Origin of the sequence: Pseudomonas sp. NFX5 (assembly GCF_049132125.1) — a bacterium.
Lineage (GTDB): Bacteria > Pseudomonadota > Gammaproteobacteria > Pseudomonadales > Pseudomonadaceae > Aquipseudomonas > Aquipseudomonas marginalis.
The window spans coordinates 224,869-279,456 of record NZ_JAFMZG010000032.1 but is presented as its reverse complement, the minus strand read 5'-3'; the positions used below and the strand labels follow the sequence as shown (position 1 = coordinate 279,456).

At 55.7% G+C, this 54,588-nt stretch carries 68 protein-coding genes (2 of these 68 cut by a window edge); 40 read left to right on the top strand and 28 right to left on the bottom strand.

The genetic code is table 11. From position 1 onward, the window contains the following. The 5 genes from J1N02_RS23930 to J1N02_RS23910 all read right to left on the bottom strand — a co-directional run. Positions 1-857 carry the 5' portion of an ABC transporter ATP-binding protein gene (locus J1N02_RS23930; RefSeq protein WP_421147876.1) on the bottom strand. The gene continues 181 nt to the left of window position 1, outside the view, so the window shows 857 of its 1,038 coding nt (coding positions 1-857); the start codon lies at positions 855-857; the stop codon falls past the left edge of the window. 158 nt (positions 858-1,015) lie between these two features. Continuing rightward, positions 1,016-2,167, bottom strand: coding sequence for a putative ABC transporter substrate-binding protein YdcS (gene ydcS, locus J1N02_RS23925; protein ID WP_421147875.1), 1,152 nt, complete (start codon positions 2,165-2,167; stop codon positions 1,016-1,018). A gap of 87 nt (positions 2,168-2,254) precedes the next feature. Continuing rightward, positions 2,255-3,703 carry a gamma-aminobutyraldehyde dehydrogenase gene (locus J1N02_RS23920; protein WP_421147907.1) on the bottom strand — a complete coding sequence of 483 codons (1,449 nt, stop codon included), beginning with the start codon at positions 3,701-3,703 and terminating at the stop codon, positions 2,255-2,257. A 131-nt stretch (positions 3,704-3,834) separates the two neighbouring features. After that, complete coding sequence (locus J1N02_RS23915; RefSeq protein ID WP_421147874.1) at positions 3,835-4,734, bottom strand: LysR family transcriptional regulator; 900 nt, start codon at positions 4,732-4,734, stop codon at positions 3,835-3,837. A 136-nt stretch (positions 4,735-4,870) separates the two neighbouring features. Further along, positions 4,871-5,701, bottom strand: coding sequence for an IclR family transcriptional regulator (locus J1N02_RS23910; RefSeq protein WP_421147906.1), 831 nt, complete (start codon positions 5,699-5,701; stop codon positions 4,871-4,873). 517 nt (positions 5,702-6,218) lie between these two features. On the opposite strand from J1N02_RS23910, the gene J1N02_RS23905 reads away from it, so the two are divergent. The 16 genes from J1N02_RS23905 to J1N02_RS23830 all read left to right on the top strand — a co-directional run bounded on the left by J1N02_RS23905 (position 6,219) and on the right by J1N02_RS23830 (position 21,746). Then, on the top strand, positions 6,219-7,124 hold the full coding sequence (locus tag J1N02_RS23905; RefSeq protein ID WP_421147873.1) for an ABC transporter substrate-binding protein: 906 nt from the start codon (positions 6,219-6,221) through the stop codon (positions 7,122-7,124). Between the two features lie 13 nt (positions 7,125-7,137). Further along, positions 7,138-8,064 (top strand): amino acid ABC transporter permease, encoded by a 927-nt coding sequence (locus tag J1N02_RS23900; protein WP_421147872.1) that lies wholly within the window; start codon positions 7,138-7,140, stop codon positions 8,062-8,064. Continuing rightward, positions 8,061-8,825 (top strand): amino acid ABC transporter ATP-binding protein, encoded by a 765-nt coding sequence (locus J1N02_RS23895; protein ID WP_421147871.1) that lies wholly within the window; start codon positions 8,061-8,063, stop codon positions 8,823-8,825. The genes J1N02_RS23900 and J1N02_RS23895 overlap by 4 nt, the downstream gene beginning before the upstream one ends. Positions 8,826-8,970: 145 nt before the next feature. Beyond that, positions 8,971-10,299 (top strand): NAD(P)/FAD-dependent oxidoreductase, encoded by a 1,329-nt coding sequence (locus J1N02_RS23890; protein WP_421147870.1) that lies wholly within the window; start codon positions 8,971-8,973, stop codon positions 10,297-10,299. 98 nt (positions 10,300-10,397) lie between these two features. Next, entirely contained in the window at positions 10,398-11,747 is a 1,350-nt protein-coding gene (locus J1N02_RS23885) for an MmgE/PrpD family protein (protein ID WP_421147869.1), read from the top strand. Between the two features lie 290 nt (positions 11,748-12,037). Next, positions 12,038-12,790 (top strand): hypothetical protein, encoded by a 753-nt coding sequence (locus J1N02_RS23880; RefSeq protein ID WP_421147868.1) that lies wholly within the window; start codon positions 12,038-12,040, stop codon positions 12,788-12,790. A gap of 101 nt (positions 12,791-12,891) precedes the next feature. Further along, positions 12,892-13,122: an AlpA family transcriptional regulator gene (locus J1N02_RS23875; RefSeq protein WP_421147867.1), complete on the top strand. Its 231-nt coding sequence runs from the start codon at positions 12,892-12,894 to the stop codon at positions 13,120-13,122. A gap of 4 nt (positions 13,123-13,126) precedes the next feature. Next, positions 13,127-13,969, top strand: coding sequence for a ParA family protein (locus J1N02_RS23870; RefSeq protein ID WP_421147866.1), 843 nt, complete (start codon positions 13,127-13,129; stop codon positions 13,967-13,969). A gap of 85 nt (positions 13,970-14,054) precedes the next feature. After that, complete coding sequence (locus tag J1N02_RS23865) at positions 14,055-14,264, top strand: hypothetical protein (RefSeq protein ID WP_421147865.1); 210 nt, start codon at positions 14,055-14,057, stop codon at positions 14,262-14,264. Positions 14,265-14,278: 14 nt separating this feature from the next. Next, positions 14,279-15,865: a ParB family protein gene (locus J1N02_RS23860; RefSeq protein WP_421147864.1), complete on the top strand. Its 1,587-nt coding sequence runs from the start codon at positions 14,279-14,281 to the stop codon at positions 15,863-15,865. Next, positions 15,862-16,410: a DUF2857 domain-containing protein gene (locus J1N02_RS23855; RefSeq protein ID WP_421147863.1), complete on the top strand. Its 549-nt coding sequence runs from the start codon at positions 15,862-15,864 to the stop codon at positions 16,408-16,410. Before J1N02_RS23860 ends, J1N02_RS23855 begins: the two co-directional genes overlap by 4 nt. After that, positions 16,407-17,597, top strand: a complete 1,191-nt coding sequence (locus J1N02_RS23850; protein ID WP_421147862.1) for an STY4528 family pathogenicity island replication protein — start codon at positions 16,407-16,409, stop codon at positions 17,595-17,597. The genes J1N02_RS23855 and J1N02_RS23850 overlap by 4 nt, the downstream gene beginning before the upstream one ends. A gap of 219 nt (positions 17,598-17,816) precedes the next feature. Then, the gene (locus J1N02_RS23845) at positions 17,817-18,572 is read left to right on the top strand and encodes a PFL_4669 family integrating conjugative element protein (RefSeq protein WP_421147861.1); all 756 of its coding nucleotides are present in this window, start codon (positions 17,817-17,819) and stop codon (positions 18,570-18,572) included. Beyond that, on the top strand, positions 18,569-19,084 hold the full coding sequence (locus J1N02_RS23840; RefSeq protein WP_421147860.1) for a DUF3158 family protein: 516 nt from the start codon (positions 18,569-18,571) through the stop codon (positions 19,082-19,084). The genes J1N02_RS23845 and J1N02_RS23840 overlap by 4 nt, the downstream gene beginning before the upstream one ends. After that, a complete protein-coding gene (locus J1N02_RS23835) occupies positions 19,084-19,554 on the top strand; it encodes a single-stranded DNA-binding protein (RefSeq protein WP_421147905.1) in 471 nt (156 codons plus the stop codon). The genes J1N02_RS23840 and J1N02_RS23835 overlap by 1 nt, the downstream gene beginning before the upstream one ends. A gap of 224 nt (positions 19,555-19,778) precedes the next feature. Continuing rightward, complete coding sequence (locus J1N02_RS23830; RefSeq protein WP_421147859.1) at positions 19,779-21,746, top strand: DNA topoisomerase III; 1,968 nt, start codon at positions 19,779-19,781, stop codon at positions 21,744-21,746. A gap of 44 nt (positions 21,747-21,790) precedes the next feature. Here the strand turns inward: J1N02_RS23830 and J1N02_RS23825 are convergent, their stop codons facing one another. Then, positions 21,791-22,048, bottom strand: a complete 258-nt coding sequence (locus J1N02_RS23825) for a hypothetical protein (protein ID WP_421147858.1) — start codon at positions 22,046-22,048, stop codon at positions 21,791-21,793. Positions 22,049-22,257: 209 nt separating this feature from the next. Between J1N02_RS23825 and J1N02_RS23820 the strand changes: the two genes are divergently transcribed. Next, the gene (locus J1N02_RS23820; protein WP_421147857.1) at positions 22,258-22,599 is read left to right on the top strand and encodes a helix-turn-helix domain-containing protein; all 342 of its coding nucleotides are present in this window, start codon (positions 22,258-22,260) and stop codon (positions 22,597-22,599) included. 588 nt (positions 22,600-23,187) lie between these two features. Here the strand turns inward: J1N02_RS23820 and J1N02_RS23815 are convergent. Then, entirely contained in the window at positions 23,188-23,979 is a 792-nt protein-coding gene (locus tag J1N02_RS23815; protein WP_421147856.1) for a GntR family transcriptional regulator, read from the bottom strand. A gap of 248 nt (positions 23,980-24,227) precedes the next feature. Here J1N02_RS23815 and J1N02_RS23810 point away from each other — a divergent pair, with 248 nt between their 5' ends. From J1N02_RS23810 to J1N02_RS23730, 17 genes are all read left to right on the top strand, one after another. Beyond that, positions 24,228-25,241, top strand: coding sequence for an SIS domain-containing protein (locus J1N02_RS23810; RefSeq protein WP_421147855.1), 1,014 nt, complete (start codon positions 24,228-24,230; stop codon positions 25,239-25,241). A gap of 2 nt (positions 25,242-25,243) precedes the next feature. Beyond that, entirely contained in the window at positions 25,244-26,098 is an 855-nt protein-coding gene (locus J1N02_RS23805; protein ID WP_421147854.1) for a PfkB family carbohydrate kinase, read from the top strand. A 60-nt stretch (positions 26,099-26,158) separates the two neighbouring features. Beyond that, on the top strand, positions 26,159-26,929 hold the full coding sequence (locus tag J1N02_RS23800; RefSeq protein ID WP_421147853.1) for an ABC transporter substrate-binding protein: 771 nt from the start codon (positions 26,159-26,161) through the stop codon (positions 26,927-26,929). A 24-nt stretch (positions 26,930-26,953) separates the two neighbouring features. Next, complete coding sequence (locus J1N02_RS23795; RefSeq protein ID WP_421147852.1) at positions 26,954-27,643, top strand: ABC transporter permease; 690 nt, start codon at positions 26,954-26,956, stop codon at positions 27,641-27,643. Continuing rightward, positions 27,640-28,347, top strand: coding sequence for a histidine ABC transporter permease HisM (hisM, locus tag J1N02_RS23790; RefSeq protein ID WP_421147851.1), 708 nt, complete (start codon positions 27,640-27,642; stop codon positions 28,345-28,347). The genes J1N02_RS23795 and hisM overlap by 4 nt, the downstream gene beginning before the upstream one ends. Before the next feature lie 713 nt (positions 28,348-29,060). After that, complete coding sequence (locus J1N02_RS23785; protein ID WP_421147850.1) at positions 29,061-29,642, top strand: STY4534 family ICE replication protein; 582 nt, start codon at positions 29,061-29,063, stop codon at positions 29,640-29,642. Positions 29,643-29,713: 71 nt separating this feature from the next. Further along, entirely contained in the window at positions 29,714-29,971 is a 258-nt protein-coding gene (locus J1N02_RS23780; protein WP_421147849.1) for a hypothetical protein, read from the top strand. Between the two features lie 101 nt (positions 29,972-30,072). After that, the gene (gene radC / locus J1N02_RS23775) at positions 30,073-30,567 is read left to right on the top strand and encodes a RadC family protein (RefSeq protein ID WP_421147848.1); all 495 of its coding nucleotides are present in this window, start codon (positions 30,073-30,075) and stop codon (positions 30,565-30,567) included. Between the two features lie 52 nt (positions 30,568-30,619). Continuing rightward, entirely contained in the window at positions 30,620-31,366 is a 747-nt protein-coding gene (locus J1N02_RS23770; RefSeq protein WP_421147847.1) for an ABC transporter substrate-binding protein, read from the top strand. 105 nt (positions 31,367-31,471) lie between these two features. Then, on the top strand, positions 31,472-32,014 hold the full coding sequence (locus tag J1N02_RS23765) for a PilL N-terminal domain-containing protein (protein WP_421147846.1): 543 nt from the start codon (positions 31,472-31,474) through the stop codon (positions 32,012-32,014). Further along, a complete protein-coding gene (locus tag J1N02_RS23760) occupies positions 32,011-32,682 on the top strand; it encodes a chemotaxis protein (protein WP_421147845.1) in 672 nt (223 codons plus the stop codon). The genes J1N02_RS23765 and J1N02_RS23760 overlap by 4 nt, the downstream gene beginning before the upstream one ends. Before the next feature lie 9 nt (positions 32,683-32,691). Further along, on the top strand, positions 32,692-33,411 hold the full coding sequence (locus J1N02_RS23755; RefSeq protein WP_421147844.1) for a TIGR03759 family integrating conjugative element protein: 720 nt from the start codon (positions 32,692-32,694) through the stop codon (positions 33,409-33,411). After that, on the top strand, positions 33,393-33,941 hold the full coding sequence (locus tag J1N02_RS23750; RefSeq protein WP_032702925.1) for a hypothetical protein: 549 nt from the start codon (positions 33,393-33,395) through the stop codon (positions 33,939-33,941). Before J1N02_RS23755 ends, J1N02_RS23750 begins: the two co-directional genes overlap by 19 nt. Next, positions 33,938-34,453: an integrating conjugative element protein gene (locus J1N02_RS23745; protein ID WP_421147843.1), complete on the top strand. Its 516-nt coding sequence runs from the start codon at positions 33,938-33,940 to the stop codon at positions 34,451-34,453. The genes J1N02_RS23750 and J1N02_RS23745 overlap by 4 nt, the downstream gene beginning before the upstream one ends. An 8-nt stretch (positions 34,454-34,461) precedes the next feature. Then, the gene (gene traD, locus J1N02_RS23740) at positions 34,462-36,621 is read left to right on the top strand and encodes a type IV conjugative transfer system coupling protein TraD (RefSeq protein ID WP_421147842.1); all 2,160 of its coding nucleotides are present in this window, start codon (positions 34,462-34,464) and stop codon (positions 36,619-36,621) included. 40 nt (positions 36,622-36,661) lie between these two features. Beyond that, positions 36,662-37,390, top strand: a complete 729-nt coding sequence (locus J1N02_RS23735; RefSeq protein WP_421147841.1) for a TIGR03747 family integrating conjugative element membrane protein — start codon at positions 36,662-36,664, stop codon at positions 37,388-37,390. Between the two features lie 138 nt (positions 37,391-37,528). Continuing rightward, positions 37,529-38,509 (top strand): integrase domain-containing protein, encoded by a 981-nt coding sequence (locus J1N02_RS23730; protein ID WP_421147840.1) that lies wholly within the window; start codon positions 37,529-37,531, stop codon positions 38,507-38,509. A 120-nt stretch (positions 38,510-38,629) separates the two neighbouring features. Here the strand turns inward: J1N02_RS23730 and J1N02_RS23725 are convergent, their stop codons facing one another. The 21 genes from J1N02_RS23725 to J1N02_RS23625 form a co-directional block, all read right to left on the bottom strand. After that, positions 38,630-38,854, bottom strand: a complete 225-nt coding sequence (locus J1N02_RS23725) for a hypothetical protein (protein WP_421147839.1) — start codon at positions 38,852-38,854, stop codon at positions 38,630-38,632. Continuing rightward, entirely contained in the window at positions 38,851-39,156 is a 306-nt protein-coding gene (locus J1N02_RS23720; protein ID WP_421147838.1) for a hypothetical protein, read from the bottom strand. Before J1N02_RS23720 ends, J1N02_RS23725 begins: the two co-directional genes overlap by 4 nt. Positions 39,157-39,201: 45 nt before the next feature. Next, the gene (locus J1N02_RS23715; RefSeq protein WP_421147837.1) at positions 39,202-39,534 is read right to left on the bottom strand and encodes a hypothetical protein; all 333 of its coding nucleotides are present in this window, start codon (positions 39,532-39,534) and stop codon (positions 39,202-39,204) included. A gap of 15 nt (positions 39,535-39,549) precedes the next feature. Next, entirely contained in the window at positions 39,550-40,236 is a 687-nt protein-coding gene (locus J1N02_RS23710) for a hypothetical protein (RefSeq protein WP_421147836.1), read from the bottom strand. A gap of 103 nt (positions 40,237-40,339) precedes the next feature. After that, positions 40,340-40,654, bottom strand: coding sequence for a hypothetical protein (locus J1N02_RS23705; RefSeq protein ID WP_421147835.1), 315 nt, complete (start codon positions 40,652-40,654; stop codon positions 40,340-40,342). A 261-nt stretch (positions 40,655-40,915) separates the two neighbouring features. Continuing rightward, on the bottom strand, positions 40,916-41,185 hold the full coding sequence (locus J1N02_RS23700; protein WP_421147834.1) for a hypothetical protein: 270 nt from the start codon (positions 41,183-41,185) through the stop codon (positions 40,916-40,918). Between the two features lie 67 nt (positions 41,186-41,252). Next, positions 41,253-42,170 carry a deaminase gene (locus tag J1N02_RS23695; protein WP_421147833.1) on the bottom strand — a complete coding sequence of 306 codons (918 nt, stop codon included), beginning with the start codon at positions 42,168-42,170 and terminating at the stop codon, positions 41,253-41,255. A 129-nt stretch (positions 42,171-42,299) separates the two neighbouring features. Continuing rightward, positions 42,300-42,938, bottom strand: coding sequence for a hypothetical protein (locus J1N02_RS23690; RefSeq protein ID WP_421147832.1), 639 nt, complete (start codon positions 42,936-42,938; stop codon positions 42,300-42,302). Positions 42,939-42,948: 10 nt separating this feature from the next. Next, complete coding sequence (locus tag J1N02_RS23685) at positions 42,949-43,458, bottom strand: hypothetical protein (RefSeq protein WP_421147831.1); 510 nt, start codon at positions 43,456-43,458, stop codon at positions 42,949-42,951. A 322-nt stretch (positions 43,459-43,780) separates the two neighbouring features. Further along, complete coding sequence (locus J1N02_RS23680) at positions 43,781-44,548, bottom strand: hypothetical protein (protein ID WP_032699574.1); 768 nt, start codon at positions 44,546-44,548, stop codon at positions 43,781-43,783. Between the two features lie 116 nt (positions 44,549-44,664). Beyond that, positions 44,665-45,651, bottom strand: coding sequence for a hypothetical protein (locus J1N02_RS23675; RefSeq protein WP_421147830.1), 987 nt, complete (start codon positions 45,649-45,651; stop codon positions 44,665-44,667). 166 nt (positions 45,652-45,817) lie between these two features. Further along, entirely contained in the window at positions 45,818-46,498 is a 681-nt protein-coding gene (locus J1N02_RS23670) for a hypothetical protein (protein ID WP_421147829.1), read from the bottom strand. A 69-nt stretch (positions 46,499-46,567) separates the two neighbouring features. Continuing rightward, complete coding sequence (locus tag J1N02_RS23665; protein ID WP_421147828.1) at positions 46,568-47,230, bottom strand: HEPN domain-containing protein; 663 nt, start codon at positions 47,228-47,230, stop codon at positions 46,568-46,570. Between the two features lie 193 nt (positions 47,231-47,423). Beyond that, on the bottom strand, positions 47,424-47,648 hold the full coding sequence (locus J1N02_RS23660; RefSeq protein WP_421147827.1) for a hypothetical protein: 225 nt from the start codon (positions 47,646-47,648) through the stop codon (positions 47,424-47,426). A 16-nt stretch (positions 47,649-47,664) separates the two neighbouring features. Then, on the bottom strand, positions 47,665-47,928 hold the full coding sequence (locus J1N02_RS23655) for a hypothetical protein (protein ID WP_421147826.1): 264 nt from the start codon (positions 47,926-47,928) through the stop codon (positions 47,665-47,667). A gap of 12 nt (positions 47,929-47,940) precedes the next feature. Continuing rightward, positions 47,941-48,612, bottom strand: a complete 672-nt coding sequence (locus tag J1N02_RS23650) for a hypothetical protein (protein ID WP_421147825.1) — start codon at positions 48,610-48,612, stop codon at positions 47,941-47,943. A gap of 13 nt (positions 48,613-48,625) precedes the next feature. Then, positions 48,626-49,117: a hypothetical protein gene (locus tag J1N02_RS23645; protein WP_421147824.1), complete on the bottom strand. Its 492-nt coding sequence runs from the start codon at positions 49,115-49,117 to the stop codon at positions 48,626-48,628. Between the two features lie 514 nt (positions 49,118-49,631). Then, a complete protein-coding gene (locus J1N02_RS23640) occupies positions 49,632-49,970 on the bottom strand; it encodes a hypothetical protein (protein WP_421147823.1) in 339 nt (112 codons plus the stop codon). A 12-nt stretch (positions 49,971-49,982) separates the two neighbouring features. After that, complete coding sequence (locus J1N02_RS23635) at positions 49,983-50,831, bottom strand: hypothetical protein (protein ID WP_421147822.1); 849 nt, start codon at positions 50,829-50,831, stop codon at positions 49,983-49,985. 119 nt (positions 50,832-50,950) lie between these two features. Continuing rightward, a complete protein-coding gene (locus tag J1N02_RS23630; protein WP_421147821.1) occupies positions 50,951-51,250 on the bottom strand; it encodes a DUF1889 family protein in 300 nt (99 codons plus the stop codon). Between the two features lie 164 nt (positions 51,251-51,414). Continuing rightward, positions 51,415-52,095 (bottom strand): tyrosine-type recombinase/integrase, encoded by a 681-nt coding sequence (locus J1N02_RS23625; RefSeq protein ID WP_421147820.1) that lies wholly within the window; start codon positions 52,093-52,095, stop codon positions 51,415-51,417. Between the two features lie 328 nt (positions 52,096-52,423). Here J1N02_RS23625 and J1N02_RS23620 point away from each other — a divergent pair, with 328 nt between their 5' ends. The 6 genes in view from J1N02_RS23620 to J1N02_RS23595 are tightly spaced (at most 17 nt apart) and all read left to right on the top strand, a layout consistent with a single transcriptional unit that may run on beyond the window. Further along, positions 52,424-52,756: an RAQPRD family integrative conjugative element protein gene (locus J1N02_RS23620; protein ID WP_421147819.1), complete on the top strand. Its 333-nt coding sequence runs from the start codon at positions 52,424-52,426 to the stop codon at positions 52,754-52,756. Beyond that, positions 52,753-52,992, top strand: a complete 240-nt coding sequence (locus J1N02_RS23615; RefSeq protein WP_102879520.1) for a TIGR03758 family integrating conjugative element protein — start codon at positions 52,753-52,755, stop codon at positions 52,990-52,992. The genes J1N02_RS23620 and J1N02_RS23615 overlap by 4 nt, the downstream gene beginning before the upstream one ends. 17 nt (positions 52,993-53,009) lie before the next feature. Then, complete coding sequence (locus tag J1N02_RS23610; protein WP_060738069.1) at positions 53,010-53,381, top strand: TIGR03745 family integrating conjugative element membrane protein; 372 nt, start codon at positions 53,010-53,012, stop codon at positions 53,379-53,381. A gap of 7 nt (positions 53,382-53,388) precedes the next feature. Then, positions 53,389-53,802 carry a TIGR03750 family conjugal transfer protein gene (locus tag J1N02_RS23605; protein WP_421147818.1) on the top strand — a complete coding sequence of 138 codons (414 nt, stop codon included), beginning with the start codon at positions 53,389-53,391 and terminating at the stop codon, positions 53,800-53,802. Then, complete coding sequence (locus J1N02_RS23600; RefSeq protein WP_421147817.1) at positions 53,799-54,440, top strand: PFL_4703 family integrating conjugative element protein; 642 nt, start codon at positions 53,799-53,801, stop codon at positions 54,438-54,440. Before J1N02_RS23605 ends, J1N02_RS23600 begins: the two co-directional genes overlap by 4 nt. Beyond that, a protein-coding gene (locus tag J1N02_RS23595) for a TIGR03749 family integrating conjugative element protein (RefSeq protein WP_421147816.1) crosses the window boundary here: on the top strand, positions 54,437-54,588 show its beginning. The gene runs 661 nt beyond the window's last position; only the first 152 of its 813 coding nucleotides appear in the window; the start codon lies at positions 54,437-54,439; the stop codon falls past the right edge of the window. Before J1N02_RS23600 ends, J1N02_RS23595 begins: the two co-directional genes overlap by 4 nt.

Sequence of the window (54,588 nt, the reverse complement as noted above, 5' to 3'; positions counted from 1 at the left end):
TATTGGATGTCATGCAGCAAGCCGCTGACTTCGATCTCATGGCTGGCCAACGAACCTTCGGCGAAACGCACGTGTTCCGGGCGAATCGAAAACGGCTGAGGATTGCCGCTCAACTGCTTCGCCAGATCGCCGCGAATCACGTTGGAGGTGCCGACGAACTCGGCAACAAACGTGGTCGCTGGCTTCATGTACAGGTTGCGCGGGGTGTCGACCTGTTCGATTCGACCCTTATTGAACACCGCCACACGGTCGGACATCGACAGCGCTTCGGTCTGGTCGTGGGTCACGAAGATAAAGGTGATGCCGAGTTGGCGTTGCAGCTTTTTCAGCTCACTTTGCATCTGCTCGCGCAGCTTCAGGTCCAGTGCGCCGAGGGGTTCGTCGAGCAGCAGTACACGTGGACGGTTGACCAAGGCGCGGGCCAAGGCCACACGCTGGCGCTGACCGCCGGAGAGTTGCACTGGCTTGCGCTCGCCATAGCCGCCGAGGGCGACCATGTCTAGGGCTTCTTCGGCGCGCTTCAGGCGTTCAGCCTTGCCGACGCCTTTGACTTTCAAACCGTAGGCGACGTTGTCGCGAACGTTCATGTGCGGGAACAGCGCGTAATCCTGGAACACGGTGTTCACGTCACGTTGATACGGCGGCAACCCGGCGGCTTCTTCGCCATGAATGCGGATCGAGCCTGCACTCGGTTGTTCAAAACCGGCGATCAGACGCAGACAGGTGGTTTTGCCCGAGCCGGAAGGGCCGAGCATGGAAAAAAACTCACCGTCCTGGATGTCGATGGAAACCCGGTCAACGGCTTTCACTTCGCCAAACTGACGGGAAACGTGAGTGAATTGGACTGCAAGCGTCATGGTGCGGTGCTCCAAAAAGGCGCGGGCCGTCGCAGCGGCCCTGCCTGGACTTCTGAAAAATCTGTAATCGAGATCGTGTATGTGTGGCTGGAATACTTATCGTGGCGAGGAGGATTTCCCCCTCAGGACAAAAGCTCCTTTGCCACAGAGACTCTGTGTTAACGACCGCCCATAATCGCGATGTAGTCCTTAGTCCAGCGGCTGTACGGCACGAAATTACCGCCTTCTGCCTGCGGGGTTTTCCAGAAAGCGATTTTTTCGAACTGGTCGAAACCGTTGGTCTTGCAGCCTTCGGCGCCAAGCAGTTCGCTCTCCTTGCACGCCGCCGGAACCGCTGGCAACGAGCCGAACCATGCGGCGACGTCACCCTGGACTTTCGGTTGCAGTGACCAATCCATCCACTTGTAGGCGCAGTTCGGGTGCTTGGCCTCAGCGTGCAGCATGGTGGTGTCAGCCCAGCCGGTGGCACCCTCTTTCGGGATGGTCGAAGCGATCGGTTGCTTCTCGTTCATCAGGCCGTTTACCTGATACGGCCAGGCGCTGGACGCGACCACGCCTTCGTTTTTGAAGTCACTCATCTGCACGGTGGTGTCGTGCCAGTAGCGGTGAATCAGCGGCTGCTGGGCGCGTAACAGATCGAGCACGGCCTTGTATTGGGTTTCGGTCAGCTCGTACGGGCTCTGGATGCCCAATTCCGGCTTAGTGGTTTTCAGGTACAGCGCGGCGTCAGCGATGTAGATCGGACCGTCATACGCCTGAACGCGCCCCTTGTTCGGCTTGCCGTCCGACAGGTTTTGCGCGTCGAACACCACGTTCCAGCTGGTCGGCGCGGTTTTGAACACGTTGGTGTTGTACATCAGCACATTCGGCCCCCACTGATACGGGGTGCCGTAAGTCTGTTTGTTGACCACGTACCACGGTGCATCTTTGAGGCGCGGGTCGATGTTCTTCCAGTTCGGGATCAACGCGGTATTGATCGGCTGCACACGCTTGCCAACGATCAATCGCAACGACGCATCGCCCGACGCGGTGACCAGGTCGTAGCCGCCCTTGGCCATCAAGCTCACCATCTCGTCGGAGGTCGCGGCGGTCTTGACGTTGACCTTGCAGCCGGTTTCTTTCTCGAAACCGGTGACCCAGTCATAGGCCTTGTCGCTCTCGCCACGTTCGATATAGCCCGGCCAGGCGACGATATCCAACTGACCTTCGCCGGCACCGACGGCTTTCAGCGGTTCGGCGGCCTGGATACTGGCACTGGCCAGCAGCGCGGTGGTGATTGCACTGAACAGTACAGTTTTGTGCACAAACATGGGTTTCCCTCTTCTTTAATTATGGTCGGGGCAGTTTTTTGAACATGGCGAAGCTGGCCTTGTCGGCTCGTTGTTAAGGTATTGTGGTTATTTCAGGTCGTTGCCGTGGCGGGCCATGATGTGCCGTACCACGCTGTAGTCTTGGAGCGAATCACTGGATAAATCTTTGCCGTAACCCGAGCGCTTTAAACCGCCGTGGGGCATCTCGCTGACCAGCATGAAATGGCTGTTGATCCAGGTGCAGCCGTACTGCAGCCGCGCTGCCACCTGCATCGCCTTGTCCAGGTTCTGGGTCCACACGGACGACGCTAGGCCGTACTCCGAGTCATTGGCCCAGCCCACCGCTTGCTCTAGCTCGTCGAAGCGGGTCACGGTGACCACCGGCCCGAACACTTCGCGCTGAACGATTTCATCGCTCTGCTTGCACCCGGCCAGTAGGGTCGGCTGGTAATAGAAACCGGCACCGGAATGAGCTGCCGCACCAGTGATGCGTTCGATGTGCGGTTCGGCCAAGGCACGCTCAACAAAACTGGCCACACGATCACGTTGGCGAGTGCTGATCAGCGGCCCCATTTCATTATCGACATCGCGCTTACCGGCAAAGCGTAAGCTACTGACCGCCGCACCGAGGTCAGCCACCAGCTTGTCGTGAATGCCGGCCTGGGCATAGATCCGACAAGCAGCGGTGCAGTCCTGCCCAGCATTGTAGTAACCATAGTTGCGCACCCCCTCGATCACGGCTTGAAGGTCAGCGTCATTGCAGACAATCACCGGAGCCTTGCCGCCGAGTTCGAGGTGGGTGCGTTTGAGGGTTTTTGCAGCGGCCTGCAAGATTTTCTGCCCCGTGACGATGTCACCAGTCAGGGAAACCATGCGTACTTTAGGATGACTGACCAAGTGGCTGCCGACGTCTTCACCGCCCCCGCAGATAACGTTTATCACGCCCCGCGGCAGGATCTCAGCCAGTGCCGTCGCCAGGGCCAGAATCGACAGCGGTGTGTGCTCGGAAGGCTTAAACACCAGGGTATTGCCGGCAGCCAGGGCCGGGGCGATTTTCCACGCGGCCATCATGATTGGGTAATTCCACGGCGCAATAGATGCCACAACACCAATCGGATCGCGTCGGACCATGCTGGTGTAGCCCGGCAAGTACTCGCCGCTCAACTGCCCGGTCTGGCAGCGCACCGCGCCAGCGAAAAAGCGAAACACATCAACGGTGGCGCTCAAATCATCCTGACGGGCCAGGTGCAACGGCTTTCCACAGTTCAGGGACTCCAGCCTTGCCAGACCGTCAGCCTGCTTCTCTATGGCATCCGCAATCGCCAACAGCACAGAGGCCCGTTGCTGCGGCGTGGTTCGCGACCAACTGGGGAAAGCCCGGTATGCGGCGAAGATAGCCGATTCGACCTGCTCAGTGCTTGCGCCAGCTATATGAGTCAACACCTCGCCGGTCGCTGGATTGACGATGGGTTCGACGAAGCCTTCTCCTGCGACTAACTGGCCGTCAATTAACAAGGTGGTTATTAGTGGCGCCATCACTGGAAGACCTCATAAGTTACCGCTCCGCTCGAGGCTTGGTGAGCGCGGTTATGAAGAGCGAGGGTATGGAAATCGTTCCCTCTTGCCTAATTCGAAATACACAAGGGTGCCTTCTGGAAAACTGATAGCTAACGTCCGTAAGGCTTCTCCCGAACGACCTCTAGGAACAAATCGACTAACTCTGATCGAGCACTGCCTCGACGCCAGGCAAGGCCGACATCTAAAGTCTGGGTCAAGTCTGCCAATGGACGGCCTTCAACAATGTCCCCCTCCAGCGACCAGGGCCGATAGGTCATGTCCGGCTGAATGGCAACTCCGAGGCCCGCTGCCACTAGGCTTCTTACAGCTTCAGTCGAAGCCGTACGCAGGGTTACGAGAGGCTGCAGTTGGGCGCTCGACCACATGCGCCTGGCATTTATCTCCATCTCGTCAATGCAAAGCTGAATCAACGGCTCCTTGGCGACATCGGCCATATGGAGACTATCGCACGCGAGGAGCGGGTGCCGGGGGGGGAGCCATAAACGGAAGGGCGATTGCGTGAGCACCTCGCACTGTAGGGCCTGGCGATCTTCGAGATTCGACACGATGAGGACCCCAACGTCGACCTCACCGCTGACTAATAGATGCTCAATGTAAGGCCTCTCATCTTCCATGACGCTGATACCAACGTTGGGGAAGGCGCGCTGAAAACGGGTGAGAAGGTCTGCCAGGTAGTAGCCTGCTACTAAGCTGGTCACGCCAATGATCAAGTGCCCCCCGACTTGTTCGGTGCTTTGCTGCAGGCTGCGTTTGGCATTTTCCACTGTGGCGAGAATAAGGTGTGACTGACGCAAAAATTGATGCCCCTGATGGGTCAGCGTCATACCTTTGGCATGACGGCTAAATAGGCTTACGCCTATTTCCTCCTCAAGCTTTTGCACCGCGAGCGTAAGAGTGGATTGAGAGATGAATACTGCTTGGGCTGCTGCGGAAATCGACCCCGTCTCCGCGACGGCGATGAAATACCGAATCTGCCGCAAACTCATCATAGGCAAGCCTCAACCAAAGGTGGTCCAACGAAACCTATCCCGGGGCTATAAATTTTCTCCAGGGAACATAGGAACTTGCTCAGCGCACGCAACCTTTCGACAGGTTGGCCGTGAGTCACGAAGGTAGGTCCCGATCTCATCTAAGCATCTGGGAGGGATTTCGTGAGACCGGATCAAAGGGGCTAATTCGCGAGCCGATTTGCTCTGCCTCACGCTTGAGGATCTCAACGACTGCCGGTAGTCGATCCGGTCCGAGACGATCACTAATGGTCGATGCACTTATGGCCGCCACAACCCGCCCGCTACGATCAAAGATCGGCACCCCTACCGCCGCCATACCGGGTAATGCTCCAGTCAGGCGTGAGGCATATCCTGCCCTACGCACGTTCTCGATCTCAGATCGCAAAAAGACCTCGTCGTAATGATGAAAATCCTTGAGCCGAGGCATGTTGTAACTGATCACTGCATCGCGCTCCTCATCCGGAAGAAACGCAAGAATCGCCAAGCTACCCTGGCCCACGCCTAATGCCACGCGACCACCTATATCGCCGGTAAAGGTGCGTATCGGGTAAGGACCGTCCGTGCGGTCGAGGCATATGGCATCAAATCCAGACCGAGCCAAAAGAATTAGCGATTCCCCCAGCGACGCCGACAGCCTCAGCAATGCAGGACGGACTAAATCGCGCAGATTCCCGGCGTTCTGCGCTCGTGCGGACAGAGCAAAGAGATCTAGGCTTAGGCGATAGCGCTTAGTGTTTACGTCCTGCTCCACCATGCCCTCATCGATAAGACTCCTTAGCAATCGGTGCGTAGTGGGTTGAGACAAACCAATGCGGACGGCCAGTTGAGTGACCCGCTCCCCTCCCTCCGGCGTATCAGCGAGTGCACGCAAAACCGCAAACAATCTCGAAGCAGCCGTCAAACCTGCTTCTGGAGACCGTTCATTCTGATGAATGGAATTACTCATGAATACGTCAGCCATATATTTCACTCAGTGAATAAATACAAAACTAATTAAGATTTAAGCGGAATATACCATCGAAACCCAATAGGATCGTTTTTAATCAGCCACCTGGGTGGAGATGGATAGCGAAAGGTACCCATCCGTATGCCCCCATCACTGAGAGTTTTTTACAGACGTTGATGACCGAGCTGTCGAGGGGATCTAACGATCTCAGCTGACAGGCCGCCTGACGCGACAAGGAACCCAAGACGCCCCGCTCCGATGAGTCGGGGGAAAACCGTTGAGGGGCGGATACCAGATGAAAAACAGCTATTGATTAATGCGAATGCTACTTTCTCAATTTGGTATTTGTTGGACGTGTGACTGATCAGTAGGCTTCAACGGCGACACCGCGATAGCGGACGCTAGGGCATAGACCCAACAAAATAAATAGATCCTCAGCCGTACATGCTCGGCTTCTTCGCTCCCTGGGAGCTACCCAGGTCGTACTGCCGCCTATGTACAAAATGGAGACTCACAGATGAATATCCGCCTCAGCATTTTCCGGAAACTTCGTACGCATCAGATAGCGATGGCCGGAATGATGGCTACTTCGTTACTTCTTATCGGTATCCCTTCGACCCAGGCAGCCGAATCAGCCACGCCCTCGCTTGCTGTGAACCAAGAGGCGACCAATCTGCTCCCAGACTCGGTCAAAGCTAAGAAAGTGCTTCGAATAGCTATGCCAACCAACGAGCCTCCTACTCAGTACTACGAGCCTGGTACCGAGCGCATGACCGGGATCAACCCGGACATTGCCCGCTTGATCGGTCAAGCATTGGGAATGGAAGTAGAAATCAAGGTGGCGACGTTTGATACCCTCATACCAGGGTTGGCAGCTGGCAAATACGATATGGCGGTAGCGTCGATGACTCCGACTGCCGCTCGAATGAAAGTTCTAGATTTCGTTGATTACCTGCTGGTCGGGGAAGATATTGTAGTTCCAAAAGGTAATCCTCAAGCAATTAACCATACGACTCTATGCGGGAAAAGGGTCGCTGTTCTTACCGGAGGCTACCAGCTTACTGTTGAGGTCCCACAATTCAACAAAAAATGCGTAGCTGATGGGAAAGACGAAATCAAAGTCAGCACGTTCCAAGAAACCAGGCAAGCCATTGGGGCGCTTACTAGCGGCCGACAAGACGCTGTCTGGGCTGATGCCCCTATTCTCGACTTGGCCGTTAAACAAATCCCCGAGATTGAAGTTGGTGACGCATTCAACTTCGAACCTGTCGGTGTTGGCATGTCGAAGGATTCAGGTTTACTGAAAGCAACCGCAGCAGCAGTCGCTCATGTAATTAAAAGCCCGGAGTACATGGCAGTACTCGATAAGTATGGCGTCAAGTCAAGCGCGATTACCGATGCTCGTGTTAACTTCGCTCAGTAAGTAGGTCACTCAAATGCCATCAATCGACATTCGTAACGCTGCAGGTGATCAGGCCTCAACTTCAACCAGGGATTCACCTCCCGTTGTTCCCCTGAAGCACCCAGTCCGGTTAGCCTTTGGCGTTTTACTGGTCCTGGTGGCATTTGGGGTCGCCTGGAATGTAGCTACAAACCAGCGTTTTCATTGGGAAGTGGTTATTGACTACATCTTCGCTCCGCAAATACTTAGGGGCGCGGGTCTAACACTAATTCTTACCTTAGTATCTATGGCGATCGGAATTATCCTCGGGACAATTCTTGCTGTCATGCGGCTGTCCGATAATCCGGTCGTTAGTGCTACGAGCAGATTATATATTTGGTTTTTCCGTGGTACTCCGCTGTTGGTCCAACTGATCTTTTGGTACAACATCGCGGCGCTGTATCCAGTTCTCTCTATCGGTCTTCCCTTCGGTGGGCCGACGTGGGTGATCGGCTCTGCGAACGATTTCATTTCCCCGCTGGGTGCGGCTCTTCTGGGTCTAGCGCTTAACGAGGCGGCTTATATGGCAGAAATCATACGGGGAGGTATCGCGTCCGTCGACAAGGGGCAACATGAGGCTGCGAGAGCTCTCGGGATGAATGGAGGCAAGGCTTTACGCAGAATCATCCTTCCTCAAGCGATGCGTGTTGTGCTACCGCCTACCGGTAATCAAGTTATCGGGATGTTGAAAGGCACCTCATTGGTAAGTGTTCTGGCGATTTCGGATCTTTTGTATTCAGCACAGATCATTTACTCCTCTAACTATCAGACTATACCGCTGCTGATTGTGGCAAGCGGATGGTACTTGGTTATGACATCGGTAATGAACGTATTCCAAAACAAGCTGGAGCGACGCTACGGTCGTGGTTTTGACAATTCTACTCAGTCTGCTGACCGCACCTTGGCGGGGGACGCGCAATGAACAACTTAATGGTTGAAGCTCGAGGTGTGAAAAAAAGCTTTGGTTCCCTGGAGATCCTGAAGGGCATTGATCTACAGGTCGAACGGGGTTCCGTCACGTGCCTTATCGGACCCTCCGGGTCAGGCAAGACGACCTTCCTGCGGTGCATCAATCACCTTGAAAAAATCAATGCTGGGCGCCTCTATGTGGACCAGAAGCTGGTTGGTTATGAAGAGCGTAACGGACGCCTTTATGAAATGAAGGAGCGAGATACTGCTCGCTCGCGACTGGCGGCAGGGATGGTCTTCCAACGTTTCAATCTTTTTCCGCATATGACTGTACTAGAGAATGTCATTGAGGCTCCAATCCAAGTGCTGGGCAGACCTCGAAAAGAGGTGATTGAAGAAGCCAAAGCACTTCTGGATCGAGTAGGACTGGGCCATAAGGGAGGGGCATTTCCCTCGGAGCTGTCGGGCGGTCAGCAGCAGCGGGTGGCTATCGCCCGAGCTTTAGCAATGAAGCCAAAGCTTATGCTGTTTGACGAACCGACCTCGGCGCTCGATCCAGAGCTTGTCGGTGAGGTGTTGGATGTCATGCAGAAGCTAGCCGAGCAGGGCATGACTATGGTCGTAGTTACCCACGAGCTTGGCTTCGCACGTCAAGTTGGTGACCAGGTTGTGTTTATGGACCAAGGCGTGGTGGTTGAGAATGGGCCACCGGCGCAAGTTCTTGGCGCGCCAAGGCACGAAAGGACCCAGGCTTTTCTCTCAAAAGTGCTTTAACTGATTTATCGCGGAACTCAGACGATCGTCCGTTCTGCCAAAGTAACTCAGCGGGGTGTTCTTACTTTTCTGCGGCCTAGAACTGGGCCGCCTAGCACCTGGCACTAGTATGCCGGGCGATAGTAGCCTTCTCAGGAAGTTGTTTATGAACCAGAACCTCGATACGGTGATGGACGATATTGTTTTGCCCAAAAAAGTAGATGTAGTTGTGATCGGGGGCGGGATCATCGGAGCCTCTACGGCTCTATCGTTAAGCCTCAAGGGCTTGACTGTCGCACTCTGCGAAAAAGGGCCGATTGCAGGTGAACAATCCAGCCGCAACTGGGGTTGGTGCCGGATAACTAAGCGAGACCCCCGGGAACTTGAACTAAGCATCAAAAGCGTCGAAATGTGGCGTGAATTCGAAGCGACCTACGGAATCGATACCGGTTTCCGTCAGTGCGGAATTCTGTATGCAGCGGAAACTGACGCAGCCATGGAAGCTCATACAAGTTGGCTAGAGCGCGCTAGAAGAGTTGCTGGAGATACTTTTGACACGCGCGTTCTCAGCTCAGACCAAGTCGCAATGGTCTTGCCAACAGCTTCGCGTCGCTTCAAAGGTGGTATTTATACCCCGACAGACGGCCGAGCCGAACCCGAAAAAGCCGTGACAGCACTGGTTGCGCTGTTACGCTCCCGCGGCGTCAAAGTTCTCACTCCATGTGCCGCGCGAGGAGTAGAAACAAGTGCCGGGCGGGTTAGCGCTGTTGTTACAGAGCATGGCGTAATCCAATGCCAAAGTGTCGTCGTAGCCGGCGGAGCTTGGTCCCGCCATTTCTGCGGAAATCTTGGGATTAACGTACCTCAACTCCTATTAAGAGCTTCTGTGGTCCAGACTACCCCAGTTGAAGGTGGGCCGGACTGCTGTACGAGTACGGGCCCATTTGCGTTTCGCAAGCGTGTCGATGGAGGGTATACGATAGCTAACGGATTCAGCTCGATCAGCGAACTGACGCCGGATAGTTTTCGGCTGTTTTTCCTCTATCTCAAAGCGCTTAAGACCGAATCAGGCCAGCTAAAGATAAGATTTGGCAAGCGATTCTTCGAAGAACTGTTGCGCCGCCGAAGCTGGCAACTCGACGAGAAGACAGTTTTCGAAGAAATTCGCACGCTCGACCCCGAGCCGGCTGGATCGGATGCGGATATCGCATTCGAGCAGTTCATCGAACTTTTCCCGCAGCTGAAAACCGCGCGTATCGCTCAGCGCTGGGGCGGGTACATGGACGTTACTCCGGATGCTTTACCGGTGATCTCAGGTGTCGAGAGTATTCCAGGATTTTTTATTGGCACAGGCTTCTCCGGTCACGGATTTGGAATCGGTCCTGCCGCAGGTCGACTTTTGGCGGACTTGGTAACGAACGATCAGCCGCTGGTGAACCCACACGTATTTAGGCTTGGTCGATTCTTCGACGGATCAGAAATCATACTTGATTAACTTACTGGTCTGACCGACCGTCCCACTATGAATATTGTTACGCGGTCATGCGGAGAAGGCTAGTTGTCAGTCCAAGCGAGCCCCGCTGGAGTACTTCAATGAATTTAGATAGCACACATGTGATAGATGAACTCGCAGCCTTTGCTAGCGAGTACCCCCAGGGCACATTGAGTGACCAAGCGCGCAAGATCTGTGCGTTACTCGTCACAGATTTGCTGAGTGCTACTGCAGCGGGATTTGATTCGAAGCTGGCTGTCGCTGCCCGCACCACTGCGGAAAAAATTTATGGCACGGGAAAGTCAGGATTATGGCTCAGTGATAAAAAGCTCAGTATTGCAGGAGCCGCGATGGCTAACTCGGCAGTCGCAAGCGCTTTAGATCTTGACGACGGGCACCGAGGCGCTGCCGGCCATCCAGGGGCCGGTATTATTGCAGCGGTGTTTTCTGTGGCGCAGGACATCTGCGCTACAGACGACTGCATCTTTGACGCTATTGCCATCGGTTATGATATTGGATTGCGGGTGGCTACAGCACGTCCGCCATCAACCGTCGATACCTATGCCAGCGGTCGTTGGGTCAGTTACGGCGTGGCTGCTGCCGTTGGACGGCTGCTGAAACTGAATGCATTGGAAATGGCCCATGCCATGGGTATTGCGGGCGCGGAAGGCCCCATCGGGTTCGTGAATTCGATCTATGAAGGAAGCACGGTTAAGGAGTTCATTCCGCCTGCAGTCATTGCAGGATTGACAGGAGCTTATCGGGCTCAAGCCGGCGCTACGGGCATTCTCGATCTTCTGGATGATGAGAGACTGTTCAGCCGTCAGGCCATTCTCGGGCAGCTGGGAGAGCACTGGTGGATGGAGGACTGCTACCTGAAACCCTATGCATGCTGCCGGTATATGCACGCGGCTATCGATGCGATTTCGGTCTTACGCCGTCCTGGGCTTCCAATTCTGAGTCTTCGAATTGAGACATTCCCGGATGGACTTAAGCTTCCTAATGAACGGACTCCTAGGACGCTGGAAGGCGGCCAATACAGTTACTATTTCAACGCCGCTTTGGCTGCACTTCGCGGTGTAGCTGCCCTGCAACCAGCAGATCCTGCCTCATTAGAGGACAGAGAGGTCTTGGCTTTGGCAGGAATCATTGAACTCGTTGCTCACGATGATTTTGTAGATTCTTTTCCAAAGGGTACGCCCTGCCGAGTAACTTTAGATCAGGGAAATGGCCCCGAAAGCTTGACGGTCCTTTACCCCTTGGGCGACGTAGAAAATCCGATGAGTTGGGAGCAGGTGATCGAAAAATTCCACCGACTTTCGGCGGGGATTATTTCCTCTGATGAGCAGTCCAAGGTTGTACTAGCAGTTGAGCAAATAGCGACCAATGGTTTTAGTCCACTCTTTGAGGCGATTAATGTGCGGCTACGAGATGAAAATTTTAACTCGTGACTGCTTCTCCTGCCTCAGAAGTGTGGTTTAGCGAGACATGCGAGGTAGTCGTGCATTGGCGTAACGGTGTCCATAAGCTCGGAAAATAAACGCTCTCATTGACACCGGACTGCTCGTAAGTTTCTAAATCAATGGGCAGCAACATCGCAACGAGTGGTACTGCCCTACGTAGGGGGCGGTGAGGCATCCATAGCGAGACCGTTGAAGCCTATTACGACAAGCTCGGTGTTTAGAAAACAGTTAAACACGCGACAAAGATAGACAACCGGCGGTTACGACACGGAGTCTTCATGGAAGAAAATATTCCTAAACGCCTTGGCACTAAGATATTTTACCGCCCTATCGAAGTAGCGGTGCGCTGGTGTGGCCTTGAAGAATTTGAATCTAAAATATTGCGCGAGGCGTCCTCCTCTGTTTATCAGCCAGAGAAGCATGTAGTCCCCGCATGTATCCAGGAAAAACTTGATATTCTCTGGGATGCCATCCTTCATGGAGAACTAATTTACGGATATTACGGCATCACAACCGCATCTGGAGCCAGCATTGAACCCTCTCTGGTCACCATACGACATATAGATCTAAAGAGCTGGTTTGTAAAATTCTATCCTTTGGAAAAACCAAATTTTTTATTCAGCACGCTAGAAAGAAAAAGCTCCCACAACAACGACATTGATTTAGTAAACGCTCTGATCACAGAAAACAATGCCCTAAAGACACTTTACAAAAATGCGAAAGACAATAGTGAAAGGCTAGAACTAGAAGTCCAAGCCCTTCGCAGAGACAACACCAAGCTCACAAACCTAGTCCATCAAAATAAAAAACCAAACGCTCGGAATGAACGAACCTACCTTCAACTGATAGGCACTCTGGTTAACCTGTTTTTAGCAAAAACGCCGAGTGGTAAACCCTACTCACCCTTCACCAGCCAAGCGTCCATCATCAGCGCTCTGATGGCTCACAATCGCAACAAAGCTGGATTTAGCCAACGTACTCTTGAAGAAAAGTTCGCGGCGGCTAGGCGCAGCATCGATGATTCAGGGTAGATACCGAAACCCGCGAGCCCCACTATCGCATTTTTCGGTGTTCGTTTACCCATCTTGTTCTTGAATGGCAACTCCCCAGCAAGTGCTATGGAGTGCTCCACATGACTGATCAATTGGCCCACTACCCGCCCGCTCGCACAGATAACATTGACCGCCACATCATGCGACGAGACGAGGTGGAGCGAAAAACCGGCTTCAAGCGCGCGCACATCTACAACCTGATGAAGGAAGGTAAATTCCCTCAGGCCAAACGCATCGGACTGCGCGCGGTCGGTTGGGACTCGCTGGAAATTGAGCAGTGGGTCGCTGAGCGCTTAGGCCAGCAGGCCTGATGTCATGCGTGTGGTATCGGTGGTTTCCACTAAAGGTGGCGTGGGCAAGACCACGGTGACCGCCAACCTCGGCGGCCTTTTGGCTGACGCAGGCCTACGCGTCCTGCTACTGGATCTGGATAGCCAACCCACCCTCTCCAGCTATTACGCCTTGAGCCAGAAGGCTGATGCAGGTGCGTACGAGTTCATCGCACTCAACCTAGCTATGCCTGCCCAGATTATTTCCAGGACAGTGATTGCAGGGCTTGATCTGATCCTCTCCAACGACGATCAAGGCCGGCTGAGTACCTCGCTGCTGCACGCTCCTGACGGGCGATTACGGCTGCGCAATCTGCTCGACAACTTCCGCCCCTACTATGACGTGCTTTTGATCGACACCCAAGGTGCGCGTAGCGTGCTGCTGGAGATGTCCATCCTGGCCTCCGACCTTGCCCTCTCTCCCATCACGCCGGAAATGCTCGCCGCCCGCGAACTGCAGCGCGGCACCTTGAAGCTACTCAGCGAACTCGAACCATTCCGTCACCTGGGCATTCCACCACCACCCTTACGACTGCTACTGAACCAGGTGAATTCTATTCGAGTGGACACACGGATGATCATCCGTGGCCTGCGCGAGACCTTCGCTGGGGCAAACAACATCTCGGTTCTAGACACCGTAGTTCCAGACCGGGTGGTGTATCTCAACGCCGCCTCACTCGGCCTTCCGGCCCACCAAATCGAGACGCGCCAGTCACGTGAACGACGCTCGCCATCAGCGCTGGAAACCATGCAAGCGCTGGCCATCGAGTTGTTTCCGGAATGGCACAAAGCGATCTCTTCGGTGAGCCGATGCGCGGAGGCTCAATGAGACGAATCACCCAACCGGCACTTCTCACCCAGTCATTGTGTTTGATCGACCTTGAGGCCAACCGTGTTTGGCTAGGAGTCTTCTGATGTTGGATCAACTGCCCATCATCGTTCCACCCTCCATTCGACCACATCATCCACCTTGCGAGGAGTACTGCACCGTGGTCTTTCGCCTGCAGGGTGGGCGCTCGGCCATGGCGTGGTTCCTCGCAGAACTCTCCCGACATTTCGAAGGTTCGGGCACTGCCGAGGTCGTCAAGTTCGAGGTCGGTGACCATTTGCGTAACCGGCGTTAACTGAGGTAGTTCCGATGAAGAAGCTCAGTCAGGAGCAGATCACCGACAAGCTGCACCTGGACCACTTCCCTCGAGGGCCGGAGCTGGAGCGGCTGTCCGATCCACTTACTGACACGCCTATGTTGGTCACGCTTGAGGAACTGCGGCCCTACGAACACAACCCGCGCTTCATCCGTAATCCGCTATACGACGATATCAAAGCTTCGATCCGTGAACGCGGGCTGGATCAACCACCGCCGATCACCCGCCGCCCGGGAGAAGCCTATTTCATCATCCGCAACGGCGGTAATACGCGCTTAGCGATTCTCGGCGAACTGTGGCAGGAAACCCACGACGAGCGTTTCTTTCGTATTCATTGCCTGTTCCGACCTTGGAGCAATGAACTCACCGCGCTACTCGGCCATCTGGCCGAAAGCGATCTGCACGGCCAACTCACGTTCATCGAACGGGCTCTGGCGGTAGCCAAACTCAAAACCATGCTCGAAGCAGAGGGAGCTATGCTCTCACAACGGGAACTGGCACGACGTCTTGCCGCTGGAGGCTATCCGATTTCGCAGCCGCACATCAGCCGGATGCTGGACACTCTCGAACACTTACTGCCCGCCATTCCACAAACCCTGTATGCCGGATTGGGTAAGCCCCAGATCGAACGCCTAATCGGCCTACGCAGCCAAGCAGAACGAACCTGGAACCGCTATCCAACCGCCGCCGTTGCGTTCGCCGATTTCTGGCTCGAGACCCTGGGCTACTTCGATGCAGAACCCGAGTCATTCGATGTTGAGCAAATCCAGGATGAACTGCTCGAACGCATGAGCCGCTTGCTCGGACAGTCCTACCGTATGTTGGCCCTGGAGCTGAGCGATACCCAACGGGTCATCTCGACGCCTGGCGTTGCCCTCACAGCGCCCTCGGAAAATATCCATCTGCCGAGCATTGATGAAGCCTCGGCAGGACCTCCCTCCTCCGCGCCCCATCCCAAATCAACTGAGACTAGGCCCCAGACCGAACCAACGCGAGAGGAACTGCTCACACCGCCAGAAACGAAGGTCGTATCAGCGGTCAGTCCTCCGTCACGCGTTCAACAGATTCGTGAACAGATCGATCGCGAGACCGCCACCGACTCAGCATATTCGCTCGACACCTATGCGATCGACGACATCTGGACCATTGCACCAGCACTGGATAGCCCCGAACAACTGCGATCCGCCATTGCCACACTGGCGCGGGAAATGGCGGCCTATGCCGGACATCCCGAGAGCATCATCGACCAGCAGCATGGCTTGGGCTTCGCCCTGAACCTCGAGCGAGTTGATCTGGCAGCGCCTCGCGCGACCGGTGTTCACCTACTGCTCCTGGCCCTGCTGCGCGCTCAAGACGAGGTCAACTGGGAAGATCGTAAGCAACTGCCGTCAGCGCTGTTCGGCCAATTGTTGCTGGGGATCTATCAACTCCCGCTCAAAAATCGTCCCGCCGTGGACGTGGGACTGGAGCGACTGCCCGACGGTCTATTAATCAAACTGTATCGCCTGATCCGCCTGGCCCGTCGCCTCATCGACTTAACGCTTACTCCTGAAGACGACTCACCGAAGGAGCTGCCATGAACCTGTCCTTCAATGTGCTCAACCAGGCCATGCTGACCCAGGTGCTGCACGAGTTGCGCCAGGGTAACCTGCAGCGCTGCAAGGCACTCGGACTGGGTGAAGACGACATCTACTTGTTGCAGTCCGTACCGCCCACAACCCTGTCACGCCTGGCCCATGCCACCGTACCCTGGGTAGAGGTCAAGATCGACTCGCCGGTGCTGCACCGATTGATCGAACAAGCCGAGCGCGACGAGCAGAACGAGCGCTTGATCAATCGAGCGCTCAAGCTCGGCGCCAGCAGCACCATCATGTATCAGTGCTTCGGCCTGGCGCACTCCGAAACCGCACTGCGTCGGCGCCTGCTCAAGATAGAAACCCGTAAGGGCCGCCCTCAGAATTTGAGTGAAGCGCAGGAATATGCGCTCTGGCAGCGATGGTGTCAGCTACGCACTCAAGACGGTACCGGGGATCAGCTCGACGCCATGATGATGCTGGCCGAAGAGCAACAGATCAGCTTGACCATGGTGTGGCAGCAGATCGACCAGTACAGCAACGGAACATGAACTCTGCACATTCCAGTCGCTGGCAACGTGTCCTGCAGCAATGCACCCAGCAGCTGAGTGAACGCTGGCCCGCACGCCCCACCACTGAACAACCCTCCAACCAGGCCCTACAGGCTGGCTTTTTGTTCAGAGGCCAATCTCACGAAGTCGTGCCACGTCGGCTGCTGTTGGATAATCGACTGACGCCATTGGAACGCAATGCCTGGCAGGTGTTTCGACTCATGCTGCAAAGCCAGGGCGTGGTCACGCCGCGCTATGAGGATTTTCAGCCTTACCTGTCAAGCGTGCCCTACGGTGCATCAGCCTCCCGTGAAACCATTGCTCGGGTGTTGACGATGCTCAGGTTGACGCGCTGGCTCAGTTTGGTGAGTCGCGGACGCGATCAGCTCAGCGGACGTCTTCAAGGTTCGCTGTACGTTCTGCACGATGAGCCGTTAACCCCCGCCGATGCCATGGAACTGGATCAGGATTACCTGGCGCTAGTCGGACATGCCCTCGGCCATGCAACCAAGGCTGTGCGCATTGTCGCGCAGCACATTGTGGAAGAAATCCGCCAGGACACGGATATCGATCGGGATCGGTTACCGACGCGGCTCGACAGCTGGGGCGAACACTGGACGCAGCAAGGATTGGATCCGGCAACCGATGCCGTGTTACACGATTCCGAACTGAGGGAAGATGCCCTCGTTCGGAATCGTGCAGGCCCTCGTTCGGATTCCGAACCGAGTCTGAACGCCAGTGTTTCCGGCACCGTTCGGAATCCGAACGCCGCCTGTACTGTATTAAAAGAAAGTATTTGTACAGTACCGCGCGCGACCCCAGCGGTGGATAACCTGCACTGGCCCACTGCGCTGCACCTGAGCCCAAGCGAGCGTCAGGCCATCGCCGTGGCGCTGAACAAGCTCAAACCCGCGGATCGTCAGGCGGTGCTCAACGAAGCGGGGGCACGCTGTGCGGCAGGAAGTGTCCGCAAGCCCGCGGCGTATCTGATGGGTCTGATCCAGCGTGCGCTGAAAGATGACTTTCGTCCTTGGGTAGGTCGGGCCGAACCGTCACTCATTGCAGAACCACCTGCACCAACCCCCTCGCGTCCCATTCGAAAACAGGGCGAACCCGCATCCGCCCTCGCCCAAGCGTGCCTGAATGAGCTGCGCCAACTGCGTGGCAAACGCGGTGGACGTCAGTAGATTTGATGCCAGTGGCATCAAATCCATTGAGTTCCACTCTACGAACACGTCGGACCAAACTATGAAACTCTTCGGGAAAAGCCGGGACATCTCCACCCATTGACGTCTCCATAGTTAGCTCTCTTAAACCAAACCGAACAGACCGCATTCAGCTTTTTGGCTGCCCTTGACCCTCGTCTGTCGCAACGTTCCCGTCCAAGCTTATGCGAGGACAACACCGTGGCCGATCACTATCAACTCAACCTGGGTTCATTGCGCAGCAGCATCACCCTGACCCTGCACACCCACCATGCCGCCCGTATCTGGCAAGGTCGAGTCGCACGCGAAGGCGTCCACTCGATCATGGGCATGGCCGGCTACATCAGTGTCACCAACCTAATCAAACAAACCGCGGCCCAGGACGATCCCTATGCCGACTGGGCCATCGTGCAACTCGAAGAAAAACTGATGCAGGCCAAGGCTGGGATGCGGGAACTGACCCAACAGCTGGACCGAATCAGGCAGGACCTACCGACACAGATCGACATGGGCGACAACCTCAACATCCACCCCGTCACCTTGCCGTTGTACATCGGCAGCCAGCTGGGCTTTCTCGCGGTCTACCTGCTGACCGACTACGACACCCTGGTACGCCAGACTCTATTGGCCCATCACACCGCCTTGATCGGCCGCATCGACATGGAAGCCTGGATCGACGACGGCGCCCATCTGTTGCGCAGCCTATTCGGCCAGGCCCAGCGCTATCGGCATGCCGGCGTCACACGCGATGATATGGCGGCGAACAACGCCCGTGCCATTGCGGCCATCGAGAAGATGGGTTTGCCCCCAATGGACATCCTGGAGGGTCATCGCCGCTCCCAGTTCGCGCCGCCGATCATTCGCCGTGGTGCTGTGCCAGTGGATGACGCCGACGCGTTGGCAGAGGACGCGGAAGAGTCGTCTGCGACAGTTAATGAGCCAGAGGACGAAGCATGAATCCCATGAATCCGGCTCACCTAATGCCCTTCGACGCGTTGACACCGGATGCCTACCGGCAGCTCGAACACGCAGCCTCCCTAAAAGGCCTTTTAAAACCTTTTAAGGGTAAGGGGGAGTTGGAGCACCTGGCGCAGGTGGCGAGGGAAACCGAGGCGCAGCTATGTCACCTGATGGAGGCTGTCGTGCAGCAAGCCGGACAGCCCCCTTACTCACTGCTGGACATTCGATTGGTGTTGCAGAACACCAGCGCTGGCAGCACTTTTTTGCGTTGGCGCACCCGCGACTTCGCCCGTATGGGGGTTGCAGTCTGGGAACGCCAGGTCCGCAGCAAACCCCTGCCGCAGGTCGTACGCGAGGGATTGCACCGTTTCGAATGCGATCGCATTGCATTGAACCTGCAGATGAGCGTGGTGCATTCGCTCTACCGCCAGGCCACAACCTGTGCGATCAAAATGGCCAGCGCCGAACAACTGCTGCGCCAGTTCACACCAGCAGTGGAGATATCATGATGAGTACTTTTTTCGTCGGCGAAGGCAACATCGGCAGTGCGCCAGAGTTCCAAGAATTCGCCTCAGGCAATGACGAGCCACGGCGTTTACTGCGGCTGAATGTGTACTTCGACAACCCCGTACCACGCGAGGGCAGCTATGAAGATCGAGGCGGCTATTGGGCGCCGGTTGAGCTCTGGCACCGCGAGGCTGAACACTGGAGCACGCTGTACCAGAAAGGCATGCGCGTGCTCGTCGAAGGTCGTACGGTGCGCGATGAATGGGAGGACAGCGAAGATAACGCGCGGGTGACCTTCAAGATCGAGGCCCGTCGCGTCGGCATCCTGCCTCATCGGGTGCACAGCGTGGTCATGCGGGAACGCTCCAGTGAACCGGCGGCATCGGCGACACACGTCGGGAAAAGTACAGAACAGGCCAGTTCACCTGCGTCGAAACCCAGAAAGCGCAGAGGGCAGCCACCTACGGACTGACAGACTTCAGGCATAAAAATTGCGCCTTTGCGCGAAGTTGCTGGCGTGTTACTACGCGCTGCTCGTGAAGATCCACACTGCCGTCTAACCGCAACGGGTTAGCAACCTCGGCCCATTCAAGCCTGCCCTCACCGACTAATATGAGGAACCTGCAATTCAGGTTTCTCATATCTCGCACTGGCGTTTCCAACAACGCTGCTCCGAACTCAATCCGGAGCAGTTCCATGCGCCTCTTCCTCTGCGAGAAACCTTCCCAAGGTCGTGATATCGCCAAGGTTCTCGGAGCCACTCGGCGTGGTGATGGTTGCCTGATCGGACCCGAGACAACCGTCACCTGGTGTATCGGCCACCTGCTGGAGACAGCCCCACCTGAAGCTTATGGTGATCAGTACAAATCCTGGTCGTCGGATCATCTACCGATCATTCCCGTGCGGTGGCAGGTCGAGGTCAAACCCAAGACCGCGGCACAATTCAAAGTCATCAAGCGCCTGCTCAGTGAAGCCACCACCGTCGTCATCGCGACCGACGCCGATCGCGAAGGTGAAATGATTGCCCGCGAGTTACTGGAGCTCTGCAAGTATCGAGGCCCTGTTCAGCGCCTATGGCTGTCCGCACTCAACGACGCGTCGATTCGCAAAGCACTGTCCTCGCTGAAGTCTGGTCAGGAGACCTTCCCGATCTACCACTCAGCCCTCGCCCGTAGCCGCGCCGACTGGCTGATCGGCATGAACCTCAGTCGTTTGTTTACCCTTCTTGGTCGGCGGGCGGGCTACGACGGTGTACTGTCGGTTGGACGCGTCCAGACACCCACCTTACGTCTGGTGGTCGATCGGGATCGTGCGATTGCCAGCTTCGTCTCGGTGCCCTACTGGGAAGTGGAGGTACACCTGTCCTCCATGGGGCAACCATTCATCGCGTCGTGGTTACCACCCAGCTCAGGACAAGATGAAGCCGGTCGTTGCCTGCAGCAGACGCTTGCCAATCAAACGGTCCAAGCGATCTCTTGCAATAAGACCGCCGCGGTACTCTCATTGCAGACTGAGCATTCCCGAGAACCACCGCCCCTGCCCTTCGACCTGAGTACCCTGCAGGAAATCTGCTCGCGCAAGCTGGGGCTCGGCGTTCAGGAAACCCTAAACATCGCCCAAGCCCTGTATGAAACCCACAAAGCCACCACCTACCCGCGCAGCGATTGCCGCTATTTGCCATCGAGTATGTTCGACGAGGTACCCGCGGTATTCGATGCCCTGCTCAAAACGGATCCCGCACTGCAGCACGCACTCGGAAGCCTCGATCGATCACTGCGCTCACGGGTATGGAACGATGACAAGGTCACCGCGCACCACGGCATCATCCCCACCACCGAGTCGGCCAACCTTGCGCGGATGTCTGAACAAGAGCGCAATGTCTACGAACTAATCCGTAGCCACTACCTCGCGCAATTTCTTCCGCACCATGAGTTTGATCGGACCCAGGTCGAACTGGAGTGTGGCGCAGAGCGATTGACCGCAGTTGGCAAACAGATCCTGGTTCAGGGCTGGAAAGGCTTGCTCTACGAAAACACTGAGGAGGATGAGCCCAATCACAAGTCCCAGGTCTTACCCGTCTTGCAACAAGGTACTCAGTGCGCAGTGGACGACGTCGAACTCAAGTCCATGCGCACCACCGCCCCCAAACCTCTCACTGAGGGCGATCTGATCAAGGCGATGAAAAATGTGGCCAAGCTGGTCAACGACCCACGCCTGAAACAGAAACTTCGGGACACCACCGGTATCGGTACCGAAGCCACGCGAGCCAGCATCATCAAGGGGTTGATTGATCGCGGTTATTTGTTGAAGAAAAAACGCGCCTTAATGGCCTCGGCGGCGGCCCATACCCTGATCGAAGCGGTACCAACAGCGGTTGCAGATCCGGGTATGACCGCGATCTGGGAACAGGCTCTGGACGAAATCGAAGCGGGACGTCTGACCCTGGATGCATTCGTCGCCAAGCAGGCAAACTGGATAGCGCAACTGGTCGCTCACTGCGGCTCACTGACTTTAGCCATGCCTGTCGAAACCAGCCCAGTCTGTCCCACTTGCAACGCCTCAATGCTCAAGCGAAAGGGGAAATCAGGGCCGTTCTGGTCATGCTCCCACTACCCGGACTGCAAGGGCACTGCCCCGATCAGAAAAGATACGCGTCGCCCATGATGCGCCAATGGAGATCAACATGAGCATTGGGGTCAATGTAGTGGTCAGTGCATCATCAACGGCGACTGATCCCTCTCTAAGTCGCTTATCGGTTGTCCGATTTCACGGGCCAGGGCGATGCCTGTCGAAATCCATATCTGCCCCAGTTCGTTGAACGCTTTCAGGTGATCAGGATTTTCGTTGAGCCAATGAACAAGGCTGTCGAAGTGTTCGGGGTTATCCGGGCAATCATGGATCTTGATGAACAGCTCCAGTGTTCGATCCCAAATCTGATCCATGACGTTCTCGCTCTTCTCTTCCATGCTCAACCGTTCCTCAGCTTGGCCCTATCAGACCGCTCATCCTCACTGACCACCTCGGACTCTGATTCCTGGAGGAATAGAAGCCACGTCGCATTACACAGCGATTTCAGCCAATATAACAACCTTATAAGTCGATACTCAACCGTTAAGGATGTTCATGTCAACGGGTCTTTGCTCAACCATTCGGGTTGAACTGGAGAACTCATCACTTGGCACATAAACATCCAACCCAAGCCCAAATCGGGCGCATGATCGCGAAACACCGCAGCGAGCGTAATCTGACTCAGGAAGAGATGGCTGAACGCTTGGGGATCGGCAGCGAAGCTGTATCGCGTCTAGAGCGAGGTGTGGTGGAGCTTTCCGTGGTCAAGCTGATGCAACTGGCGGATATTTTCGACTGCCGGATGGATGAACTGCTGACGGAGTCGAGCAATCGTCCCAATGACCAGGGCCAGATGATCGCGGGTCTGCTGAGTGGACTGGAAGAAAGCGACCGCGCCTTTATCCTGGCAACCGTCGAACAATTAGTCGCTCATCTCGCCAATAAGTGAGTTCATGCGCTCGCATTCGATATAGGGGCCTTTGAGGGGAGACTCTCTGCCTTGACGTCATCCCCCCTCTCTGCTGTAGTGCCTCAGGATCATCGCCAACGGCGACCCAAGACCGATTCGCTCCGGGCAGCTCGGTCGAATTCATTGAGTTCGGAGCCTTCTCTTCTGTGGGATTTCGCTCCCGTTTTGTGCTCGACCTGATCGTGGTGGCGGATGACCAGTGTTGCCTCTAGGGCAACAGCGGTCATCCGCTTCGGCGATCGTATTCAGTCCCGGAGCCCGCCGGGGAAATACTGGGCACCCTTTGTGCGCGGATGCGTGCCTGCATGTTCCGACCCAGGCCACGACAAGGGTCGGTTGGTGAATCATGGCGCCGTTAAACCAAGTTTTGCGAGGAGCTTGTCGACTGCGTACGACCGCCAAAGGTGGCTTTTCTGTTCCCCGCCTGGCGACCCGTCAGGCTGACTCTTCTTTTTTCCGTTCCAGCGACTGCCACTGTATTCCGGCCTAAAAAATCGGGTTACAACACTCTATTTTGATAATCAGCCCCGTCAACCTGAGCTAACCGATAGATGCGTTCGACTAGCGTTAAAGATTGGTATGAAAACTGTTGACCCGACTGTCTGCCAATTTGAACACCACACGCTGAGGGTGGTTGATCGAGACCAGATACTCCACCGGCTGCCCTTGGGTGTCGAAAATCACGCCCCTATACACCAACGCGGCCGTCCCGGGATCGACCTCCAGCAGACGCGCCTCCTGGTCATTCATCGTGGCAATACTCAACGTCCCCTCATCGCTTTCTATTTCAATCTGATAGCGCGACAGCAACAACGCATACAACGAGCCCCCCTCGATCAAATCCCCCGCCACCAGTTCCGGTACCCGGGCCGCAGGAATGTAACTGGTCTCGATGCAGAACGGCTTTTGGTCAACGGTGCGCAAACGCCTGATGGTCAGCAACACATCACCTTCCTGAATCTTCAGCAGTTTGGCGACGCGGACGCTGGCCTGGGTTTGTTCGAAATAGAGCAATTTGCTGCCGGATCGGGCTCCAGCTTGTTCAACCACTTCGGCGATGCCTTTACGCGCCACCGTATTAAGCGGCCGTTCGACGCCCGGAGCGGTCACGAAGGTTCCGCGATTGCCGCGGCGCTCCAGGACCCCGCGATCGATCAGTGTTTGCAGCGCCTTGCGCAAGGTCATCCGGCTGATCCCCAGGTGTTCGGCCAGGTCCCTTTCTGCCGGGATTCGCTCAGCCGGTCCGAACTCCGGACGCTCGAGCATTTCAAGCAATGCCTGAACCGCCTGCCAGGCAACCTGTTTGCGTTGGGGCGTGGGAAACGCTACGTCGGAGAGTTTTTCGCTGGTCACTTTCATGGTCTACATCCTGGAATATTTTTCTGGCGATCCACTGCGACTGTAAAAACCGAAAACCGACGCAAACCCGCCAACTTGGCTATGACAGAGAATACTCAGTTCAGCAAAACCCTGAAAACCGCGTATTTGGCCCATTAGACCACGGGGAAAAAGCCTTGTAATGGTATTTTTCATGGTATAGCTTTTGGTCTAAATGGTGGTCATGAACAGCAACATGCACCGCCTTGACAAGGCACCCAGGAGTCCACATGGCGATCCAGTTCAATCGAGAAGGCTTCATCGCTTCCTTGCAGCAATCCGTTCAAATCGTCGACGACGCCCAGCAGTTTGGCCAAGAGCTGGCAACGCGGATTGACCGCATCTATTTCGTCAGCTGCGGCGCCCCCAACCGCATCATGCTCGGCCTGCAGTACTGGCTTGAACGCTATAGCCATTCACTGGAAGTGCGCCGTTACTTCCCGGCCGATTTCATGGATATCGATCCACCACGCCTGGATGAGCGCACCCTGGTCGTCCTCGCGTCCAAATCCGGAACAACTCAGGAAACCATCGCCGCTGCTCGTTTCCTGCAAGGCAAGCCATGCCTCACTGTGGGCGTGACACAGACCACCGAGCTGCCGCTGGCCCAAGCCGTTCAGCATTGCTTCCTGCTGGGACGCACCGACGAGGCTTACTTCGGCTGCTTCATGATCCTTCAAGCATTGATCGGCGGAATTTTGGCCAAACGTGAAGGCTGGCCGCTACTGGACAAGCTCACGCGCTCACTCAAAGCGCTGCCGCAAGCGCTGGCCGATGCCGCGTTCAACAACGATCAACGGGCGACCGAAGAGGCACGCCTCTATAAAGATGATCGCCTCATGTACTTCCTCGCGTCGGGTCCGATGTTCACCACCGCCTATGTGTTCGGCGTCTGTGTGGTGATGGAAAGCCAATGGCTGCATTGCCTGCCGGTAGAGGCCGCAGAGTTTTTTCATGGCCCGTTCGAAGCCGTCGATGCCTCCACCCCGCTGCTTCTGCTGGTCGGTGAAGACCCAAGCCGGGCACAGATGGAACGGGTCGTGAGCTTCTGCCAGCGGTATACCGAACGCGTTATGGTCTATGACTCCAAAGACTTCCCGATGGAGGGCATCGACCCAGAGATCCGTGCGATTGTCGCGCCCTACATCGTCGGTATTGCCGCTGAACGTATCGCCGCCCATCTGGCGGTCTGGCATCAGCAACCGCTGACGACTCGCCGCTACATGTGGAAAACGGAGTATTGAGCATGGCCAGCCTGATCGCAGTCGGCGACAACACGATGGATGTGTACCTGGACCGGAATATTGAATATCCGGGCGGGAATGCGCTCAACGTTGCGGTATTCGCGTCCCGGCTAGGCACTCGCAGCGCCTACCTGGGCTGCGTGGGCGATGACCGCTATGGCAAGCGCCTGCTCGATTGCCTGCAACAAGAAGACGTCGATGCATCCCGTTGCCGAACGCTGCCGGGCGCCAATGGTTGGGCGTGTGTCGACAACATCGACGGCGAGCGGGTGTTTCTCGGTAGCGACCCTGGTGTTTGCCGTCAACTACGACTCAACACCGAGGATCTGGCCTATATCTCGACGTTCCCGCTGGCACACAGCAGCCTCTACAGCGGCCTCGAAAACCAACTGGCGCAGATTCGTCACGCCAGCGGTTACCTGTCCTTCGACTTCTCGGACAACTGGGTCGAATTCGATTGGCCGGCCCTGATCAAGCATGTCGATATCGCCTTTTTCTCGGCCGCCGATCTGTCTTCGAGAGAAGCGTATGAGTTGGCGCACTCGATGCGGGCAATGGGCCCCTCGATTGTGGTCATCACTCGCGGTGCGCTGGGCGCCCTCGCGGTCGATGTCCACGGCGTCCATGAACAGCCCAGCCTGCCCTGCACGGTTGTCGACAGCATGGGCGCCGGTGACGGCTTCATCGCCGCGTTTCTGCTGGCATGGCAAGCCCGGCACAGTCTCGCCGACTGCCTTTTACGTGGCGTCGATTATGCCGGCCAGGTGTGTGGCTGGTCGGGTGGTTTCGGCCATGGTCAAGCCCTGGACGCCGAACGTTCCGAGCATCTGAAACAAGCCTTGAGCCTTCGAGGCTGATCCGTGCTGCCCCGGCCAATCCCGGGGCGGTTCAACCAACCTGTCGTGGATACCCTGTCGATGAAAAAATATCTGATCGGTTTGATGCTCGTGACCAGCCCGCTGATGAGCTGGGGCGCCAGCGAAGAGCTGCGCTTCGGGGTCGACCCCACCTATCCACCGTTCGAGTCCAAGCGGCCGGACGGCTCGCTGACAGGTTTCGATATCGAGTTGGGCGAAAGCCTGTGCACCGAGTTGAAACGTCGTTGCGTCTGGGTTGAAAACGCCTTCGACGGGATGGTCTCAGCCCTTAAAGGCAAAAAATTCGACGGCATCCTGTCTGCCTTGTCGATCACCGAAGAACGCAAAACCGAAATCGCCTTTTCCAACACGCTGTATGACACCCCGGCACGCCTGGTGGCACCTGAGGGCAGCACCTTGCAACCGACCGCCGAATCCTTGCGCGGCAAGCGAATCGGCGTGCAGCAAGGCAGCGTGTTCGAGGTCTATGCCAAGCGGATGTGGGGCTTGAAAGGCGTGGAAGTGGTGCCGTATCAAAGCAGTGATTTGACCTACTCGGACTTGATCAACGGCCGGCTCGATGCGGCGTTCGACGATGCCATCGCGGTCTCCGAAGGCCTGCTGAAGAAGCCGATCGGCAAAGGCTTCGGCTACGCCGGCGAGGTGGTTAAATCCCCCGAAATCTTCGGGCCGGGAACCGGGATCGGCTTGCGCAAAAGCGATACCGCGCTGGCTGGCGACATCAATCAGGCGCTCGAGCGAATCCACCAGAACGGCACCTACGAACGCATCGCAAAAAAGTACTTCGACTTCGACATCTCGCCTAAATAAACCACCATCGCGGAGCCTGGAACCATGTTTCTTGAGGGATACGGCCATCTTATTTTTCAGGGCGCGTGGTTGACGGTGCAGGTGGCCACCTGGGCTGCCTGCGTGGCCATCGCGCTTGGCCTGCTCGGGGCCTTGGCGAAACTCTCGCCACTGGCGCCGCTAAGGCTGATCGCAACCGTCTATACCACGCTGGTGCGCAGCGTCCCGGATCTGGTCTTGATGCTGCTCATTTACTACAGCGCGCAGATCGGGCTGAACCAGGTGGCGGAAGCGTTCGGCCAGGAGTCGTTGCAGTTGAACCCTTACGGAACAGCGATCGGTACGCTGGGATTCATCTACGGCGCCTACTGCACCGAGACCTTTCGCGGAGCCTTCCAGGCCATCCCGTTCGGGCAACTGGAAGCGGCTCGCGCCTACGGCATGAGCCACTGGCAAGTACTGCGGCGCATTCGTTTCCCGCAGATGATGCGATTCGCATTGCCCGGCATCGGCAACATCTGGCAAGTATTGTTGAAAAGTGCCGGCCTGATCTCGCTGCTGGGCCTCAACGACATGGTTCAGGTCGCCAAACAGGCGGGCAACGCGACCTCAAGGCAGATGTTTTTCTACCTGGTGATTGCCGCGATATTTTTCGCCTTTGCGATCCTTTCAAGTCTGGCGCTCAAACACCTTGAGCGGCGCTACAGCGACGAGCCGCAGCGGAGAGCGTCATGATCGAGATACTGAAAGAGTTCGGGCCGAATTTCCTGTGGTCCGACGGTTATCGCTGGAGCGGTCTGTCCATTACGCTATGGCTGTTGGTGACGTCAGCCGTCATCGGTCTGTGTGCGGCGATACCGCTGGCACTGATTCGTACCTACGGCAGTCAGTGGCTCGCACTGCCCATTCGGCTGTATACCTTGGTGTTTCGCGGCACACCGTTGTTCGTGCAACTGCTGATCATCTACAGCGGCCTGGCCAGTTTGAGCTTCATCAGAGAATCATCGAGCCTGTGGTGGTTTTTTCGTGACGGCATGCATTGCGTGATTCTGGCGCTGGCCTTGAATACCTGCGCTTACACCATCGAAATTCTTGCTGGCGTACTGCGTACCACCCCGCGCGGCGAGATCGAGGCGGCATTGGCCTTGGGCATGACTCGCAGCCAACTGTTCATTCACGTGCTGATACCGAGCATGCTGCGTCGAGCACTCCCTGCTTACAGCAACGAAGTGATTTTTGTCCTGCACGCCACCGCCATCGCCTTCACTGCAACCGTGCCCGACATCCTGAAAATCGCCGCCGATGTTAATGCGGCAACCTTCAAAACCTTTCAGGCGTATGGGATTGCTGCTTTGCTCTACATGTTGGTGGCGTGTGCGCTGGTGGGCGTTTTCCGATTGGCTGAGCGCCGTTTGCTGGCCTATCAGCGATTAAGCTGACCTATAGAAATCTGCCTCAACCAGCACGTCTAAGGTGTAAAGAACTTGTATGGGAAGAACCTCCCGACATATTCAGTCACCGTAGTTATTCTGCGACAAACGCCGGACTCTGCAAAACTCTAGGTTTTCGGGCAATTACTCGTACATGCTGACGCTAACCCATATTAAGAATATCCGTGAATCACACAGAAACCTGGATAGTGCCATTTGGGAGAGCGCATGACCTCGGTCAGCAGCGATAGTGCATGTATCAACGCGTGTTAGTGGCAGCCTCGCTTCATTTTTTCACTCCAATGAATGCCGCTGTATTCCGGCCTTAAAAAATCGGGTTGCAGCGTCTTGACGCTCCCCTGTGACAGGCTTATACAAAGGGCGTGGTTCGCTGTCGTCGACAGCCCAGCCCAGCCCAGGTAGCTTGAACCTTCAAGGCTACGCCACGTTCGTGGTGGTTTACCCAAGTGCGATCAGCGTTCGGAGGCTCGCGCGGTTACCGCTTCAGCGGTGATGAATGCCAACTACCCAAGTCCGTAGCTCAACACTGCGGATTCTCATCTGCTGCATCGCTATTCCCCCAGACGCACCGTTCTGATCGTCATCGGCTTGCCGGTGGCGAGTCGTTCATTGCTCGCCTTCACCTTACCCACCCTGACGGGGGCTCACTTCCCCGTCAGGGACTGTGCGTCACCGTTTTCCCTTGAAACAGGAGAACCACCATGGCCCACGCCAACCACTCCCAAGAAGCGACCACTTACTTCAATCTGCACACCGTCGGTATCGGCTACCTCAACCGTGTTCGTGAAGTACAAGTCCGCCGCGGCCAACCCTTCATGGCCTGCGATATCGCCGCGCTGCACGGTGCCACCGATGCCGTGGAGTACACCCGCTTCGACTGCAAAGTCGCTGGGGGCGAAGCTGAACGTTTGATTCGTCTCTATATGGACGCCGTCAACGCCGAGAAAAAGGTCTTGCTGTCGTTCCGTATCGGCGACCTGTGGATCGATCCGTTTCTCTATGAGAAAGGCGATAAGCAAGGCCAACCGGGCGCCAGTCTGAAAGGTCGTTTGCTGTTCATCGACTGGATCAAGGTCAACGGCACGTTCGAATACAAAGCGCCCGCCAAGCAGGAAGCAAGAGCACCTGCTGAGCAAGTGCCAAACAGTGAGTCATCCGCACCGTCGGCTGATGCCGAAGCTGAGGATATCGGAAACCCAACAGAGGCTCAGGTCGAACCTGAATCTCCACCCACTCTCCGTACGGCCCGCCGTGTCGCCACGCGTACTGTTCAGTCCGCCTGAACAATCCCCGATGTTTTACATCAAGGCGCTCAATCGAGCGCCTTTCCTTCAATCAGCACAGGAGAACCGACATGGAATCCTTCTGGCTTTGCGACGACTGCCTATTCGCTGCGGCTTACGAGGACTACAGCAAGTTATCGCTCTACTACACGACGGATGAAATTGAGAAACGCATCGCCGGCATCCATCGAGGACTGGTTCGCTTAATGCCCATCAGTGCCGACTTCGATTCCAACGCCGGCTGGGGAATAAAAGCCTTTTCCTCATCGCCCTGCGACGGTTGTGGCTCACACCTACACGGTCAACGTCACCGATTTACCCGGCTGTGAGCAGCTCTTCATCGGCTAATGCACGCGACTCTTTATCCACCTCGGGGCACACCACTCCCCAAGGGCGTGTACCCCTGATTGCTCCCTTCGGAGGTACCACCATGAGCACCCCACTCACTCTGATTGAAGCCTCGAATTTCGAGGCAAATCGTATCGTCCTAGAAAACCAGCTGATCGACGAAGCGTTGCATATTCTGGATCGTCGGCTGTTCGCCCGCGGCCCTATCCTGACGTCGCCTGACACTGTGGCCTCATACTTAAAACTGCACCTTGCGCAACAAGAGCATGAAGTCTTCGGTGTGATCTTTCTCGATACCAGGCACCGGGTGCTGGCATTCGAAGTCCTCTTTCACGGCAGCATTGATGGCGCCAGCGTTTACCCCCGCCAAGTCGTTAAGCGCTCCCTCGCGCATAACGCTGCGGCCGCCATTTTTGTTCACAACCACCCCTCAGGGTGTACAGAGCCCAGCCAAGCGGACCGCGTTTTGACCGTACAGCTGAAAGAGGCCTTGGCCTTGATCGAAGTGCGCGTACTGGATCACTTCATCGTGGGTGAAGGTCGTCCTCTCTCCCTTGCCGAATACGGCTGGCTTTAACCCTCACAGGCGCCTACGGGCGCCTTGTTCATTTCCATTCTGGAGCATGCCCATGAACCCCACACACCAAGCCCCAGCCCTACTGACGGCCTCAAACCCATTTGCTCGCGGTTACGACCATCTGCATATCGAACGGCTGCTACTGATCACTTACGAAAACACCTGCCCTCCCTGCTTTCGACCCGTGCACGACTCACAGGCCCATCTGCCCGACGATGAACTGCAACTGTTCCCCTGCCTGTTCAATGACGATTTCGCCTTGATCAGCGAAGGTCAATCCATTCCTGAAGAGTTGGATGAACGCTGCCCGTCCACCGGTCTGGTGCGCCACGTGATCTATGCCGTGATGGGCGAAATGCTCAACGAGCGACATCACGTCGGCGATCTGTACTCCCTGGAGGAAGCGCAAGCCATGGTCCATCGCTTGCGCTTCGAAACGGGACACTACAGTCGAGCCTGGGAGATCAGTACCGCACACCTCACTGAAGAAGCATTGCGCTACTTGGAGCGTCGGGCTGACAATTTCGACTCCAGACCAACCGGTCTGCTGTTCGAACCCTTTGCCCTCACGGACTGCAATGGTGTCGGGTGTAAGCTGATCGGCACGCCCTGGACCGACGATAACCTGGTGAAAATCGAGGACTGTCCTTACTCATCACTGAGGCAAGAGCAACTCGATGCCGGTACGCCGGAAGCCTTGGTCAACGTACTGTATTTGGCGGCATTGGCGGGTGTGCGATTGTTGATCTTCGACCCCGACGCTAACGTCTTGGATGGGCTCACCATTTTCGATGAGTAACAACGCGTTCGGCTTAACACGACCCACCTTGAATCGACTTTCTCACTGAATCGCTCCTTCACCTCATGTCAGGTTCTGCACTGAATCTGACATGAGGTTTTTTCCATGGAGCGTTTTTTCACGCCTGTCTGCCTGCTGGGGTTGTTGAGCGCCTGCACCGCGCAACTCCCCAACCCATTGTCGACCCATCCAGCGATCTACAGCGGCTCCAATCGGGCCCAGTTCTCGAGAGATACAGCCGAAGAAAATCATCCGCCAGAACTCCGCTATGGCCGCTATACGCTGGTCAGCACCGAGCCCACCACGGAGCAACGCGATCTTCTCGCTCAAATCATTGAAGTGAACATCCCGTCCAGCCTGAGCCCTTCGGTGCAGGATGCGTTGCAGTACGTACTGCAGCGCTCGGGCTATTCGCTCTGTCCCGATACCGCGACGGTGAAGGTGCTGTTTACTCGGCCCCTGCCGGCGGCCCATTACCGGCTTGGTCCAATCCCTTTGCGCAGCGCGCTACAAGTGCTGGCTGGCCCCGCCTGGCAACTTACGACCGATGAAGTCGGCCGTTCGGTCTGCTTCGAACAACAGAAGGCTGATGTCGGCATCGTGCGGGCCACACCAGGCTCGTCCCATCAGTCGGAGGCACGTTCATGAAGGCCTCGGCGTTTCAAACCCTCATCATTGGGCTGCTTTGCCTGGCGGTCGCCGGTCTGAGCAGTGGTTTATATAACCAGTATCAACGCGTGGCCGAACTGCAGAGCATGAACACGCAATACCGACAAACCCTGGACACCCTGCAACGTGATTCAAGCGCCCTCAAGGACGCCCAGGAGAAGCTGCAGTACGCGCTGAAAGACCTGAAGCAGATGGTCGATACTGGTGAGCAACAGGCCAATACCCTCGATCCGATGTTGGATCAGTGGGCGCAAGAGATACAGGAGCTGCGCGATGGTCTGGCAGCCCGCGCCACCCAGGCAGACCTGACAGCGCTGCGCGCACGCGTTGAGCATGTCGAGCAGCAGCTCCTAGAGCTCAAGACCCAGCCGTCAACTCCACCGTCGACGTCTGCCACAGCCAAGCCGAAAAAAACGGCTCGCCCTAAACCTGCCGCACTCTTGCCACCGTTCTCAGTGTTGAGTGTCGAGTCCCGCGGTGGTGAGCGCTTTCTGGCGGTCGCACCTCATGACAGCCGCTCTCTCACGGATGTCCGGCTGCTGCACAGCGGCGAGCAGTTCGGCGCCTGGCACCTAAAAGCACTGGTGCCGAACTCAGCCATCTTCGCGGTGACCGCTCAGCCAGACCAGACCGTGCACCTCCCTTGAGAAGTGATCATGAACAGAGCACTACTGCCCACCGTCGTCTGTCTCGCTTCGCTACTGGCAATGGGCATTGCAATGGGTAACCCCGTCACGACACCGTCACGGAACCAGGACACGCAGGTCGCGCCCTTGGGACGCTCTGACGCTGAACAGGCGGCGAGCTGGGGCCTGACCGAGCAGGAGTGGACGCGCTTCGAACAGATCCAAGCCGGCCCGCGCGGTTTCTGGAGCCCGAACCTCGATCCATTGACCGCACTCGGGGTTGAGGCCCAGACCGACCAAGAGCGCCAGCGCTATGCCCAATTACAGGTAGCACTGGAAGCCAAACGCGCCGAGCGTGAATTGGCCTACCAAAACGCTTACAGCGCGGCCTGGACCAAGCTGTTTCCCGGGCTGCTGCCGATCCAGGGCATGGCATCTTCGTCCCCTACCAGTTCATCGGTCGCCCCGCGCCCAGCCCTGTTTGTGGAGGAGCACTGTCCTGCATGTACCGCTGAAGCACAACGTCTGCAAAGCAGTGACACGGCGTTCGATATCTACCTGGTGGGCAGCCAAGGCGAGGATGAACGCGTCCGTCGCTGGGCTCGGCAAGCGGACATCGATCCGGCCAAGGTTCAACACCGGCAGATAACCCTGAACCATGACCGTGGTCGCTGGTTCAGCCTGGGGGCCTCGGGGCCATTGCCCGCCACTTACCAACAGGTGAATGGACAATGGCAACGCCTCGACTGAGTGGTATTGCGCTCATGCTGACGATGCTCGCCGTCCAGGCTGACGAACTTCCGCCTCCGGCCTATCAACTGGCGGCGCATGACGCCAGCATCCCTTCTACGGTGCTGTTCGCGATTGCCCTGCAGGAGAGTGGACTCCGCGTCCGTGGTCGATTGCTGCCCTGGCCGTGGACCCTGAACATCGCCGGTAGTCCTTACCGCTTCGCCACTCGCCAGGCTGCCTGTCACGCCTTGCTTCAGGCGCTCGCCCGACATGACCCCAAGCGGGTCGATGCCGGACTCGGGCAAACCAACTTGGGTTACCACGGACAACGTTTCTCCAATCCCTGCGAAGCCCTCGACCCCTACCGAAATCTCGCCGTGACCGCCGCGCTGTTGCAGGAGCATCACGCTGCCACCGGTGATTGGGTGTTGGCTGCCGGACGTTATCACCGCCCGGCAGGAGGAACGCCAGCCGCGCGTTACCGCGCCGGCTTTTCCCGACAACTCGAACGACTGCAGGTGTCCTTCAAACAGGGCACACCACCATGAAGCGAATATCCCTTATCTGCTATTTCATCCTGCTCTTGGCTCCTTTCGCCCAGCCGGAACTGACCGTAGCCGGGGATCAGCCTAGCGACTTCACACAACCCGATTTTCCAGCCATGGGCGTGCCGATAAATAACAGAGTTCAGGCTGATCGGCCCGTGCATGCGGACCTGTCCACCTTTGCCGATGTGGCCTGGATACTGCCGATTAGTAGTTCCCGGCTGAGCCCCGGCCCGGTCACGCCTCGTTCCCTGAAAATGCCCGGCCTGCAACCCTTTTTTCTGGTGGGCGGCGATCCCCAGTCGCTGACTTGGCTGCGTCAACGCGCGGCTGAACTGCAGGAACTGGGTGCGGCAGGCCTTGCCGTCGAAGTGGTCGACACCGAAGCTTTGGCCCGGATTCGAGCAGCCGCTCCGGGCATCACCATCCTGCCGGTCAACGGTAACGACATCGCCACCCGCCTGCAGATTGAGCACTACCCCGTCTTGATCACCGCCACCTCATTGGAACAGTGAGTCAGGTCATGGTCGAGCATGCGATGGAATCCAAGCTCCGGCCAGCGGTGGAGCTGTACACGGTAGCGATCTGCGTCGCTGCCGCAGTGTTGTGCGTGTACTCGCCCTGGGCTGTGGCCCTGTCACCGGAGATCGGTCTGGTTGCGGCGCTGGCCTATACCCTGTTAGGCCTTATCCGGCTGCGACAAGCCTGGGAGGTGCTGCGTTATCGACGCAATATCCGTCGGCTGCCCCGCTACGAGCTGACCAGTCGGCAGATTCCGGTCAGCCGCAAGCGTCTGTTCATGGGCCGCGGCTTTCGCTGGACCCGCCTGCACACCCAGCGCCTGGTCGAGGCCCAGGATCCGGCGGTCGCCCACTATGTCGACCAACCGACCTGTTACCGTCTGGCACGTGGACTCGAACGGCGCCTGGAGCACGCACCGTTTCCACTCTCGACATTGGCCCGTGTCATCGCCTGGGACAGTGCCTTCAATCCGTTGCGCCCTTTGCCCCCGGTAGGTGGCTCGCCGCTGTTGCATGGGGTCGAGCCCAATGAAACGGAAGTTAGTCTGCCGCTGGGCGAACGGGTCGGACACACCTTGGTGCTCGGCACTACTCGTGTCGGCAAGACGCGACTCGCCGAGGTGTACATCACGCAGGATATTCAACGCGTCGAACATGAGGTGGTAATCGTTTTCGATCCTAAGGGCGATGCCGACCTGCTCAAACGCATGTACGTCGAAGCCAAACGCGCCGGTCGGGAAAAGGAATTCTATGTTTTTCATCTAGGCTGGCCAGAGATCTCCGCGCGTTACAACGCCGTAGGACGTTTCGGGCGCATTTCGGAAGTGGCGTCGCGCATCGCCGGGCAGCTCAGCGGTGAAGGCAACTCTGCGGCCTTTCGTGAGTTCGCCTGGCGTTTCGTCAACATCATCGCCCGCGCTCTGATCGAGTTGGGCCGGCGTCCAGACTACCTGCAGATCCAGCGACATGTGGTCAACATCGACGCCCTGTTCATCGAGTACGCCCAGCAGTTTTTCGCCAAGACTGATCCGAAAGCTTGGGAAGTGATCGTCCAGCTTGAAGGCAAGCTCACCGAGAAAAACATTCCCCGGCATATGATCGGGCGCGAAAAGCGTGTGGTGGCCATCGAGCAGTACCTGGCGGTGAAGCGGGTATTTGATCCGGTAATGGACGGACTGCGTTCGGCGGTACGCTACGACCGTACTTACTTCGACAAAATCGTTGCCTCGCTACTGCCGCTGCTGGAGAAACTCACCACCGGCAAGACCGCCCAGTTACTGGCCCCCAACTACACTGACTTAGATGACCCGCGGCCAATCTTCGACTGGATGCAGATCATCCGAAAACGTGGCATCGTCTATGTCGGCCTGGATGCACTGACCGACGCCGAGGTGGCCACCGCTGTGGGCAACTCCATGTTTGCCGACTTGGTCTCGGTCGCCGGACACATCTACAAACACGGCATCGACCATGGCCTGCCCCAATCGGGTAACAACAGTGACAAGTTGCCGATCAACCTGCATGCCGATGAGTTCAACGAGTTGATGGGGGATGAATTCATCCCGCTGATCAATAAGGGCGGCGGTGCCGGTATCCAGGTAACCGCCTACACCCAGACCCTCAGCGATATCGAAGCACGTATCGGCAACCGCGCCAAAGCTGGCCAGGTTATTGGTAACTTCAACACTCTGCAGATGCTGCGGGTGCGCGAAACCGCCACCGCTGAACTGCTCACCCAGCAGTTGCCCAAGGTTAACGTGCTGACCAAGACCCTGGTGTCCGGCGCCACCGACACCTCCGATCCTGAAGCCAACACGGATTTCACCTCCTCCTCGCAGGACCGTGTCAGCAGCACCAGTGTGCCGCTGATCGAGCCAGCGCATATCGTCAGTCTACCCAAGGGACAGATGTTCTCCTTCCAGGCCGGTGGCCAGCTCTGGAAAGTCCGCATGCCGTTGCCAAAACCCTCCAACGACGATGCCATGCCCAAGGACCTGCAGGAACTCACTCAGCGGATGCGGGCGACCTACAACGAGCAGGCGGGACAATGGTGGAGCGCAAGCGGTGGCGGCCCGACGCTCGACTTCGATCCAGATCGGGTTACGCCTCCACGCACTTCTTCAGCGGCGGATGCAAGTGTTCCTGCTCAGGAGGCCCCATGACACCGTCGGCCCTGCAGTGCATCTCGCGGAGTCAAGAAGGATGACTTCAGCTCAGAACCCTCCACCGCAACCCATCCAGCGCCCAGGGCTAATCGTCTCGGCGATTAACCTGGTCCTGCACGTCATCGGTTTGCTGATCGCCTCGTTGCTGTTCTCGATTCTGATCGAGTGGGCCGGTCTGCTGCTGTTCTGGGGTGATCAAGGCCGGCGACACAGTCAGGCGATGCTGAGCAGCGAACTGGGCTGGCTCAGTGAGCACTTCACATCCTCACTGATTATCCAACAGCCTGGACAGACGATTGTGCAGTGGCTGGATTTCCTCCAGCAGTGGTTACTGGTCGAGACCGGTTTTACGGATTTCGCCCAGCAGGCGCGGGCGTCGAGCCAGGACAACGGCTTCTGGAGCGGGATCAATCAGCTGTATGTGAGCATCGAGGATTTTGTACTGGCGGCGGTGTATGTCACTTTCACTTTCGTGGTGCGTCTGACCATTCTGGTCTTGGCGACCCCCCTGCTTCTGCTGGCCATGTTCACCGGCTTCATCGATGGTTTGATGCGCCGCGACCTGCGTAAATTCGGCGCTGGGCGCGAAAGCAGCTTTGTCTATCATCGGGCCAGGCGAGCGGTCATCCCACTGCTGATCGTGCCCTGGATCCTTTACCTGTCCCTACCCTTTTCGCTCAACCCAATGGCGGTACTTCTGCCTTGCGCCGTGATGCTCGGGGTCGCCATGGCCATCACGACGGCGACATTCAAAAAATATCTCTGAGTGCGACACGAATGCTTATCTGCGGAAGTGTTCAGGAGGCTAGCTCATGAGAGGCCCAAGCTCCCAGTCGTAAGGAGCCGCCAGTCCCGCGTTAGTGGACAACCCTCACGGGTGTTTGGCTTCGAGAGGAGTTTGATCATGGCATTGGTTGGTAGACGAGATGGGCGCAATTTTGGCTATGGCCGACAACTGAGTTATGCCGGACCGCAAGCCTTGCGCGATCTTTTTGGCGGCGGGCATTACGCCACGGTCAAGGCGCACAGTGATCGCTGGCAGGCGTTCGTCCGCTGGTGTCGTTCGGAGGATGGGCCGGGGTTTAACGATGCGCGACAGATAGATCGGCAGACCTTGCTGGACTACGCAGGGCATCTGCGCCAACAAGTTGAACAAGGCGCTATCGGCATCGCCACCGCGCAAAACCGGTTGTCCAGCGTGAACCGGACTATGGCGGCGCTTCGCGGCGATCAGTCTGTGGCGGTGCCGAGCCCGAGTAAGGCCTTGGGAATGCGGCGTACCAATGTTCTTCGCTCGACGCCGCAAGGCCAAGACCATGAGCAGGTGAAGCGGATCGTCGACGTGCTCTGCGAACACCAAATGCCGCGCGCGGCGGCCATCGTTCAGTTGGCGCGAGCCACCGGCATGCGCTTGCGCGAGGCCATTTTGGCCGACCTACCGCGCCTAAAACATGAGACCGAACACTACGGCAAAATCAACATCCGAGATGGCATCCAAGGTGGCCAATCACGTGCGTCGGCGCTTCGTTGGATTACGGTAAATGATCCTATTCGTGACGTGCTGAAATTTGCCGAACAGGTTTCACCCAACGGTAGCCGCAATCTGCTTGCACCGAACGAAAGCTATGTCGATTTACAACGGCAAATCGTCCGCCCCACACGAGAGATCCTCCATTCGCACAACCTCAAAGGCTTCCACGAGCTTCGGGCCGCCTATGCGTGCGAACGCTATGAGCAGAGCACTCATCATCTTGCGCCCATCAACGGTGGCCGTTGCTACCAACTCGACCGACGCCTAGATCAGGATGCCCGAGTGCAAATCAGCTACGAGTTGGGACTCGGCCGCATCGACCTGTTATCGACTTACATTGGTGGTCGAACATGAGTAAGCCATTCGATATGAAGCCGTTGCTACTGCTCGCGAACATAGTCCGACATGATCGGATCGGCCGTGACGTGTGAATTGTGCTGGTGGATATTTGGGAATGGCATGGTCTTTTCCTGCTTATTGGGCTGCCTGGGCCTGAGCCGCTTTCGCGGCCTCAACCTTGGCAGTCACGTCCTGGTGGTCGGTGAGTTCGTTGCCGCAACGGCGAACCGAACGCTCACCCGTGCGAATCTGTTCGGTGCAACTGGTCGGCTTCGACTTCTGCGCACGCTTGACGGTCCCACACGACGCGCATTGAGCAATCCAACACTTCATGGCGATTTCAGGTTTGAGCTGTTTCACGACGGCTCTGACGATCTGCTAGGCGCAAAATGATTGCGCAGAGCCCCCAGAAAACTTTCGTCTAATGACCTCACGTCGGTGTAGAGAGTGAGCAGAATTGAACCTGTGTTTTCAGGAACGGCTCCATCAGTAATCTCGTAGCCGCATCGATGCTGATTTTCGGTGCTCTGATTCTCGATTGTCCGTCCTTCAGAAAAAGTCGGGTTTCCGCATTTCTTCAGCCACTCTACGAGACTACCTTCGTACTCTCTGTCGATAACGAACCAGTGCTTTGCTGGTACATGCTGCGATGAGTTACTCATGGGTTAAAGCTCCTACCTACTTTCCGTGATTTCTCGGTTTACTGATCAGACCGCTATTTTGGCCAACGCTTTACCGATGCTAAAAATGGAGCGTTCGCCAGACTCGGAAACTACTGCGAAGGTTTTCGTTTGAGCGTATTGACCTGGCCCACGTGGCCTGTTGTCCCAGACAGCAATCACATCAACTGTGTCTTTTACCTCTCCACCCCAGCTGTCGAGTTGGCAATATCGATGGTAGATGTCGAGCACGTCAGACCGATCAGGATCTGAGAGTTTGTCATCGATGGCCGTCCGCTCGCGTAAGGCGTCGAAGTAAGCTTTAGCAGCGCCGAGGGTGTTATAAACCGTACCGCTTTTCACAATGACTTTCTTTGCCATGCCGATTTCCCGTGATTATTCGACTTTAGTGTTTGGGTCAGACTGGATGAATATATCCAAGAAGCTCGTCACCTCTCCGAAGTCCGGTACAGTGTCAAGATAACGTCCGAATGAGCTGCCACCTACATTTCTGAAAAGCATGCAAAGGTAGGGATGATACGTCTCGAAGAACTCAGTCAGCTTGACCTGTTCGATCCTTTCATACGTCACATGGCCTGCAATCTTGTTCCGCATGGATCGAAAAGCGGGACCGAAATTTTGATCGACTGGTAGCATGCGTTCGTATTGAGAACGTGGGTGGATCTTGGCGGAGACAGCGCCCCTATCGATGCTCGATAGCCACTGATTGGCCTGAAGGTGAACCTGCTCATTCAGTGCCCCATCAGCGTACGTATGCGCACCGACTTTGCTTTTTTCCTCACCAATTCTTATGGCCTGCTCGCCTTTCACCCAGGCTTTTATCCTAGGGCAACTTTTGATATCGGCGACTTGATGGTCCCGCGCAAAAAGGGCCATATACAGTTCGTACAGATGGTGAATGAAGCTGGAATAGGCATTGTAGGCCCGGTACGCCCGCTGATGACTATGGCCCTGCATGACAATGGACTCACCTTGAGCGACGAAGAGTTCAAAGGCATCTTTACACCGAAGATACTCATGCCGGATAGCCATGCAATGCAATCGATCGGTGTCACTGTCCATTTCTTTTTCCATTGTGTCTGTGACTGTCGGCAGACGACCCGATAAATCGGCTCTCGACATGCCCGCTAGCGGGCATGCAACAACTATTCTTTGATCAACCCACTTAAAGTTTTTCAGCAGAAATCCGCATATTTGTTTTGCCGGCAGCGCTAGGCAAGACCAGAGACAGATAAGTTCGCGCCTCGAAGTCAGAAAGCTCAATCCATGCGCCTGTTTGCTTGGCGAAAGTGAGTCCATTGATGATGGTATTAGTCAGCGCCTGCAGGCTGGTCCAAACCTCATCCTTAAAAATCCGATACTCGCGCTTGGCTGGGTTTCCTGCCGAGTTTTCGAGCGTGAGAGAAAGGTACAGATTGTCGTAACCGTTACCGTTGTGCTTGATGACGTAATCGAATTGCTCAACTTTGTACTTAGCCACTGATTCCATCCTCCGTAATGAGGGGCGCACTTCGTGCCCCGTCTACGGCCTCGGCCCAACATGTGCTGGGCTTGGGCATTACCGGGAATATTCATGGACATTACAGTCGAGGTGCTTGGTCGAACGCATTGAGATGGTTATCAGCAGACCAGATATAAACTCGTCTCGCCGGATTCAGTGAGCAAAGACGTTGCCAGTCATGAATAATGGATAGGTCACCGAGCCCACTGCCACGCATTGCGTGTGCCGGATTTTCCCTTATCAAACCAGTTTTAAGCCTTCGGACTTCTGACCAGTATCGTCATCGCCTGTTTTTCGCCTCGCTTCACTCATTCTGACGTGAAGCTTCACCGCGCCTTGGCTGGTGATCACGCCACAGATTTGCAGCGTCACGATCTGGCTTTCCAAAATTCCTTGAAAGCGGTGATACATAGCTTCTGCGGGGTCCAGCTTCAGCCAATTCGCAAGGTTTCGCTCGAAACGTTCAATTTCGCTGGCTCGTAAAGGGTGCGGCGGTTTCTTAGCTGCCATGCGCGACTTTCCATTATTCGTTTAGTCGGTGAAAAGGCCTGTGTTAAAACACTGGGACTAGATTCTGTTAAGTATCCAGTGACTCGTCCCACTCAGCACCAAGCACCCAACTTAGTGCGGACATCCTCCCGCTCAATAGTCCCCACTCAAAATCGTCCCACCCAAGGTTCTCCCTGCCAAACTTCGCTTCGATTCGTAAAGCTGCACCCTTAGCTTTAGCTAAAATATCCATTTGTTCTGGATTGAGCGTTTCCTTTCCGCTAGCAAGCCTGTGCAGCCAGTTCTGATGGCGATTCCACCAAACCTTATCCCACAGATCGTTGTATTCACTGAGGATCGACGCATCGTTACGACGGAGTACCAGAGGCCGGTACCCATCTTCATCGTCAGATGGTATCCACTCGACTTTGTCACCATCGTCGTTGTATCCGATCTTGTGGCCGTTAGGCCCGTTTTCACCAGGCTTGACCGGATCCACTACTTGCGAAGCATCCCGCTGGATGCCCCGAATCGGGTGCAACGCTGAAAATTCTTGGTTCAGCTCCCTTAGAATAACCACGAGATCAGGATCGAAGCGGGTGATTTCTATGCCCGCATCCTGCAAGCGAAGCTCACCAAGCCCTCGAATTGTTTGATTTGGGTCCAGCGTGCCGATGACAACTCGCCGTAGGTTTCTTTCAATCACTCGATCGGTACACGAAACCTTCGGATGATTCCTATGCGTGCAGGGTTCCAGGGTCGAATAGAGCGTGGCGCCCTCAAGGTCTATCCCCTTCAATTTACGTTCGAGGAGCGTGTACTCTGCATGTTCGCCCGGTTTGAGTTCTCCTCGATATGCGGATGCCAGAATTATCCCATCCCGGACAACGACCGCCCCAACCTTTGGAGATATCTTCCCATCCTCGCTCACACAGCTAGAAGCAAGGTCTATGGCAAGCTGCATAAACTCACGACTGTCGCCGACGTAATGCGTATTTTTCGACATAAGTATCCTTTCTTTTCCTGCCAGGTACTGAAAAGCAATAAGCATCCCATACGGGCTTAGCCCGTCTGAGCGGGTTGATGGTGCAGCAGGCTTTTCCTACTTTGCTGGTGCCGAGACCTTATCCGGCAATCAGTGGGCTATATCGCGGCTCAAATTATCAATCCCCGAAGATCTGCCAATGCCGTAATCACGGGCGACTCTCAGCGTCAGCGGTTTGCGGGGTTTTTGCGTCTCGAAAGTGGATATGACAGTCAATGCTTCGTGGTAAATGGCTGCATCGAACCACTCCTTACGCCCGCCAGCTCCATATGGTACTGCTGGCGGCTCTGTTCTTGCCCAATCAAACAGGCGCTTTAGCCTGCTTTCGGCCGCTATAGCGCACGCCTTGTCGTGAAAGGAAAAGCTAATACTGCGGTCAAGGTCGAACTCGCATTCGAAGGCCAGGGCACGCTGAATCCAGTCACCTGAATAGCCGATTTTGATGCTCGAACTGGCTAAGTGAAGAAGCATATAGACGCGATAAAGCGGAACGTTTACTGCCGCATAGACTAGCGTAGGGACTTTTACACCGTATCGTTTGAGCAGCGTTGAAACGAAGATTCGCTCACCCGGATATTTTTCGGTGTACTTGGAAGCGCTCCGGGTAACCTTCTCAGCCCCAATTTTCTCAGCCAGGTAAAGCAGGCGGCGAGCGTCCATATCGTTCTCAATATGGACCCCGTAATGGTCCGCTGGTAAGCCAGCTAAAAACGGACTCGACTCATTCATGACGATTTTCCTATGCATCAGCAATTTCGGCTCGCATGGTGATTATCTTCGGCAAGAGCCGCTTCCGAATTTCGTCAATCAATTCGGTTATCTGCTCACATTCATCCTTCGTAAAACGCAAAGATGGTGCACCGCGTACGTCCGTTAGCGCCTCAGAATCTATCCGCCATGGCTGGACTTTATGGTGCTTGCTGTCCGAATGTGCGTATACCTCGTGGCGAAGGTCCATCAGCTGCTTATGCAGAGCTGTCGCGCCTTGACCTTCAGGCAAAGTACCTTCTGGAAGCCGTGGCCATCCGTAGCTTTTGGTGAATGCTCTCGCGTAGCTAACAACGAGCGCCGTAACAAATGCGGATTGCTGCATGTAGATGGAGCCCCGACGCTCCCAAGGTGCTGAGTGCCAGCCTTTTTTCAGCAAATGTTGTGCATATTGGCGTGCAAGCCCCAGGTCCTCGGCGGCGACGTAGAGGCGTTCATACAGTCTCTGCTTTTGTTCACTAGCGGCGTTTGAAATGTCCATTTGATGAGGCGTTTCCCTTAACTTTTAGCTTCTGGACCGATAGCTGCTGGTCGACGCTCATCGCACCACAGATCTAGGCCAGCAGCGCGGTGTACAGTCGCCCCGTCCTCAATCCGTATCCAATGCTCTCGCAGAATTCGATAGCGATCCGCATCACGGCGTAGGGCGTCCAGCTCGTTATCTGCGGCCCCGATCAAGGCAGCCGGGGTATTTACTCGGCATATGAGCTTCCACGCTTGGGGTCTCCACCTAAGATCGCGTCACACTATCCTTAGTGACTCGTGAAGAGACATCGCTGATCGCTGTGCGCCTATGCTGCGGTTCACTTTGCCTGTTTAAGCTTCTTGAACACCGAAAGCAAACGGTCTGCAGACCCTTTCGCTTTTTCTGAAGTGTCACATTCACTAGCTTTAATGCGCTCAAAGTGCACGCCTTCGTGCAGTAGCATTGTGGTTCGCGCGTGAGCTTCAGCAGGCGTTTCTTGATGCACTGTGTCGCCATCAACCTCAACGACCATGACGTGTCCGGCCTGGATGATTACAAAGTCAGGTTCTATACGCTTGTACTCAGCGCCGCCTCGGATGAAAACTGGCAACGGAGCAAAGGAAACCCCCATTGACTTGAAGGCACGATATAGGTGTATTTCGGGTTGCGATCGAAAAATCAGCCCGTCAACGGAGAGTGGCGCCACATTGTCTGATCGCACGCGTCCCTGATTCGATATCTTGGACCCGGACAACCATGCTGCCGCTTTTTCACGCCATTGCGGATCCTCGACAACAGCGGGTGAAATGATCACCCCACCAAGAAGATCGTTCGGTGTTTTGTTTGCGATTACCTCATATTTCTTGAGAATTGCAGCCTCAAGCTTATCTTTATGTGGCTCGATCTGAGGATACAAATTGAGGGGGGCATGGAGAACAAGGTTGTAGTAGGTTGTGCCTCCATTCCAGCTATCGTAGTGCGACTCAATGATTTCAGGTGTCGAGTAGGTCAGTACGGCAACTTCCTGCGCAGCCCCTTCGGACGCAAACAGCCTTGCAAGAGTGCCAAGAGTGGGTTCTAGGGTGACAAGAAAGGGTGGATTCATATTTTTTCCGTTGTGTCTGTGACTGTCGGCAGACGACTCGTTGAATCGCCTAGGGGCTTGAGGTCAGTAGCATCAATCATTGGCAAAGCTTTTTTCCCGCTCAACTTAAGGACTGATCATTTCCCAGATTTGATCACTCCAGGGAACTCAGTCATGCCAGTAGCGCTGAAGAAGGACATACGGTTCTGCTGGTTCACAAGATCGTAGCGAGCCGTGTGATGGTCCATGGCTCTGACAGTTGGCGACCATAGTGTGAAACCTAGATCTGACGTATCAAGCTCCACGATCAACGCAGACACGTCTAGAGCCCTACAGGACTGTAGTGTCTTGTGCTTAGTCGAAGGGAACTTGATCTTGAACACCTCGTTGTAATGAGGCTGGAAATACCGAATCAAACCAGCCTCAACCATCGCAATTTTTTGCTTCTTGTCCGGTGGGTTTTTGATAGCACCCATCAAGCGCTTTTCGTTAGAGTCATCTGCGATCGCGCCCGTAGCTCTGCCATCCATCGACGCGAAGACCTGCTCATGGTCGAATTGGAGCATAAACACAACGATTTCGTTGTCAGGGGTCGCATGCGCAGACAAAGCGAGAATCTTCTGAAATGTAGAGTGGCTTGTCAGACGCTGCTGGGCCGAGCGATTACCCTGACCGATGGCTTGGCCCACATACTGAACCTCGAAGCGGTTCAGCACACCATCTGAGTTTTGAACGCCCAAGATCGATGCAAAATGCGTGGCCGCTAGATAGCGAATGGGCTCGCCAGTGGCGTTGTAGGTCCATAGCTCTCGAAACGGGTAGTCACACCGAATCTCAATTGCGCCGTCCGACAATTCAAATGGCACATCATTGAAATCTACAAGGTTTTCTTTGCCTGAAATCTTATAGCAAATTTGGCCTGACAAAATTTTTCCATCGTGTTTCAAACTATCAGCGATGAAATACGCATTGGGCCGAGTTGCAATTATGTAAATGTGACATTTATCAACCTGGTCTTGACCTTCGTTGAGAACCCCATCAGACATAATCTGGTAGGCCGTCATCATCGTCGTATAACTATTCATGTAGCCAAAAGCATACTCAGTGACATTTTTTCTTTTCATTGCTTGCTAGGCCATGTCGAAACTTCCTTAAATTTACGTGTCACTGGTCAATCCCTCGATTTCGCGGACGCGAAAATGGCGCCCTTCCACTGGCTTAGCCCCGACTGGCGGGGCTTGGGGTGTGGCGGCGATTTCCATAGTGGGGCAACCTTAGCTCCTAGCGGATCTATCTCATCAGCAAGGCAGAGGTTTCTTTCATAGCCGCTTCAAGGTTTTCAAAAATGTCATTCGCGAAATTTTCAATCAACCCAATGCTTGTAATTACGGTATTTTCATCTATGACGTGACGTTCATCATCGATCGTTTTACCGTCTCGGTGAACCAAGTCATGACGTTTGTCGATCACCTTCTGCATCGCGGCCATATACGTGTCCGGCAACGGCTGGCCAGCGATGATGCTGACGAAATGCTTGACGGTTACAGGGTTGTGGTAAAGCTGCTCGTTGAGAATCCCCAAAACAATCCCGTTCAGGCCAAGATCTGCAATCTCTCTAAGCTGGAATTTCCGGCTCTTGTCTTCCCCAAGCTTGCTGACCATACGATTCATCAGGTGTGGATAGGCTAAGACCGTTGCCTTTAACACATCACCCACCATGGCTTCGAAAAGTGTAACTGCGTGGACGTAGGCCATTTTCTGGAGCATTGCGGCGTCGAATGGATCTGCTTTTCTGCTCACCAACAGCCTAAGTTGCCGAAGTTTCCCAGTAAAAATGCTGTACGTTTCAAGAAATGGGTGTTCCTCGAACCACTTCATTTCCGCTTCGTACTGCTCGTACTGGTAGTCCAGTTCTCGCAGTCGATCCTGATCCATCTGCACCTCCATAGCCCAATCAGCAGAACGTCCCATTAGCCTTTCCTTTCAACGGTTGGACAGGAGAAATCGCACCTGACAATGTTAGAAGCCTTTTCCTATCTATCACCACGGAGCTGCGCCCGTAAGATTTTTCAGATGCTGGGACACAGTGACTTCACAACGATCTACGATTTGGGAAACGTGAGTCAGGTAGCGTGTGCCTGTATTTTTGGCAACAGGTCTTGCATCCCGAATTCGATGAGCAATATTGCCTCGAATAGTAATGAAATCATCTAGAGCAGCTTCGGCTTGGACGGCACTCATTTTTTTCCAGCGCCAGTGACTGCTAAGCTGATTCAGGCCAACCATGTTTTCAAAGAGGCCGTTCACCTGGGCCGTCTTTGGCGTATTAAATTTCTCAAGCCAAGCCTTATGTACTTCGCCTTTATGCCGTTTTACAACGTCGCGCCAGCCCCCGTCCGCGATCTCCCATACCAGAAGAGGGTTTTTATCTTCACGAAGTACTTTGACCGCTAAGCTCTTGACCTTATTGGGTATGACCGTTGAGTCCTGAGCATTCAGCAGTAGGTAATCGAAAGCCTCAACCGCAAGGTCTTCGATGTAAGACTCCCAGCACGCGGTGACAAAGATGATGGCCGATCTGTTGAGCACTTCAACCCCACGTTTACGGCCTGGGCCTTCTCCAGCGTAGTCCTCGTGTATGGCCCAAAGCTGCTCTATATCAGCCTTGTTGACTTCAAAAACATCTTTTGAATTGGATGGCATTTATGGGTTCCCTATCTGCTTTTCGCAGACGCGAAAATAAGCGTCCCTTCTACGTCCTCGCCCCCAATGGGCCGGGGCTTGGGTGTACCTGGTGCGCATTTTCCTTATCGTTCGGCACGTCGCGCCAAGGCGCGCTGCATGCGTGAATGTCCGGCTTTACACTAGGTGTAAAGGTGGTCAATTCCGATAATGATTAATCCGTTACTGCTCGGCAGTAGTACGTCCAAACCTTCATCGGCTGACCATCAGCATCGAGCTTTTCAGCCTTCAACTGAAACGACTCGTTGTTGTAGAGGTAGACCATGTCTTCACAGGCTTCGCGTGTCGCGTACTGCGTACCCGCTTTGGAGTTTTCGGTCTGACAGGGAGCGCTGATGGCCATTGACGCGCAAACGATAGAATTCATCAAAAAATGCATGTCCGATTTTCCTCGACTACTCGGCCACCAGGTCATCGGCTATGTTCAGCTTGATGCCGCGCATCAAATCGAGCCAGTCAAAGAAACCTTTTGGTGCTTCGTAGTAAGCGGCCATTTGTTCGACTTTCGACAGCTCAACCAGATCGCTAGGTTTCGATGCGACTACGTTAGCCAACTCATTAATTGCGGCCTGGATCAGAGCCTTGTTGCCGATACTCACTCCTGACCAGTCGGCAGATTGCAGAGCCTCAATCAGGGCCGATTTCTTCAGTTCACTCATGGCACATTTCCGTTAACTCGCGGCGCTGGCCGCTGGGGCTCTTGTTTTGCCGACACGAGTGCCCAGTAGCAGGGAATGCATGTCGGCCTCGTAAATGGCATGACTCTGCCATCCAAGCAAATCAAAAATGGCTTTGGCTCGAGACTCATACGGAGGCTTCACGGAGAAGGCACCAGGATTAGCTACGTCGAGCTTCAAAAACACGTCTCGCCACGAGGCTTCTGTGGCAGTGGCCTCGTAATGCATCGCTTGATTTCGACCCTGCCACACTATGTCGCGCACACAGATACCCGCGATGACTCGCCCTTTGTTCGAATATCCCTTAACCTTTTTTCCGGCGATAGACATACCCTGCTTGGCGATTTGAAATACGGAACCAGCAAGGATATTTGCGGAGCTTTCAAAAGTCTTTAAAGCTTGTTTTGTTGCCTCAAGCTTGGTCCGCTGCCGCGCTATTCTTTCCACCTCGTCCGGTAGACTGTCAGTGGTTACCCTCTCAGCTATTTCCAAATCTCGACGCTGTCTCTCCAACCTTTCCTTGAACTGCCCCATTTCCACATCCTGAAGGGCGAGCATTTGAATGAGCTCTCCGGACACTTTGCTAGTCCGTTTGAGGTAGTCCGTGGATCGCTGTTTTTGAACATCAAGCGCCGAATCAACGGTGGAGGAACTTGAGTTGCTCATTCTTAATTCCTTTCTATTCGGACATATTGACCTGGGCCTCGACCGTGGCCAAAAATATTCCTGCATCGCTCAATCTATCTGGCGAAATATTCGACCTGTTCAATTTGTTCAGAACTGCTGTTTCCTGATGGGTCAAAAGCACCAGACGATAATTTTTTCGGATATAGGAAAGGATTTCGTCATTTGTGGCACCGTTGCCAACAATCTGGATCACTTCTTTTGTAAAAGCTCTTTTTGGCAGGACGTGCTCAATCAAGACGCTATCACCACGCTGTCGGGCCTGATGAGCATCCACGCTGCATTCTGCATTCAGATCTTTCTTCAGATTGTTGATATGCCTGAGGGATGGATATTTAACGCGTTGACAAAGCAGGTCGAGTATTCGTTCTACGGAATGAATGGCCCCACCATTATCAGTGAAACCGGTAGCAATAGCCTTGTTTCTCGCTTCGATGAATAAGCGCAGTGCTGGCAAAAGTATAGAAGGACTGTATTTTCCATGCATAATTCTTTGCCTGTTTCGCGGACGCGAATATGGGCGTCCTTCTACTGACCCGGCCCCGCACAATGGCGAGGCTTGGGGGTTGGCCGATCTTTCCTAAGCTGCTTGCTTGGTGGTTGACCGTTGTGGTTACGCCCATTTGCGCAGGGGGCTCAAGGCTGCTCACGCCAGAACTGGGCACTGTAATTGTTGAGCCCTCGCCTATAGGGATCGGTTGTCGCCAGGAATGTCGGCGGGATCGCGTTTCCATCACCTCCCCCCTGAAATATTCTCTGACCGAATGGAGCGCCAACCTCATCAGATGCTCCCATTCGTAATACAGCTTGTCCTGTCGATCCTGCTCCTGTTTGGCGGCGCCCGGCTTCCGATTGGGGATTGGCATGGTGTAGTCGGGTCGCGAGTCGACGTCGTGGGATAAGGTTATGTTGCCGTACGTCCAGTCATCTTCGATCGCTCGGCGCCAGCGGTAGCTCACTCGCAGAGTCAGCCGTTCGCTGAAACGGTGGGGCGGCATGATCTAGTCATAGACGTGGAAGAGTTGCCCTTCCTTCTCTTCAGTTTCCACCCGGTGCTTCATCTGTCGGACGGCATGCGCCAGATCACTGCCGGCGCGTCGGACGCTATCTTCCGTCTCAGCACGCTTTTTTTCCGCTTTCGCCTTACAGTGCCCCGCCAGCGCCGGCTCGAAAACTCGAAGTTGTGACGCAACGTACAGTCCGCAACTCTCGAGTCGGAGACTATGCAGAGCACCCGGGCGCTCCTCATACACGCCCTGCTCGATGAGCTTGTCCAACACGTCGGTGTCGACCGCTCTCAGGGCATCCTGTTCGTCGCGAGAAATGTTGATTTCACCCATACCTTTTTTCCGTTACACGTAGTTGGTCTGCAAATATCCGGCGCGCTGACTCGCTTGCTGGAGAGGCTTTTTGTTCTGGTAAAGAGTGGTGGTAAGGCTGCTGTTGTCACCTGTAAGGATCGCCCCATTGCGGTAGGGAGCAAACGGCCAGTTGCTGTCGACGATGGGCTTTGTTGTGACTCTCAAGCCGTAGAACTCGCTCACGTCCGTCGTCACGAACTGTGTTAGATCCATGACCCCGCGCAAGCGATAATTTAGATTCTGAACCTCGGTGCTGAAAGCAAACGCGAGCGGGTACGTTTTGAAGGCTGAGATCCAGAGAGGATCGTGCTGTGTGCCAAATTCAGCGTGATAGAGGTCGTTAAACATCCCCTGACGACTGAAAGGATAGAGCCACATGTGGAAACGAAGCGTCGGATGAAGCGCAGCGCTCTCATTCAGGACAAACCTGCGGAGATGACGAGTCAGCTTGTTTCTGGCCTGGGGCTTGTCGTCTAGGGCAACCAAGTGTCCTGCAACCGCACGCGCCACCTTTTTGAGGTTCACGCCAACGACTTGAATCGGCTCGATCACCGGGAACCGGCCTCGCTCCAAAGCCGTCGACGCGGATTTGTAGAGCGCGATCAGGGAAGGATCAAGGTAGGTCCCCAAAATACGGTTGTTGCAGTCAGCGCAAAGCGTGGCTTTTTTGACCCCATTCTGCGCGAGGAAAGTACCTCTGCGCCAACGACAGTTTGGATCGATCTTATGTAGAATTTTAGTGACGCGCCGCTGACCTGGCGTAACGAGCCCCTGTGGAAAAAGATGATCCTCAGTCATTGGAGCACGTTTAAGGCAAAGATTGCATCGTCTGCTGTCCATGGTCGATTTTTCCTTCCTGACGAAGCAGCTCGTTGGAATGAAGCATTCAGAACACCCAGCGATCCCGTGACATAGGGAGCTCTCAAGGTATGGCCACGCCGCGAGAATTGGATTTCGAGCTATGAGGCCATCAGTTGGGCGTAGATATCCGATTTCCACCATGGACCATCCTTCACCCGCGCCGCTTTGCCTTCGCCAATTTGCTGAGCAATGCTACCCAGCTCATCAGCATCTTCCGGGCGCCAACCGTGCGATATCGCAGATTGCGATACTTCACTTTTAACCAGCACCTCGCCGTTCTTGTGCAGAATGCTGAAAAGCTCTCGGGCTTTGTTCATGTCGTTCGGGTGGAGCAGCCCCGTTGATACATTGACCGCTCTGCTCAGCATCTTGATTGCTTTCTCGACTGTGGTTGTCATGCAGTTTCCTTCCTGTTCCTAGGTGTGATCAATACGCCCGACTATTGACTCAACTGGACGCGAAGCTCGCATCCTGGTACTGCGAAAGCCCGCGCAATGGCGGACTGGATGGGCAGGAATATTTCCATATTAATGCTGGCTAGCGGATAGAGTTACCGATATCACTATGCCAGTGCAAGCTCGAAAGCGCGGCGGATAACCTCGATGTCAACAGTTAGATACGGCTTGCTGTGGTCGAGACAGGCATGCCCGAGAATGATCTGAACTGTCTCAACGTCGCCGGTTGCGGCCAGGACTTTTGCAGCAAGCGAGCGTCTGCCACTGTGGGATGATCCCAGCTTGATACCGGCCTGTCGGTAGAGCCTGCTGATGGTCTGTTGGAGCGAATCGCACGCCCGGTAAACCTCTGGCCCACGGTCCAGCTCCCGATGCTTGAAGGCCAGCTCAAAAGCCTGGCCCTTGTGTGTCGTGACCAGCTTCGATGCAGGCCGCAACCCTCGATACTCATCAGTACCGGAAAGCCCCCAGCGGCGCCGAGATCGCACCGCTATCCAGTCATCCAGGGCGGCAAGGCATCGGGCATGAGTCAGGTACACGTTTCGCGGGCGGCAGCCCTTCGTGATATCGGCACGCAGGTAGACTTCGGGCTTAATGGTGCCACTCGGGTACAGCACGTCTGCGACCTCCAGCAAGGCCAGCTCGGTCACGCGGATGCCGGTTGTATGAGTAAGCCAAAGTAAAAGCACGTCCCGCTCAGGCATTCGGCCCGTGACGGATGCAACGCGAATCAGGTGGCGAATTTGTCCAGGGCGAAGGGATGTAGCGCGGCGGATTGCGGTGACCATGGGTACTCTCTGTCAGGATTGGCGGTGATTTGTGATTGATCCTGAGAGAGTCGGGCCAGAGCCTCCTGAAAAGCATACCAGCAGGTCCGACAAGGTGTTCACGGAAAATGGGGGGGTGACGATATCGTCATCAACGAAGCTCATCAAGAGTGGAATTTCCCTAGAGCCTCAACCACTCTCTCCACCCAAGATCGAAGGACCACATTAGCTGTAACGTAAACATCCCCAGTCCTTTCCCAGAAAAAGCGATTCATTAGACCTCAGGTTTCTTACGGAATAATTCGACCTTTGACTTGATTCTGCTCCCAGCTCCATATGGGACAGCATCATGCCGACTACCGTCTTTCGCTGCTTACTACTCTCGCTGGCTATCGTTCACGGCAGCAGCTATGCCGCCTCGGCTCATGAACAGAGTCAACTCAGTCTGGTCCTGCAGCAACTCGATGCTATCGAACGCCTTGCAACACGAGCCGAGACAGTCAGCCCATCTGAATCTGTCGAGCGCTATCGCTTTGACTACCCCCGCCTGTCTAAGGACATCCAACGTATTCGCCAGGGCGTGCAGGATTATATGTCCCCCTCCCGCGCTCAGCCCCGTGATCCCGCCGAACTGGTCGGTGATTACCGTCTAGACACACTGCCCGCGAAGCCGTTGCCATGAGCATGACCGACGCGCAGACCGCTGCCTTTCAAAACGCCTCCGGCTTCTCACCGCAGAGCAGTTCGACGCTCTGGCTGTCCCTGGTTCTCGTCCTGGTTTTGCTGTGGTGTGCCTGGGTGATGTGGACGGCTTACCGGGGCTGGGCGACAGGCAGTGTGCGCTTCGGCGCGTTTGGCGGCAGCGCCGCGCGCGTGCTGCTCACCTTGCTGGTTCTGATGTTCTTCACCTTGTCCTAACCCCGGAGATCGCCGTCATGCTCAAGTGCCTTGCCCCCCTGAAAAACAACCTGCGTGATCGTGCCAGTCAGCGCCTGATCGGTCTGTTGCTGGTGCTCGGTCCAAGCCTAGCTTTCGCCGAGCTCCCCACCATGGAGGCACCTTCACGTGGTGAAGGGTCTGGCTTGATCGAGACGATCAAAAACTACGCCTACGACGGCGGCATTCTGCTCGGCCTGCTGATCGCCCTGCTCGCGTTTCTCGGCGTGGCTTGGCATTCCCTAACTGTCTACGCCGACGTGCAGAACCAGCGTAAGACCTGGAAAGACCTCGGCGCCGTAGTCGGCATCGGAGCCCTGCTGGTGGTGATCATCATCTGGTTCCTCACCAAGGCTGCTGCGATTCTGTGAGGTTGCCATGAACGACACTATCGAGCGCCTTGCCGACGGCACCTTGGTTTTTCTGCCGGAGCGACTCAATCGCGATCCTGCCGTACTGCGCGGTTTGACCAATGATGAGATGTGGGTAGCGCTCGGCACCGGCGCCCTCATTGGTCTTCTGCTGGGCGTTCCTATCGCGATCGCCACCGCCTCCATTGCCGTGGCGCCGACCAGCATGATCGCCAGCATGGCGGTGGTGTTATTTGCCGGTGGCACACTACTGCGTCGGGCCAAACGGGCTCGCCCCGAGACCTGGTTGTACCGCAAGCTCGAATGGATACTCGCCAGCCGTTGGCGCCTGGGTCGAGGGACTTTGATCCTGCACTCCGGCGCCTGGACGGTTCGCCGTTCGTGTCGACTGCGCCCTGCCCTGTCCCGGTGGCAACCATGAGTCGCTTTCGGAACAAGGTGGACGCGCAACAGGCCCATATCTTCAGCCTGCGTCTGGCAGTAATGGTCCTCGCCCTGCTCTGTGCCGGACTCTGGTACGGCTGGCGCTCGGCACCGACCGATCTGACCGTGCATGTCCCCCCGGATCTGCGCTCGGGCAGCACTCGCAAGTGGTGGGATATCCCCTCGGAGAATGTCTATGCCTTTGCCCTGTACATCTTTGGTCAGCTCAACCGCTGGCCCTCAGATGGCGAGCAGGACTATCGCCGCGCCATCTATGGCTTGCAGTCCTACCTGACACCCTCCTGCAAGGCCTTCCTCGATGGCGACTACGAGTACCGCAAGGCCGCTGGCGAACTGCGCCAGCGGGTGCGTGGCGTCTACGAAATTCTGGGCCGAGGCTACAGCGAGGATCCGGAACTCAGGGTCAAGCAACTCGACCGCGACAGCTGGTTGGTCAGGCTCGACCTCAATGCCGATGAGTATTACGCCGCGGAACCGGTGAAACGGGTGGTGGTGCGTTATCCATTACGCGTAGTGCGTTTCGACCTGGATCCCGAGCGCAATAAGTGGGGGCTGGCACTGGATTGTTATCAGGGCACTCCGCAAAAAATCTCCCTGCCTGGAGGTGAACCATGAAGCGGACTTCTACCCTGGGACTCACCGTCGCACTGATGCTATGGGGAGCTGCAGTGCAGGCCGTCGAGTTAATGCACTGGGAACGCCTCCCCCTCGCGGTCCCGCTGGTGATCAATCAGGAGAGGGTAGTCTTTGTCGATGAGGCTGT

Excerpts from the sequence above, each read along its gene's own strand:
- ydcS (WP_421147875.1), bottom strand. The coding sequence starts at position 2,167 with ATGTTTGTGCACAAAACTGTACTGTTCAGTGCAATCACCACCGCGCTG.
- J1N02_RS23920 (WP_421147907.1), bottom strand. The coding sequence starts at position 3,703 with ATGGCGCCACTAATAACCACCTTGTTAATTGACGGCCAGTTAGTCGCA.
- J1N02_RS23915 (WP_421147874.1), bottom strand. The coding sequence starts at position 4,734 with ATGATGAGTTTGCGGCAGATTCGGTATTTCATCGCCGTCGCGGAGACG.
- J1N02_RS23910 (WP_421147906.1), bottom strand. The coding sequence starts at position 5,701 with ATGAGTAATTCCATTCATCAGAATGAACGGTCTCCAGAAGCAGGTTTG.
- J1N02_RS23905 (WP_421147873.1), top strand. The coding sequence starts at position 6,219 with ATGAATATCCGCCTCAGCATTTTCCGGAAACTTCGTACGCATCAGATA.
- J1N02_RS23900 (WP_421147872.1), top strand. The coding sequence starts at position 7,138 with ATGCCATCAATCGACATTCGTAACGCTGCAGGTGATCAGGCCTCAACT.
- J1N02_RS23895 (WP_421147871.1), top strand. The coding sequence starts at position 8,061 with ATGAACAACTTAATGGTTGAAGCTCGAGGTGTGAAAAAAAGCTTTGGT.
- J1N02_RS23890 (WP_421147870.1), top strand. The coding sequence starts at position 8,971 with ATGAACCAGAACCTCGATACGGTGATGGACGATATTGTTTTGCCCAAA.
- J1N02_RS23885 (WP_421147869.1), top strand. The coding sequence starts at position 10,398 with ATGAATTTAGATAGCACACATGTGATAGATGAACTCGCAGCCTTTGCT.
- J1N02_RS23880 (WP_421147868.1), top strand. The coding sequence starts at position 12,038 with ATGGAAGAAAATATTCCTAAACGCCTTGGCACTAAGATATTTTACCGC.
- J1N02_RS23875 (WP_421147867.1), top strand. The coding sequence starts at position 12,892 with ATGACTGATCAATTGGCCCACTACCCGCCCGCTCGCACAGATAACATT.
- J1N02_RS23870 (WP_421147866.1), top strand. The coding sequence starts at position 13,127 with ATGCGTGTGGTATCGGTGGTTTCCACTAAAGGTGGCGTGGGCAAGACC.
- J1N02_RS23865 (WP_421147865.1), top strand. The coding sequence starts at position 14,055 with ATGTTGGATCAACTGCCCATCATCGTTCCACCCTCCATTCGACCACAT.
- J1N02_RS23860 (WP_421147864.1), top strand. The coding sequence starts at position 14,279 with ATGAAGAAGCTCAGTCAGGAGCAGATCACCGACAAGCTGCACCTGGAC.
- J1N02_RS23855 (WP_421147863.1), top strand. The coding sequence starts at position 15,862 with ATGAACCTGTCCTTCAATGTGCTCAACCAGGCCATGCTGACCCAGGTG.
- J1N02_RS23850 (WP_421147862.1), top strand. The coding sequence starts at position 16,407 with ATGAACTCTGCACATTCCAGTCGCTGGCAACGTGTCCTGCAGCAATGC.
- J1N02_RS23840 (WP_421147860.1), top strand. The coding sequence starts at position 18,569 with ATGAATCCCATGAATCCGGCTCACCTAATGCCCTTCGACGCGTTGACA.
- J1N02_RS23835 (WP_421147905.1), top strand. The coding sequence starts at position 19,084 with ATGAGTACTTTTTTCGTCGGCGAAGGCAACATCGGCAGTGCGCCAGAG.
- J1N02_RS23830 (WP_421147859.1), top strand. The coding sequence starts at position 19,779 with ATGCGCCTCTTCCTCTGCGAGAAACCTTCCCAAGGTCGTGATATCGCC.
- J1N02_RS23825 (WP_421147858.1), bottom strand. The coding sequence starts at position 22,048 with ATGGAAGAGAAGAGCGAGAACGTCATGGATCAGATTTGGGATCGAACA.
- J1N02_RS23815 (WP_421147856.1), bottom strand. The coding sequence starts at position 23,979 with ATGAAAGTGACCAGCGAAAAACTCTCCGACGTAGCGTTTCCCACGCCC.
- J1N02_RS23810 (WP_421147855.1), top strand. The coding sequence starts at position 24,228 with ATGGCGATCCAGTTCAATCGAGAAGGCTTCATCGCTTCCTTGCAGCAA.
- J1N02_RS23805 (WP_421147854.1), top strand. The coding sequence starts at position 25,244 with ATGGCCAGCCTGATCGCAGTCGGCGACAACACGATGGATGTGTACCTG.
- J1N02_RS23800 (WP_421147853.1), top strand. The coding sequence starts at position 26,159 with ATGAAAAAATATCTGATCGGTTTGATGCTCGTGACCAGCCCGCTGATG.
- J1N02_RS23795 (WP_421147852.1), top strand. The coding sequence starts at position 26,954 with ATGTTTCTTGAGGGATACGGCCATCTTATTTTTCAGGGCGCGTGGTTG.
- hisM (WP_421147851.1), top strand. The coding sequence starts at position 27,640 with ATGATCGAGATACTGAAAGAGTTCGGGCCGAATTTCCTGTGGTCCGAC.
- J1N02_RS23785 (WP_421147850.1), top strand. The coding sequence starts at position 29,061 with ATGGCCCACGCCAACCACTCCCAAGAAGCGACCACTTACTTCAATCTG.
- J1N02_RS23780 (WP_421147849.1), top strand. The coding sequence starts at position 29,714 with ATGGAATCCTTCTGGCTTTGCGACGACTGCCTATTCGCTGCGGCTTAC.
- radC (WP_421147848.1), top strand. The coding sequence starts at position 30,073 with ATGAGCACCCCACTCACTCTGATTGAAGCCTCGAATTTCGAGGCAAAT.
- J1N02_RS23770 (WP_421147847.1), top strand. The coding sequence starts at position 30,620 with ATGAACCCCACACACCAAGCCCCAGCCCTACTGACGGCCTCAAACCCA.
- J1N02_RS23765 (WP_421147846.1), top strand. The coding sequence starts at position 31,472 with ATGGAGCGTTTTTTCACGCCTGTCTGCCTGCTGGGGTTGTTGAGCGCC.
- J1N02_RS23760 (WP_421147845.1), top strand. The coding sequence starts at position 32,011 with ATGAAGGCCTCGGCGTTTCAAACCCTCATCATTGGGCTGCTTTGCCTG.
- J1N02_RS23755 (WP_421147844.1), top strand. The coding sequence starts at position 32,692 with ATGAACAGAGCACTACTGCCCACCGTCGTCTGTCTCGCTTCGCTACTG.
- J1N02_RS23750 (WP_032702925.1), top strand. The coding sequence starts at position 33,393 with ATGGCAACGCCTCGACTGAGTGGTATTGCGCTCATGCTGACGATGCTC.
- J1N02_RS23745 (WP_421147843.1), top strand. The coding sequence starts at position 33,938 with ATGAAGCGAATATCCCTTATCTGCTATTTCATCCTGCTCTTGGCTCCT.
- traD (WP_421147842.1), top strand. The coding sequence starts at position 34,462 with ATGGTCGAGCATGCGATGGAATCCAAGCTCCGGCCAGCGGTGGAGCTG.
- J1N02_RS23735 (WP_421147841.1), top strand. The coding sequence starts at position 36,662 with ATGACTTCAGCTCAGAACCCTCCACCGCAACCCATCCAGCGCCCAGGG.
- J1N02_RS23730 (WP_421147840.1), top strand. The coding sequence starts at position 37,529 with ATGGCATTGGTTGGTAGACGAGATGGGCGCAATTTTGGCTATGGCCGA.
- J1N02_RS23720 (WP_421147838.1), bottom strand. The coding sequence starts at position 39,156 with ATGAGTAACTCATCGCAGCATGTACCAGCAAAGCACTGGTTCGTTATC.
- J1N02_RS23715 (WP_421147837.1), bottom strand. The coding sequence starts at position 39,534 with ATGGCAAAGAAAGTCATTGTGAAAAGCGGTACGGTTTATAACACCCTC.
- J1N02_RS23710 (WP_421147836.1), bottom strand. The coding sequence starts at position 40,236 with ATGGACAGTGACACCGATCGATTGCATTGCATGGCTATCCGGCATGAG.
- J1N02_RS23700 (WP_421147834.1), bottom strand. The coding sequence starts at position 41,185 with ATGGCAGCTAAGAAACCGCCGCACCCTTTACGAGCCAGCGAAATTGAA.
- J1N02_RS23695 (WP_421147833.1), bottom strand. The coding sequence starts at position 42,170 with ATGTCGAAAAATACGCATTACGTCGGCGACAGTCGTGAGTTTATGCAG.
- J1N02_RS23690 (WP_421147832.1), bottom strand. The coding sequence starts at position 42,938 with ATGAATGAGTCGAGTCCGTTTTTAGCTGGCTTACCAGCGGACCATTAC.
- J1N02_RS23685 (WP_421147831.1), bottom strand. The coding sequence starts at position 43,458 with ATGGACATTTCAAACGCCGCTAGTGAACAAAAGCAGAGACTGTATGAA.
- J1N02_RS23680 (WP_032699574.1), bottom strand. The coding sequence starts at position 44,548 with ATGAATCCACCCTTTCTTGTCACCCTAGAACCCACTCTTGGCACTCTT.
- J1N02_RS23675 (WP_421147830.1), bottom strand. The coding sequence starts at position 45,651 with ATGAAAAGAAAAAATGTCACTGAGTATGCTTTTGGCTACATGAATAGT.
- J1N02_RS23670 (WP_421147829.1), bottom strand. The coding sequence starts at position 46,498 with ATGGGACGTTCTGCTGATTGGGCTATGGAGGTGCAGATGGATCAGGAT.
- J1N02_RS23665 (WP_421147828.1), bottom strand. The coding sequence starts at position 47,230 with ATGCCATCCAATTCAAAAGATGTTTTTGAAGTCAACAAGGCTGATATA.
- J1N02_RS23660 (WP_421147827.1), bottom strand. The coding sequence starts at position 47,648 with ATGCATTTTTTGATGAATTCTATCGTTTGCGCGTCAATGGCCATCAGC.
- J1N02_RS23655 (WP_421147826.1), bottom strand. The coding sequence starts at position 47,928 with ATGAGTGAACTGAAGAAATCGGCCCTGATTGAGGCTCTGCAATCTGCC.
- J1N02_RS23650 (WP_421147825.1), bottom strand. The coding sequence starts at position 48,612 with ATGAGCAACTCAAGTTCCTCCACCGTTGATTCGGCGCTTGATGTTCAA.
- J1N02_RS23645 (WP_421147824.1), bottom strand. The coding sequence starts at position 49,117 with ATGCATGGAAAATACAGTCCTTCTATACTTTTGCCAGCACTGCGCTTA.
- J1N02_RS23640 (WP_421147823.1), bottom strand. The coding sequence starts at position 49,970 with ATGGGTGAAATCAACATTTCTCGCGACGAACAGGATGCCCTGAGAGCG.
- J1N02_RS23635 (WP_421147822.1), bottom strand. The coding sequence starts at position 50,831 with ATGGACAGCAGACGATGCAATCTTTGCCTTAAACGTGCTCCAATGACT.
- J1N02_RS23630 (WP_421147821.1), bottom strand. The coding sequence starts at position 51,250 with ATGACAACCACAGTCGAGAAAGCAATCAAGATGCTGAGCAGAGCGGTC.
- J1N02_RS23625 (WP_421147820.1), bottom strand. The coding sequence starts at position 52,095 with ATGGTCACCGCAATCCGCCGCGCTACATCCCTTCGCCCTGGACAAATT.
- J1N02_RS23620 (WP_421147819.1), top strand. The coding sequence starts at position 52,424 with ATGCCGACTACCGTCTTTCGCTGCTTACTACTCTCGCTGGCTATCGTT.
- J1N02_RS23615 (WP_102879520.1), top strand. The coding sequence starts at position 52,753 with ATGAGCATGACCGACGCGCAGACCGCTGCCTTTCAAAACGCCTCCGGC.
- J1N02_RS23610 (WP_060738069.1), top strand. The coding sequence starts at position 53,010 with ATGCTCAAGTGCCTTGCCCCCCTGAAAAACAACCTGCGTGATCGTGCC.
- J1N02_RS23605 (WP_421147818.1), top strand. The coding sequence starts at position 53,389 with ATGAACGACACTATCGAGCGCCTTGCCGACGGCACCTTGGTTTTTCTG.
- J1N02_RS23600 (WP_421147817.1), top strand. The coding sequence starts at position 53,799 with ATGAGTCGCTTTCGGAACAAGGTGGACGCGCAACAGGCCCATATCTTC.